The sequence below is a fragment of the Flavicella marina genome (assembly GCF_009193215.1).
In the GTDB taxonomy this organism is placed as follows: domain Bacteria; phylum Bacteroidota; class Bacteroidia; order Flavobacteriales; family Flavobacteriaceae; genus Flavicella; species Flavicella marina.
This window is the reverse complement of sequence record NZ_VYVA01000001.1, coordinates 1038086-1095756: the sequence shown is the minus strand read 5'-3', so window position 1 is coordinate 1095756 and position 57671 is coordinate 1038086. Positions and strand designations below refer to the sequence as shown.

Here is a 57671-nt window from a genome sequence, read left to right as displayed (position 1 = left end):
TAGCTTTGGTACAATTCAAGCACAGACAATCACCGTAAAAGGTGTTGTTACTGGAGACGGAGAGCCTCTTCCCGGGGTGAGTGTTCTGGTCAAGGGAACATCAAACGGTACAGTAACCGATTTTGATGGGAATTATCAAATTACAACCGATTCAAATAGCACTTTACTTGTTAGTTATATTGGGTTTGTTGCACAAGAAATTGCCATCAAAGGACAACAAACTATAAACGTTCAACTTATTTCTGATGTTTCTACTTTAGAAGAAGTAGTAGTAATTGGGTATGGTACTCAGAAAAAGAAAGAAGTTACTGGGGCAGTTGCTCGTATTGAAGCTGAAACGTTGATTGAATCTTCAACTGCTGATTTGGGAACTGCTTTGCAAGGTCAAATAGCCGGAGTTACCGTTACTGCTAGTGATGGACAACCAGGATCAGAATCAAATATCGTTATTAGAGGTATTAGTTCTATAGAAGCTAGTAACTCACCTCTATATATTGTAGATGGTATCCCTTTTGAAAGTGACCCAAAATTAAGTTTAAATGAAATTGAAACAATAGATGTTTTGAAGGATGCCGCATCTGCCGCTATCTATGGAACACGTGGTGCTGCTGGGGTAATCTTAATTACAACTAAACAAGGTAAAATGGGGCAAATGAATATCAGTGCAGACAGCTACTATGGTGTTCAAAACATTACCTCTGGTCTTCCTTTAGCCGATTTAGAAGAATCACTATACATTACTTTCTTATCAGGTGCTGCTAACAATAACACACACTACAATAACACATGGACTCCTTTAGAACAAGGGACTGAGCAGTTTACTAATAACACCAACTTAAGAGACGTTATTCAACAAAATTTTGCTGCAATCCAAAACCATGGTTTGCGTATTTCAGGTGGAAAAGATGGTTTAGCGTATAGTATTACTGGAAACTATTTTAGTCAAGATGGTATTATCATTAACACAGGTTACGATAGAATCAACGTAAGAGCAAACACACAATTCACCAAAGGTAAATGGAAAATTGACACAGGTCTTGGATTCAGAATTGAAGAACAAGAATATGCAGCTTGGGGATTGTTAACTGATGCATACAAATACAAGCCGTACCAACAAGAAATTGACCCAAATGCCACAACGGTTCAAACTCCTGGTGGAGGAAATCAAAATGAAACAATCAACTTAAGTAATATTTCAACCAAACTTCAACAAACAGATGTTAGAAACGGTGAAAGTTTGAATGCTAATATTACAGCCAATTACAAAATCAATAGCGATTTTAGATTTACAACAAGATTTGGTATGGCTTACACAAACAATACACGTGTAAGAATCAACCCACTTTTTCAAGTGTTTAACGAAGATGGAGACGAAGTTCCGGTACAACAAAGATCAGGAGCTTGGAACCAAAGCAATAGATCTGCAAAAGCAACATGGGAAAACTTTATCAATTATACTAAAAGCTTTGGTGACCACAATCTAAAGGTCTTAGCACTTTACTCTGCAGAAAAATACAATTACACTTCATTCTTTGCTAGTAAAAAGGATTTCTTTAGTAATGAAATCACGACTTTAGAAGGTGCCCTAAGGGATGCTGATGCTGGTACCGGAACAAGATGGGAACAAGATAGAACGAACACATTAATTGGTTCTTTATTAAGAGTACAATACAATTATAAAGGAAAATACTTATTGAGTTTGAGCGCAAGACGTGATGGTTCATCTCGATTTGCACCAGAAAACAGGTACAAAATTTTCCCTTCAGCATCTGTTGGATGGAATGTTTCAGACGAAGCCTTCTGGCAACCAGCAAAATCAGTAGTAAACTCATTTAAAGTAAGAGCAAGTCATGGTACTACAGGTAACCAAGGTATTTTAGATTACAGTTACCAACCAACTATTGTATTGAATCAAGATGCAGTATTCGGTCCTGAAGACACAGATAACTTAGCTTTAGGTGCTACTCAATTGGCATATAAAAATAGATTTACACAATGGGAAACATCAATCCAAGATAATATTGGTATTGATTTCGGATTCTTCAAAAACCAGTTAACCCTGAACGCTGATATTTACAAAACAGTCAAACAAGACATGTTATTCCCTTTATTAGTGCCGCCAACAAATGGTTCTTGGCCAGCATATAAAACAGTTACTTTAAACACTGGAGATATGGAAAATAAAGGTCTTGAATTAGCATTAAATTATCGTCATAAAGGAAAGTTCAACTGGAACATAGGCATGACTTATTCTAAAAACAAGAATACTATTACTAAAATGACCGGAACGAACAAAATCTCTTATATAGATGGTAGTAATGTTGCTGATAACAATAACGAAGATTTAGTTTCAGTAATCGCTGAAGGGTACGAAGCAGGGGCTTTCTTCTTGATAAAAACAGACGGTGTAATAAGTACTGAAGAAGAATTAGCAGACTACCAAGCCAATGTAAACCCAACAGCTAAAATTGGAGATTTAAAAATGGTAGATGCGAATGGAGATGGAGAAATCAGTATCGATGATAGACGATATGCTGGTAGTGGAACTCCTGATTACACAGTTGGATTGAACTTCAATGCAAACTATAAAGGATTCGATTTTTCAATGCAATGGTATGGTTCTTTCGGTGCTGAAATCATGAACGGTAGTAAAGCATTTGCTTACAAATTTGCTACACATAAAGATTTAGTATACCAATGGACACCTCAAAACGCTGTTTCTACAATACCGACGAACAGAGGTAGAGATCACAATAACTATAGAGGTTTCACAGATTACTGGTTAGAAGATGGTTCTTATATCAGATTGAGAAATGTGAATTTAGGATATACAGTACCTAGAAAAATAACAGAGACAATAAATGTTACTAAGTTAAGATTGTTCGTGGCAGCTCAAAACCCACTTACCTTCACAAAGTATACTGGTTTTGACCCTGAAATTGGTGGAAACAACTTAGCTACAAGAGGAATCGACAGAGGTAGTTACCCAATTACTTCTCAATTTAGATTAGGTGTTCAATTAGACTTTTAATAATAGAATCCAATAGTAAATGAGAGACAAATTAATTAAGAGTATTAAAATATTTTCAACCATGAAAAAAACATATATTAACAGAATAGCTATGATGTTACTGGTAGCAATTACCATTGCATCATGTAGTGACGATTTTCTTGAACAAGTGAATCCAAACGAACTGTCTACCTCTAGTTTTTGGAAAACAAGAGCTGACTTAGACAAAGGTCTCATCGCAGTTTATAGTACATTAAAAAACGGAAGTACTATACGTTTAACAGATGAGAATAATCGTACTGATTTAACGTACCCTGGCTTTGGTCGACCTAATCCAACCAATGAATATTATTTACAACAATTTAATAATTCATCTGATGGACCAAACAGCAAATGGCAATTTTTGTACCAAGGAATCTTTAGAGCAAATCAAGTAATTATCGCTGCTGAAAAAATAAAAGGTACACACCCTAGTGCACAAGAAGAAGCTGCAGCAGCAGTTATTTTAGCTGAAGCTAGAGCTTTAAGAGGACTGTTCTATTTTTACTTACACAATTCATTTAACAATGGTTCTGTAGTTATCTATGATTTTGTACCTGAAAAAGAGGAAGACTTTTTCCAACCTTTAAGTTCTGCAGCTGCTGTACAGGCTTTTTATTTACAAGATTTAGAATATGGTTACAACAACCTTCCTGCAACTTGGGACGGTTCTAACCTAGGTAGAATCACTGCAGGTGCTGCTGCCGCTCTTATTGGAAAAAGCTACTTGTATGCTGCAAATTATACGGAAGCACAAACTTGGTTTGGTAAGGTAATTAACGAATTCAGCTATAGCTTAGCTCCGAATATCGGAAGTAATTTTACAACTATGGATGAATTCAATTCTGAATCGATTTTGGAAATTGCATATTCATTAAATTATAAAGACGAAATCGACCCATATTCTGGAGAACAAACTTCTAGTGTAAATAACTTTTTGATTAGCCCTGTTGGTGGATGGAGAACAATGATTCCTGCTTGTTGGTTGACAATGGCATATAAAGAAGATCCAATGGATCCAACAGATCTTAGAAATTTAGTAGATGATGGAGCCGGAGGAACAACTTTGAGAAAATACTCGTTGAGAACTTCTTACTCAATCGCTTTACCTGATGATGAAGATTTATACTACTACTATGGTGATCTTAAACAAGAAATAGATGATGGTGATGACACGAATGAACCAGAGTTCGAAACCGTTTACGCACCGTTGACACCTGCACAATCAGCACCATTTAACAACAAAGAATATGCATATTTTAGAAAGTACACGAACTGGGATTTTGCTGAAAGTGAAAGATTAATCTCAGCTGCAACCCCTAGATCAGGTGTCAATGTTAGATTGATTCGTTTAGCAGATATCTACTTAATGTATGCAGAATGTATCTTAATGAATGATGGTTCTGTTGACGACGCTTTGATTTACATAAACAGAGTTAGAAGAAGGTCAGCTTTACAGTTGTTAGGTTTCGATGGTACCGGAGAATTCCCAGCAAACATTCATGACAACATTGCATATACTACGGGTAAGAACGGAACTTTAATGCAACATTTAGTATACAAAGAAAGACCTTTAGAGCTTTCTATCGAGGGTAATGCAATTAGACATATCGACTTAAGAAGATGGGCTGAAAACGGAGTAATCACAACGTTGAATGATCATTTCACTACCCTATCTCAAAAAGAATATTATGTTGAGAATTTCACTTTTACAACAAAAGATAATACTAGTGGTACAAAATGGGGAGCTGTATTGAAAAACGATGGAGCAGAGCCTGCGGTTGCAGACTTTCAAGAGTTTCATTTATCAGCAGCAAATTATGTAAAGGATTTACATGCTTATTGGCCAATACCAAATAGTGAAGTTGATTCTAACCCTAAATTATATGATAATCAGTAGATCTGATTCTTCAATTTATAATTAAAAAACTTATACAATGAAAAATAAAATATTAGCAATCGCACTTATTGTTTCTGCAATTTTCACCAGTTGCAACAATAACGACTATGATGCACCTAATTCTAACTCTGATCTTGGATGGTACACTTCTGCATTAAGACAAACAGAATGGAAAGTGGGTATTGATAAATACATGTCTTTCTCAGATTTGTCTCAAGGAACAATTGACCACAAATGGACTATTAGTGAAGGTAACTATTTCTTGAAAGGCCCTATTCAAAGATTAGACTCAGTATTCGATCAATTTATCGTGAATAGAGGGGCTACAGAAACTACAGACAAAACGATTCATGTATTGTTCAAAAAATCAGGTTTACAAGATATTAGACTATACAATACTTTTAAAGACTCTGTTGCTTTTAGAGGAAATGATACAATACCTGCCGTAAAAATGGGTGACAAATGGGTAATGGACACTACTTTTGTTGTAGACGTATATGACACCATCGTACCTGCAATTGAAGTTAGACAAGCTGGGGCACTTGTTCCTCATGAAAATCCTTTAGACACAATCTATATCGAAGCAGGAGACAACTTAGAATTTACAGATGTAACTGTAATTGGACGTCCAGATACTTGGAGATGGAATGTAGGTGGATCTACCAGTACCGATCAGGTTGCTACATTGGTATTCAAAAAACTAGGTATTTGGAATGGGTCTCTTCAATTGAGTCGTACTACACAGAATGTTCCAGGTGACTGGGAACAATACCAAATTCCAGTAAATTTTAAAGTAATCCCATCTTCTCAGCCTTTCATTATCTCTGGCGAAATAGTAGAGCTTGAAGATCAAACAATTCAAATTCCATTTAATGGTGAATTTGCTCCATTTACAGGTCAAGAATCACACTTTACCGTTAACGTAAATGGGAATCCATTTGTAATTGATGAGGTTACTGTAAATTCAGCAGATGCAACATTATTAGAAATAACTTTAGTTGACCAAATTTATGAGTCAGATGATATTGATGTTTCTTATGATGGAATGGGTACTTTAGAATCTACAGATACGAGAAAACCAGCTGCATTCTCAAATCTTGCGGTTACTTCATATTTTGTTAATATCTTTAGTGAAGCTGCTTCTACTCTTGAAGATGGTGGAGTATCTGAATCATGGAAACCATCTTGGGAAGATGATACATTAATCGAAGTTACAACTGACAACCCTCATTCAGGTGACTACAGTTTAAAACTTACATTTGACGGAGAAGAAAGAAATAATGCCGCCAATCATAGATACAACCCTATGAGTAATGGAGCTCAATTTACGCTAGAAGATAAAACTTATATTTTAGAGTTCTGGTTATATATAGAAACAGGAAGTGATTATGTAAACATGTGGCCTCATTTCATTAATGGACAATGGAAAGGATGGTGGACCGGAGCTGCTTCAGCTGTTGGAACATGGCAAAAATTCTCTTACGAGTATGCACCTGGAGGTCTAAAACCAGGATCAGCAATTATGTTGAGAATTCCTGGTGAGGATAGAGCAAAAAGAGGTGTTATGTATTACGATGATTTCGTAATTAAAGAAAAAGACGTAAGACCTTAATACGAATAAATTGAATAACTAAAGCCTACAATACATTATTGTAGGCTTTTTTATTATTCCAATCGTTAAGAAACTTATAATTCAAATCTTTTATTTATTAACTCGATACCGAGTTACAAAACACTAGCTATGAACACAAGACAATTGAACTATTTATTAATAATTATTTTTATTTTTTTATTCTCCTATCAAGGATATAACCAACAAAAAGTTGAATACAAACTTAAAAACGGTGAAACCTATGAAATCGAAAGGAAACAACTTAATGGCTTTAGTATAAAAATCCCAGATTTTGATATTCCGCCTACCTTCAACGAAAAATATCAATTAACTTTTGTTCCAATCGTTTTAAATGATGATTTCAGTGTGTTACTTACAGTGATAAAATTACCTAAAAATAAAAATGAAAATTTGAAAGATAGGCTTCTATCAGATCTCGAGAATTATGGAAAAAATGGTACATGGGACTATAAAACTTTACATAAATATAGTAGCAACGAAATGAAAGAAACAAATGCTTCTCAAATTTATATGATTTCTGGTCATTCAACAGAAAAACTACCCATGAAATCATTTAGCAGTTTCTATTATCTTGAGAGTAAAGAAAAAGACCAATTAATTAAAGTTATAAGTGGTATTGATATAAATCCAAGTCACCATCTTTACAATAATTATTCTGAAATCAAAAAATACATGTACGATATGAAAGTTTATGTTAGTACAATAAAGTTTGAATAACCCATTTTAAACACCACTATAACAATTCCCTTATCTCCCGTTTATATTTGAAATTGACCTAACTGAAAAAACGCAAAATATTAGTAAACATAAAGGATATAAGCCATTTGTTTCCTCAATAAAATCATTTAGTTTCCCAAAAACTCAATCTCGAAACTAATTTTGAAAACATATAGAATTACAATTATTTCAGAATGCATCAAAACCTGAAACTTATTGCAACTGTTATTGGCAACGATGACACAATATAAAAACATAAATAATCCCAAGAAAAAATCCGGGACCTAACAAATGACAGCAGTACCCTACAAATCATATTAAAACTGTAAACAATGGAATTGAAAAAAATAACCGTATATTTTTGTCTTGTAATAGCACTAATCATCGGCTCCTGTGCAAATAAAAAAGTTCAAGCAACAAAACAAGCGAATACAAATGCTATAAAATATGAGGCCAATTGGGAAAGCATTAAAAAAAATTATAAAGACCCTGAATGGTTTAACAAAGCTAAATTCGGAATATTTATCCATTGGGGAGCCTATACTGTTCCTGCTTATGGTTCTGAGTGGTACCCAAGACAAATGTATATGGATACGGCCAACTTTAACGCGCAATTAAACACTGGTAAGCTAGGGCCAAGTAAAGAGTATTTACATCATAAAAAACATTGGGGTGACCAAAAAGAATTTGGATACAAAGACTTTATTCCTATGTTTAAAGGTGAAAAATTCAATGCTGTATCATGGATTGAATTATTTCAAAAAGCAGGTGCAAAATACGTAATTCCTGTTGCTGATCATCACGATGGTTTTGCCATGTATAAATCTAATACTACAAGGTGGAATGCTTATGATATGGGTCCCAAAAGAGATATTCTTGGAGAATTATTCAAGGCAGGACGTGAAAAAGGTATGATTATGGGTACCTCGTCACATTTTGCTTTCAACTGGTCTTTTTACAACAAAAAACCTTGGTTCGACACAACAGATCCAGAATATGCAGATTTGTATTCTTCAAAAGGTACAGATTTAACAGAACCTGTTTCACAAAAATTCAAAGACAGATGGTGGGCAAGAACAAAAGATGTTTTAGACAATTATCAGCCAGATATTTTTTGGTTAGATTTTTATGTTGACATTCCTGATTTCGCTGAAATGAGACCAAAATTAGCGGCTTATTATTATAACAAAGGAATCGAATGGGGAAAAGAAGTTGTGTTACAAGACAAAAACTTTTCACATGAAGCATTCCCTGAAGGTACCGTAGTCTATGATTTAGAAAGAGGAAAATTACCTGGAATAAGAGAGTTGCCTTGGCAAACAGATACATCAATAGGTAAAAACTCTTGGAGTTACGTGACAAATTGGGAATCAAAAACTGCGAACCAATTAATCGATGATTTAGTAGACATCGTAAGTAAAAATGGGAATTTACTATTAAACGTTGGACCTAAAGCAAACGGTGAAATTCCAGAAGATCAAGTAAAAATTTTATTAGAAATGGGAAGTTGGTTAACAACCAACGGAAAGGCTATTTACAATACTAAATATTGGAGAACTTTTGGTGAAGGACCTACAGAAGTAAAAAAGGGTCATCACTCAGAAGGTAACAACCAAAATTTATCAGCTGAAGATATTCGATTTACTTGCAAAGGAGATAAACTCTATGCAATAGTACTCGATTGGCCAAAAAATGGGGTTGTAAACATTAAAACCTTAGCCAAAGGAAACCCTCATGCAATGGATTTGAATTTCTCGAAAATCAAAGTTCTTGGTAGTGAAGAAAAAATAACATGGAAACAAACAAGCTCTGGTCTACAGGTAGCAATGCCAAAAACCAAGCCTTGCAATTTTGCATATACGATAGAAATAACAATATAAATGTTTGGTTATGTTGGTCTTAAAAAGGCATGCCTACTTATTGTAGTCATGCCTTTTTTATTGGATACCTAAGACATTTGTTTTCCATTCAACTTCATTTGTTGCCCCAAAAAAACTTCGATACACCTAGTTTTGTCAAAACAAGTTAATTAGGACACTCTTTATATGAAATCTTTTTATCAATATATATTCATCTGTTTCATTTCGTTTGGATTCTCATGGATCCACGCTCAAGAAACGAATGTATTCATAGACCCAAACTGTCAAAAGTTTCTCAATGGGATCTCTGAGATTGATAGAGCTAAGTTTTTTTCTGTACATGATACTGGAATGGACAATGATCAATCTAAATTTAGAGCTGACTACAATGTTTCCGGAGGAAGAGGTTTCTGGGGAGCCTTCTCTTACGCTAACAGTAAAACTGGTGAAGTAGGTGTCTATCCAGATCCTAAACCGAATAATGGATCTATCAAATCTGTTTTGAAAAATTATGTCGCAACAGAACATCCTAGATCGGTTTATAAATTTGACATTGATGTAGTTGCTGCGGGTGATTGGGCGGCAGAATATTATAACAATTTCGCCAATGATTCTGGTAGACAAGAATATTTTGAAGTGATGAACGAACCATTTGTTCATGCCGATGATTTTTATGAGGGATGGGATCCTGAAAAAAACCAAATCATTAAAGTTCAAATGGCAGAATTATACAATGAGGTCGGTAAACGTATTCATAACAAACCAGAATTGGTAAACATGAAAGTTATTGGGTATTCTTCTGCCTGGCCCTCTTTAGAATTATGGGACTTCGGACATTGGAACGACAGCATGAAGATGTTCATGGACACTGCCGGTGACAACATGTATGGTTTTTCTACACATCTCTATGATGGAATCAATGTAACAGGTCAAGATTCTAAAAGATCAGGCAGTAATTCTGAAGCAATTTTAGACATGATTGAAAACTATAGCATGATCAAATGGAACAAAGTAAAACCACATGCTATTACAGAATACGGTGCCATAGAAAAAGGTTATGGTGATGATTATAGTGATTTGGCAAGCGTTCAAACCGTTGCATCTATCAATCATATCTTATTTAATCTATTAGATAGAGAAGATCGAATTTGTGTGTCAATTCCGTTCATCACAGGAAAAGCTACATGGCATATTACTCCAGAAAACAATTACCAGCCTTATGGAGCAGTGCTTTGGAAACCTACAAACATTGGAGTTCCAGTAGATCAAATCGAAGGTTGGGAATATACACCAAGAATATTTTTCTACGAACTATGGAAAAATGTCAAAGGAAAACGTGTATTCATCAAAAGTGATAATCCAGACATACAAACACATGCTTTTATTGATGGTTCAAAAATGTATGTCGCATTGAGCAATTTAGACGATAACGAACAAACCGTCAATTTGAAAATGTTATCTAATCTTGCCGGACTAGAGTCTATACAAACTAAAAATTTAAAAATATTTCCTCAGAAATACCCTCTTTTTGATATCAATACTTCAACTACAGCTCCTGAACAAATTCATTTAATCAAAGATGAATTTGTTATGCTAGAGTACAATTTTTCGGATGACATCATATTTGACAATAGCATAAACATGAAAAATTATTATGCTACAAACTACTTAGAACCGATATCAACAAACAACACAATTAATTACACATTCTCAAATGTGGCTCAAGGAAACGGTTATGCAACTCTTAGGATGAGTATCGGTAGAAAGCACGATGTTACAAAACAACCAACCGTTTTAGTAAACGGAGTTCAAGTACCGGTTCCCACAAACTACAAAGGATACGACCAAGCAAATCGTGATGATTTTTTTGGTATGATCGAAATCCCTGTACCATCACAACTTATCAACGAAAATACTACAGTCTCAGTAACCTTTCCTGATAATGGTGGACATATCAGTTCTATGATATTGGTAACTGAGTTTTTTGAAAAACCGATAAATGTTTTAGATATTAAAACAGTATCTAATCCTTGTCCAGACTCATCTGAAGGTCAAATAGTTTTTTATCCGATTGTCGAGGATAATTACACAGCTACAATCACTCAAGATAATTTTAATCAAACCTTCGAATTCAATTCAAAACTGACTGTAGAGAATTTACATTCAGGAGCATATAACATCGTACTTACAGCACAACACAATACAGCTTTAATCAATCTTTATACTGTTGTTATTAACGACCCAACTACTCTAGACGTAAAAACACAAATAAACAAAATATCAAAAAAACTTTTACTCACCTTAAAAGGTAGTAATGCATATAACATTTCTATCAACGAAAAACTATTTAGAACGAATAAAAACATTATTGAACTCCCTTTATCTAATGGAGAAAATATTTTGGAAGTAACAACCGACAAAGAATGTGTAGGCTCTTTTGAAGAAAAAATTGTTATCGGAGGCGAAATTATAGGTTATCCGAATCCATTTCAAGACGAATATATTATAGATTTTGGAACAGATAACAGCAATACTTGTTCTGTACAGATCTTTAACTCACTGGGTCAAAAAGTCATTTCTCAAAAACTTGAAATCAAAAACAGAAAAATTGAACTGAAAACAGTCTCTTTAAAAAAGGGGCTCTATATTTTAAAAACAGAAACACCATTATCAAACAACACTTTAACAATAACTAAAAATTAATATATTGATGAAACTCCTTAAACAAACTCTTTTTTATTCTCTTATGACGCTTCATGTCATTGGATATTCAAGAGATATCTACGTTGCAAAAACCGGTAACGATTCGAACCCAGGAACAGAAGCCAGTCCCTATTTAACAATTACCAAAGCTGCCAATGTGGCTGTGGCTGGAGATGTAGTTTACATTAAAGAAGGAACATATGAAGAAACACTAACCCCTGCAAACTCTGGTTCTGCTGGAAATCCAATAATTTTTCAATCGTATCCTGGTGATCGTGTAATCGTATCAGCGATGCAATCTCTTTCTGGTTGGACTCAGGATTCTGGTTCTATTTACAAAACAACGATTCCATTTAACACGTTAGGACAAGAAAACTTTGTAATGTACAATGAAACAGCTTGTGATTTGGCGAGATGGCCAAACAAAACTGATGACAATCCTTTCAACTTAGAGACAAGAAGAAATACAGGAGGTAGTGGTTCTGACGTAATCGTTGATGCTTATTTAGAATCGAATGAAATTCCGAATATCGATTGGACAGGTGGAACTGTGTTCTTTTATGGTGACAAACCAGGTTCTGGTTGGATTGCTTGGAAAGCATCAATTCAAAGTTCTTCTTCAGGAAAAGTTTCATTTCAATTAAATAAAAATCCTAGTTGGATAAGAACATTTCATGCTCCAGCCGACAAAGGAGACTTTTATTTAGAAGGTGTAAAAGCTGCTTTAGATAACCAAAACGAATGGTACTACAACGATAGTTCGAAGGAGTTGTTTCTTCAAATACCAACTGGGGTAGCTCCTCTTGATGGTGAAGTAAAAATGAGAAAGAGAATCAAAACGATCGATTTGGATAGAAAAAGTTACATCCATATTAAAAATTTAGCCGTTTTTGGTGGAAGTATCACCATGGATCAGAGTACCTCAACAAATAACTTATTATATGGCGTATCTTCTTTTTATGGAAATCACACATTAGGAGTTTTCACTGGTTTCAATGCAAATAAACCAAGTGTACGAGTAAATGGATCAAACAATAAAATTGAACGTTGTGAAATCGCTTTTAGTGCCGCTTCTGGAATTTACATTGACGGTCAAAACAACGAAGTAATCGACTCTAGAATTCATGATTTTAATTATTTAGGTTCTTACGATGCCCCTTTGGTTGCAAGAGGTGGTGAAAACAATAAGTTTATCAACAACACTATTTTTAATGGAGGACGCGATGGTATCAACTACAATGGTAAAAACTGTGAATTTGCTTACAACGATATTTCAAGAAGTAACTTAATCGCAGATGATTGTGCATTATTCTATACCGTTGGTGCGCAATACACAACTACCATCCACCACAACTGGTTTCATGATGTAGCCTCAAGTGGTTCTAAGAAAAAAGCAGCTGGTATTTATCTAGATAATGATGCAGAAGGATTCAATGTGCATCATAATGTCGTTTGGAACACCGAATGGACAGGTGTTCAGATGAATTGGGATTGTAAAAACATTAATATCTACAACAACACTTTTTGGAATAACGAAGGTGGTGTCATGGGTGCTTGGCATTTAGAAGGAACAGCATTTAGCGACATCAATGTATGGAACAACCTATCAAATAGTGACCAATGGGAACCTCAATCAGACAAACAAAACAATATTGTTACGACTTCAGATTCTTTTCAAAACATCGATAGAAGTAATTTCAACTTGGTATCTACTTCAGAGGCCATAGATACAGGAAAACAAATCCCAGGATTTACAGATGGTTTTATCGGTGAAAATCCAGATGTGGGTGCCTATGAATTTGGAGGAACTAAATGGGTTGCCGGTATCACTTGGAATTATAGATTGAGTCCAAACGGACTTGGCTGCTATGGTTTACCAGGTGAAGATTGTCTTTCATTTCCAAAAGACGATGAAGACAAAGATGGTGTAGGTGACGCAGATGATTTATGTCCAAACACCCCTTTTGGCACACCTGTAAACACCGACGGATGTCCTGTTTTTAGTTTAGATTCTGAGAACTTTAAAATGTTAGCAATTGGAGAAACATGTAACGGAAATAATGATGGAAAAATAACTATTGTAGCAAGTGAAAACCTTCAATATGTTGCAAAAATTTCGGGAGTTTCTATCGAAAAGCAATTTACAACCACCACAGAATTCACAAACCTTCCTGCGGACACTTACACCGTTTGTATTACAATTCAAGGAAATAATGATTTTGAACAATGTTTTGATTTAACAGTTGTAAAACCCTCAACATTACAGGTTAAATCTGAAGTATTGAAAAACTCTAATGTAGCAAACCTTAAATTAAGTGGTGCTGAACTGTATAGAATTGAAGTGAATAACACAACCTATATGACAGATGAATCTGAAATAAAGATACCTCTTACATCAGGAGAAAATAAGATTTCAGTAACCACAAATAAAGATTGTCAAGGACAACATATTGAAACTATTGCGCTATCTAATGCACAATTATACTTGTCAAATCCGGTGTCAGATATGTTACATATATCAGCTCTAAATTTTACCGACAACGAGGTATTCTATCAGATATATGCTACTACTGGAAGCATTGAAAAAACTGGAACAACACAATTGTTAGACAACAACTTCTACATAGATGTTACATCCCTTTCGAGTGGAATATACATTGTAAATTTTAGTTCAAAAAATCACAAAATTCAATCAAAATTTATTAAAAAATGAAACTAATAAATACTATTCTATATATCCTATTCATCTCAATATCATTTGCGGGTTGTTCTTCAAGTGATGCGGAAGGTGAAAACGGATCAAACGACAATGAAGCAAAACCTACTCTAGTTTTCCCTCTTGAGAACTCTGAATGCTTTGAAGGAACTATTATCTCAGATACTAGAAGTGAGGTTACCTTTGAATGGAACGGAACTGCAACTGCCAAATCGTATATATTGACCCTCAAAAATTTAGATACAGATAAAGAAGTCGCCTTTAATGCTACTACAACTTCTAAAGGCATAACGATTGAACGTGGAGTACCTTATTCATGGTATGTTATCGCTATTGGAGAGCGTTTTAGTGATCAAACTCGCAGTACTGTATGGAAATTCTACAATGCTGGTTCAGGAGTACAAAACTACGCACCTTTTCCTGCAGATCCAATTTACCCAACTATGGGTAGTAAAACACCTAGGAGTTTCTTATTGACTTGGGATGCAACAGATATCGATAACGATATTGTTGAATACGATGTATACCTAGCAACATCAAATCCACCAACCTCGAAAGTAACGACTACCGAAGCCACAGAATTTGCAACAGGAACCTTAGATGAAGACACTGTATATTATTGGAAAGTCGTAGCAAAAGATAGCCATGGTAATCAATCTGTATCTCCAGTATTTGATTTTAAAACTGAATAATCTACTAGTTACCATAAAAAAAAGCTTAGAACAATTTCTAAGCTTTTTTTATTTTTTATAATTCTTGACTACCAACTAAAAGTCTTTTCCGTTTTATCTTTGAAGCAGACTTTAACAGATTCTTTCTTTATTTTTACGCGTTTTACAAGGGACAATTCTTCGTCTGAAAATTCTTCTCCTGATCTCTTCCACAATAATAATGAAGTATAAATACCCTTGTCTTTCTTTGGGTTATAAGAGTCAACAACATTAATCACAGTACTTTCTTTGGTTACTGGGTGTAATCCATTAGAAGTTACTGTTGTAGCTTCATTCCAACCAGAAATAGGGACCAACGCAAGTTGATACACCCCATTATCAATCATATGAACTTCCTTCCCTTTTACAACACGCGAACTTTTCTTAATATATCCATTGATATGAGGAAGTGAATAATGACCAAACCGCAAGTCAACAGAAGTTTTGCTATTTAATTTATCAACTCGCAAGATTCCGTTCTTCAAAGGCATCTCTGCCAACTGTAAACTAGTGTTTTTTAAATATTCAGATGCCAAATCTCTATAGTATACTTCGTTTTCAAACTTATTAAATGTATACAAATGACCAGGTTCATTTTTATACGTAACATCATTAGTTCTAAAAACATAATTCATAGAAACGACACCATTTTCGGTATCATCAGCTTGCCATGGAAATGCACTATTGTATGATAACTTGTTGTAATTTTCACTAGAACGAAAAGGCTCTTTTATTCCTATTCTAGGAACATCGCACCAAGCGCGAATTTCTGACGCACCAATCTCTTTATAGTTCGATACCATAATTTTCGACCCCTCATAAAAATGATTCGTAACATTTTCTTTCATTGCATCTTTTTCCCAAACACCTTGATTCTCTTTTTCAGACCAAAACTTACTTTCTTTAGGAGATAGTAAACTCAAAAAAGATTTTGCCATCCAATACACGCTGCCTCTGCAACTATAATATTGGGTAGATGGATCGAATGCCCCATAGAATCCAAGAGTTGGAACCCCATCTTTCATAAATTCTGGATGCTGTAAAAATTGTAATAACACACCCGAAGAAGTTCTCCTCATCGCTCCCCAATTTGCTTTTGGCAAGCTTTTCTCATACAAACTAAATAATGGAAAAGGACTAATAGAAGCAAAACGATAGGTAATACTTCTACCCCACATAATCATTTCACCATTTTCACTAAACATATAGGGGTAAGATTTTTCTAAATCCAAAAAGTTATTTTTCAGTTTTTCGGCTATTTCAGGATAATATTTTTTTCCAAAAACTTCTGACCAAAAAGGCCCGTACATTTGAAATGCCCACATACTATAATAATCATAGGCTGGGTTATCGTTGTACCAACCATCACCTCGATAGTGAGCCAAAGATTTGTTTAAGTATTCAACTAGGAGTTTCTCATTTACTTCATACCCTTTGTCTTTAAAAAAACTCAAAACAAAAATATTAAAGAACTTCCAGTTTGAAGGAACCGTAGGGCCATCTGCATAACTTAGCATTTTCTTAGCTAACTTATCTTTTTGGGCTTGAGTTAAGGGATCCCACAATACTTCAGGTACCGTGAACATAGACATACTAAGCGCCCCAAACTCTACCAAAGTTTGTCCTGGCCAATCTCCTACTTTATCTTTGATAAAAGAAGGATGATTTTCGTTCATCAAATTCAAAATATTATGTTGGTAATATTCGGCTAAGTGAATTCCATTTACAACCAAATCAGGATTTTCTCTAAGCAACGGAGCAGCAACAAATAAGGTTCTGCACAAACCCTCTAACTTTTCAACTGGTTCTTGCCATTTTCCTCTCGGATAAGCTACAGACCCAATTTTTGGAAATTTCAATGGATCATCAAGAGTAGATACGTAACTGAATGCTCCTTCAAGCATGTACATAGCTGCATCCTCCCAATGCGTTCGCGTCATTCCTGTAATTGGACTTTTCTCATAGTCCGGATTTTTTATTTGAAATATTTCTTGACCGCCAAACAACTTATACACCTCTGATCCTGCGGCTAAAAAAGCTCCTGAACCATACACCTCCGTTTGGTCTTTAAATGATTTATCTGGTCCAGCACCAATGGGTTGAACATAACCTAACATACCCTCTTTAGTAATATGACTCGTCAAACAGTTCCATGCCTTTTCTATATGAGGCTGATATTTTTCTTTACTCAACAATCCATTATTAACCCCCCAAGCCAAACCAAATGTAAAAAAGGCAGTTCCACTGGTTTCTGGTGTTTTATAAAAATCTTGATTCAACAAACTCATCGCCCAATGCCCCTCTGGTGTTTGAATTTGAATAAGCTTTTCAGCCATCTTTAAATAAATATCTTTGAAATACGCATACTCTTTTGAACCAGGGTTATATTCATCCATTAACAAGGTTAATCCGCCAAAAACCCAACCATTACCTCTAGACCAAAATATTTTATTTCCATGATCTCGTTTCTCGATAAAACTATCATCTCTAAAAAATAAGTGTTCTTCATTATCAAATAGGTGTTCTTTGGTCGCTTCATATTCTGTTAACATCCAATCAGAATATTTTTTGTCTCCTGTGATTTTAGAAAGCTTGGCCCAAATAGGAGGAGCCATAAACAAGGCATCACACCAGGTCCAACGCTCCAAATGTTTATAATTCTCTAAAGTAATTGGCTGTTTACTAGGATGATCTATAATGAAATCAAAACGTTTCTGAGTACCATGAATCATTGAACTATCTTGATACTTTCGAAATAACTCAAGATACATCTGTCCAACGGTATGGTCATCCGCCATATATTTTCTCCAATGCAACTCCCAGTTATGATTTTCACCGATTGAACGCATCAATTTCCAATAGCGATCATCCTTTGCTAATTTGGCATATTTTACCATTCCTACATACAATGCTCCATTGGTCCAATCTCTTTCGTGATGTGGTTTTTTTCGTCCACTATAGGAGTCTTTAAAATGATCTATTTGCCAATTGGCAACTCTTTCCATTTCGTTTCGAACTGAAACTGGATTTATACTTTGCGAGTTAAGTAGAAATGCACAAAACAAGGTACATAACATCGTACTATAAAATTTCATCATCTATATTTATTGGTGTTTATCAAAAATACAATCGATTGTATTATTATAGAAGACATATGATTCATTTAAGAATACGTATGTCTTATTTGGTTATTTCTATTGCATTAGTCCTTTTGTTTAAGGCCAATTATTTACTGCAATACTTCGGCATTTAAGATTATAGAACTTACATGTCCTCCTGTATCGGGAAAAGACAGGGTAACTTTGTTATCACCGTTCTTTAGATATTTTACTGGAAATGGAATTTCTATCACCCCAAAATAATGTTCCCGAGGAGCTTGATCATAACCACTCCAATTAGAAGGAACATTTATTTTTTTCCCATTAATAGTAACTTTGGGTGCTTTGCTTAAATTATGCGCACGTGCAATTCCCATTCTTAATGAAGCCCTACCTTTTTTTCCAGCTTCAACATTTTCTATCACAAAAGACAGGCTTTGATTTGCAGCAATTTCTTGAAGGTAGGTTTTAGAATAATAATTGTTCTCTTTCAATTCTTTAGAAAACTCATATTCTTCAACATCACATTCCAATACAACCGTTTCGCCTTTTTTCAATGTAAGCTCAGAAAGTTCACTTATATCTGTAAAATAGACCAATTTTGGAATACCGCTTGAAGTAGTATACAGCCTTCTTAAGGTAGTATTCTTAATCAAGCCTTGACTTTTATTCATAAAGTCTAAACTTAATAACTCTTCATTATCAGATAGATTGTTGATCGCAATATATGCTTTCCCGGTCTTTACAAAAGCATTTGTTTGTATATCAGGGTTATTAGAAAATATCTCTACTCGTTTACCTTCGACATCTTTCCAAAGCTCATAGAATTTTTTCATGTGGGTATATTTGTAAGACCCATTTTTAAGCTTTCGCATTATCACCCAAGGATAAGGATGTCCTTCAGGATTATCCGGACTTGTGTAAAAAAAACTTCCTTTACCTACGATGAAAGGTACCGCTTTTAGCAAGCGATCTGGTTTGTCCATCAACGCCATCAAAATATTGTTGTACGACACCAAACAAGTACCATCTAACTTAGCAGAATAAGGTTTTCCTTGTAAGCCTTTGGCTGTATACCCATACTCAGAAATCAAATGGGGTTTTACAATTCCCCATTTTTTATAACTATAGGCTTCAATCAAATCAAGAATCGCTTCAGCATTACTTCCCGAACGATAACTAAAATCACCAGAAACATTTCGACCATCATAGATATGTGTGGCAAAAAAATCCATGCTTTCTCCTGCATTATCCATAAATACTTTCATCCTTGTATTCCAATGCCAAAAATTATTTTTAGACATTTCAGGCCAAGCTGCACTATAGCCACCCACCAACATATTTGGAACTTCTGCATGAATCTTATCAGCAACAACTTTATGAAATTTAGACATTTCAACGATAACACCTTCTGTTTCTGCCCATGTTTTTACATAATCTTTTGCATGTACAAAAGGCTCGTTCATAATCTCATAGTATTTTGGCAATGTCGGATATCCTTTCTTAATATACTCAACATTGTAAGCTGCTACCTTAGCATAGTCTTTATTTAATTGAAATGCTTGACTAGGATGATCAGTAATAATAAAATCCGTTGTTTTATGCTCTTTGTACATAGGAGAATTTAGAAAATAGCCTTGAGATTTTTTAGCATAGGCTGCTGCATCTGATAGTTTAGGGTCGACATCTTTTTTCTTATTGAAAGGTTTTGGTCCGCTAAATGCTCTACCAAATTCTATCCCCAAATGTTTGAATAAATAATCAGATTCTGGGGCCAAACCCCAATCTGTATATGATGCATGTATTGAAAAATACTTCTTCCTACTCAAATCACTTTCTTCACCAATAAATTTTTGTGTATTTAAATCAACAGACACAACGTTTTTCTGAGAAAAACCAAAGGTTGAAATTAAAATAGATAAATAAAATAACTGTTTTTTCATCTTTTTAAAATTTTACAAATTTGTAATAATCAGCATCACTTGTTACAACAAAATATGGACCTTGTTTTAAATTTGATACTTGTATTTTGTTGGTTTGGGAGACCTCTTTAAGAATTGCACCTTGCACACTAATGATTCGAATGTATTTATAACTCAACTTACCAGGTAAAGTCAATACCTCAGCATCTTTATTCAAAGATATCTGGATACTTTTCTCATTAATTTCTTTCATTGTTAGCTTTTTCTCCGGTTTTTTGAACCAGATATTGTTCAAATTTACAACTGAAGTATTTTTATTTTTAAAATTTTCGTTGGAACCGAAATTCAATTGAAACCTATAATCTTTTCCAGGTTGTTGTTGAGGTATTGAAACTTGTACTTTTTTCGTTCCTGTTCCGGCAGAAACATCAATTTTTTTAGAAGTACCGATCCACTGCCCCCCTTTCCATATAGACACTTGAATAGCACCAGGATTAGGAAAAGTGTAATCAACATTTAAATTATAATTTTCTTTACTTTCATAAACTGTAGGAGTTGCCAAAGAGAATGCTGCTGTTTCTGGTTGCGTAACAGCCCCCTTTACAATCTCTAAATTGTATACAGAAGTACCTGCCATTGCGGTTTGCCAACTACCACCGCTTTCTCTCATAGATAGAATAAGTTTGTATTTTTCACCTTCTACAACTCCATTTTGGGGAGTAAGACTTATATCTATTAATCCTCTTCCTTTTTTTACTTTTACAGTCTTACCAGACCAAATTTTGTTTGGCCCACCAGATAAGTCTAACGAAATATCTCTATTTTCTGTAGCTACATACCCTACAGAAAAACTAAAATATGCAGCATTCTGGATTTTTGCAGGTATCGGTTTAAGGAATAAAACCTTATCAACTTCTTGTGAAAAAACACTAGATGTTATCCCTATTAAAAAGACAATGATAAGTTTTCTATTTATTTTAATTTTTACATTCATAATCGATCTGTGTTAATATTTAAACCTACTATTTCATAACCAATATTGAGATTATTCAGGTTTTTGCAACGTCAATTTAAACGAATCAATCGCATGATAATTTGATCTGGCAGCAATTTCAATCGTATATTCCTTAGCCTCAGAAAATGTACCAAAAACTCTGTGAGCATCATTATCTGAAGTACTACTGATCCAACTCCATGCACCTCCTGTATTCATGTATATCTTAAAGAAACCATTTCCGCTTTCTCCTTTTGGAATAGGTGATTTTCCTGAACCAGCTGGGTAAACAACAGATCCATCTTTGTAACTGATCCCGTAAAAATTATCAGCATCAGGGAACTTTAACCAACTGTCATTATGTTCTGAAGTAGGCCCATTTGGATCAACTTTGGCAATGTAAGATTTCCATTGAAATAAATAAGTTCCAGGCACTGTAATATTTACTTTGTACGTGAGTTTACCAGCTTTTCCAATATTGGCAGCTCCTTTCCAAAACTGTGCAGGTCCCTCCCATACAATATAACCATTTCCTGAATAATCAGAAATATCTGTTTTCAATTTCCAATCTTCAACTAATGTTGCCGTTTCTGTTTCCACGGTAATAACAGTAGGAACAAAAGGCGGAGCATCTTCTTCACATTCACATGTGTTTTCATTCAAGGTATATCCTGTCTCACATACTTTTGTGCACACCACAACGATTTCTTCGCAGCTACATGTCTCTTCATTTAATTCGTATTGTGAACGACATTTTTTATTACATCCTTCATCGATTATCGCTTCTTCCGAAGCGCTAGAACAACTAACTAAGAATATCGAAAAAATTAATATTACTTGTACATAGTTAAATGGCAACTTTAAACTTCTCATTTTTTATAGGGTTTGGTTTGGTTTGTATTATATTTTGCTACTTAAATTGAATCCAATCTATATTTGCAACATATTTTGCACCATTGCTTTCGAAAGTTAATTTGACGTTTTGAACTCCTTTTATCTTTTTTGTAAGCGGTACTTCAATCTCTTTCCATGTATTCCAATTTCCAGTATTCAGAACTTTAATCGAAGCTACTTCTTCACCCCCTACAATTACACGAATCGTTCCTCCTTGCAATCCAGAGCTTACTCTCGCAGTAACAGTTTTCGGTTTAACATTTCCAAAATCAACTGCATTATAAGTCACCCAAGCACCATTTTCTACATAGTCTAACTGCCAATTTACAGTTGTACTACCTTTGATTCTACTAACCTTTACCTTATGTGCGTCTGAATACCTATCTATTTGAATTGGTTTATCAATAGATGTTAATCCAACTCCTCTTAATGTTGCTTTTTTTTCTAAAATCATTCCTTTCTCATCGAAGAACAAACTATCAACTCTCATTGAACGCAAATGTTGATCATTAGAAATATCGTGATGGTGATAAAAAATATACCATTGATCTTTATACTCTACTATAGAATGGTGATTCGTCCAAATACCATCTTTCCAACGCTCCATAATCATCCCTTTGTATTTGAAAGGTCCCATTGGACTTTTTCCTACGGCATATGCTATTTCTTCTGATCCAGATGCATTATGCGGAAAAGTAAAATAATACAAACCATCTTTCTTAAAGACAAATGAACCTTCTTTGTATTTTGATGGCAAATCTTTCACGACTTTTCCCTTCCCTTTGATGCTTTTCATATCACTATTCAATTCAGCAACTCTCAAATGTTCTCCTCCACCATAATACAAATATGCTTTTCCATCATCGTCGATAAAAACATTTGGATCTATTCCATCTACACCTTTGATATAATCATCTTCCAATAAATATGGTCCTTCAGGAGACGATGCAGTAGCAACACCAACTCTTCTAAAAGCACTTTTATCAGTTGGTGGTGCAGGGAAATAATAATAGTATACCCCATCTTTTTCAATACAATCTGGTGCCCACATACCAAAGCCATCTTTTTTACCCCATGGCACTTCAGTTTGATCTATGATCTTTCCATGATCCTCCCAGGTCACCATATCTTCAGTTGAAAACACATTGTATGAAGGCATACAGAATCCATTTTCTCCTTTTCCTTCTTCGCAAACAATATCAGTTGAAGGAAAAACATATAACTTCCCATTCATAACTCTCGCTGTAGGGTCTGCTGTATACATATGTGTAACTATAGGATTTTGCGCAACTAAATCCCATACAGCAACGAACATCACCGTTGCAAATAATACTTTCTTTATTCCCATCATATTCTTATTTTAACTGTTTATAATTGTTTGAACTCTATAGCTTGTCCGCCTCCCGAAGCAAGCTTAATTTCTATTGTATCTAAAGAAGAAACTTCTTTTGTAAAGATCTCAACTGCTTCGGGGTTTGTTTCCCAGTCTGCATCTTTAGCATCTGCATAAATTGTTGCTTGGTATGTTTTTTCTGAGGTTAAAAACGACAAATCTATTTCTAAAGTTCGTTTATGCTCATCTGTTATACTTCCTAAATACCAATTTTCTGTTCCCCTTTCTTTACGAGCAACTGTATAATAATCTCCAATTTTCCCATTGAGAACTTTACTTTCAGACCAGTTTGTTGGAACGGATTTTATAAATTCAAAGGCTTTATTTCCTTCATAGTTTTCAGGAAGATCAGCCGCCATTTGAATTGGACTGTACATTGTTAAATAGTAGGCCAATTGTTTACAAATTGTGGTTCTTACTCTAAATTTTGCTGTACTCCAACTCTTATCTGGCAATAACATTTTGAATATTCCTGGTGTATAATCTATAGGTCCTCCCAAGATTCTTGTAAATGGCAATACCAAACCATGCTCTGGTGAATTACCTTCACTCCAAGCATTGTATTCTTGTCCTCTAACTCCTTCTCTCGCCATCAAATTTGGATAGGTACGTTGTTCTCCTGTGAATTTTATTGGCTCATGATTTACTATTTGCAACTTATATTCTACAGCTTTCTGAACCATTTTTTTATAATGCCTTACCATATACTGACCGTGATGATGCTGACGATACGTTTTCTTCTTTGTGTCGTAATTTACGTCTCCCGTATATCCAACTTTTACTGTCTTTATTCCAAGGTCTTGACACATTTGATACAACTGATCCATTTTAGGTTCGTAGTGATCGATATCTGATATTGTCTCATGATACATCATCATTCTCACCCCCCTTTCTTTTCCATAGGCACAAACTTCTTCAATATCAAAATCATCTGTCGATGTTTCCCAATCAAAAATTCCATATCCTGTCCAAGATCCTTCCATATCATCCCAGCCTTTATCCCATCCTTCAATAAGGACATCAGGAATGCCATGCTTCGCGGCGAAATCAATATGATATTTTGCGTTTCTCGTGTTCGCACCATGTGGTCTCGTAATCGGTTTACCGAATTGAGTTTTCTCAGCCCAAGCCGTTTTCCCGATATGTAACTCCCACCAAATGCCTATATATTTATAGGTTTCAATCCAACTAGTATCTTCGTAGGTGCATGGAGGGTTCAAATTTAAAATCAGATCAGACTCAACTAAATCTCCTGCAGTTTTAGCTATTTGAATAGTTCTCCAAGGAGTGTTAAATGGAGTTGAAGCTCTAACTAAGTCTCCATTCAACCATGGTGTTAGATGAGCTTTTAACTTCGTCCCTTCTTTAGTATTCAACAAATTCATTCCTGCATAATCGGTTAAATCTGCTTCGTGAATACTAATGATCAAATCATTCGAAACCTCAATTGTAGTTGGCGTATTTGCCATATTAGCACGCTCTTCTTTGTCTGGTCTTCTCGCAAACTGAATCGAATCCCCAATCTGACTTATTGGTGATGCATAATAAATTTTTTCATAGTTATCGTAATCTGCAAAATTCCACCAAGCTTTATAATCTCCATTAAAATTAAATTCTGTCAATTCATTTGTAATCACAAAATCTTTAAGTGCGCTTTGAGATGGAAAAAAATATCGAAATGCAACTCCATCATCATAAGCTCTTGCGATTACATCTACTAATATTTCCGTTGACTTTTGCTTCAAATGAAGTATCAACTCTTGGTATTCATTAGAAACTATTTCTTTTTGCCCCCAAACAGTATTCCAAGTCGTATTTTCTGTAGAAACTTCTGTACCGATAATCTCAAAATTCTTTTTTAACGAATGTCTTTTCAATTCAAATCCTAATGCAGATTCTTTGATAAAATTAGTACTGTAAGCAGTTGCACTAAAATACAATTGTCCAGCGTCTGATATGCTAAATGAGATCTCATTTATGTTATTAGGTGAACTTATATTTGTAGTGAATTCATCAGAATTATTGCAACTAATGAGTAATGAAAAAATTAGTATGTATACTATACGCATCATCCTACTTTTTAAAATTTAATCTTTTCAGCCTTTACAGATCCTGAAAAAGGAACCAAATAAAATGAATACTTATAACTACCTGGACCAATTCTATACTCTGCATGGGGCTCAGCACTATCCGACCAAGTATCATCACCTCCAACACCAGTTTGTATTAAATCTACTTGTATTGATGACGTATTTGTTTCTGTTAATTCTCTCGTAAACATCGCTTTTTGGATATCATACAAATCGTAAGGAACCACACTAAAACTTAACACATCTTCACCTTTTACCAATACACCTTTCGAGTTGTTATGTACCTTAAACCATCTTGTATCAATATGATTACCATACTCGCTAGGTTTTACATATCCATAACTCATGGTTTTGATCACGCCAGAATACAAGCCTACTTCAGCACCGTAATACCTATCAGCATAATTTGGTTGCGGTCCTCTTCCAAAATATGTAAGGTTTTTGTATGACGAAGCCATATTAAACTGCATTCCTATTCTCGGTGCGTTTGGAGCGGTAGCATCAATTAGTGATTCGTAGTCAATCTTAACTTTTCCATTTCCGAGGATTGTATAGTTAAGCTTCATCTTTACATTTGGGTTTTCTATTTCACCTTGCACAGAAACGATAACTTTTCCCTTCGTTTTTGAATCAACTTGCAAACTCTTTACTTTAAATCTATCCTCGGCATGCATCCAATCTCTTTCGGCTGATAATTTCTTTGCACGACGATATGCCATATCATTCTCCGTTTCAGCTCTCCAAAAATTTGGTTTTATAGGAGATTTTAATACATCCATGCCATTGGATTGGTAGGTATGGATATATCCTGAATTTTTATCAATTTTTAAGACTACATATTTATTTGATATCACAACTTCAGACGATGTTTCCTTTACCAATAAGTTTGATTTACTAGTTTCATCAGTAGCAGGTTTCACTAAATAATTAAGCTTAAACTGTTCTTGAAAAATTACATATCCTTGTTTTTCCCATAACTCATTCTTTTTTAGTTTACCAATAATTTTTATGTGGTATTCACTATTTACATGAAGTTTTGGTTTCTTAAATTTTACTTGAAAAGTCTCTTTTTGAAAAGCTTTTGTAGACAAGCCTTCTTTCAAGATTCCTGTTTTGATTACTTTTCCGTTCTCAGTGATTTCCCAAGAAATTGAATATTTTGAAAGATCTTGAGCATGATGTCTGTTCGTAATCTCAAAAATTCCAGAGGTAGGATCTGTTGATGTTATCACTACAGGTTGGTTTACCTTTTTACATTCAATGATTTCAGGTTTCGGAGTTCTATCTGAGGCAATTATTCCGTTGATACAAAAGCTTCCATCATTTGGTGTGTCACCAAAATCTCCTCCATATGCTAAATACTCAACACCTTTTGCATCTTTTCTTAAAATACCTTGATCTATCCAATCCCAAATAAATCCACCTAAAGCCCTATCATTTTTATAAATAACATCCCAATATTCTTTCATATTCCCCAAAGAATTACCCATCGCATGGGCATACTCACACATCAAAACAGGTCTATTATCAAAACTTGTATCGTCAATTAATGCTTGTAACTCATTAGGCTGAGGATACATTCTACTCAACATATCTACCCATTTTGGATCGGTTGGATTTCCTTGATCTTGTGTAAAAAATGACTTTTTATATCTTGGATCTGTAGGGTCGCCTTGCGCTCCTTCGTAATGTACAAACCTTGTTCGGTCAAACTCTTTTATCCACCCTGCCATTGCTGCATGATTAGGACCTTTTCCTGATTCATTCCCGAGAGACCACATCACAATACTAGGGTGATTCTTGTCTCGCTCAACCATTCTTATAGCTCTTTCTAAATAAGCACTTCCCCATTGAGAATCATTTGCCAACTGACCTCTAACCCCATGCGATTCTAAATTTGCCTCATCCATTACATAAATCCCATATTGATCGCATAAATCATAGAAATACGGATCGTTAGGATAGTGCGATGTTCTTACCGCATTAAAATTGAATTTTTTCATCAATTTTACATCTTCTTCCATATCAGCTCTAGAAACCGTTTTACCATTCAACATATGATGGTCATGTCTATTTACGCCAATTAATTTAACAGGATTTCCATTGACCAAAAACCTTCCTCGATTGTCAATTTTCACTTCTCTAAAACCAACCTTTACACTTGTAGATTCTATTAAATTTCCTTGTTCATCTTTCAAAGTAAATAGCAAAGTATATAGATAAGGTTGATCTGAAGACCATTTTTTTGGAGCTGTAACTTTTGTCTCCATCAATCCGAAATACACATTATCTCGTTGAGGATACCACTCTCCAAAATAGTTTTTCAAGGGCATCTTTGTAGGTTCACCAACTTTACTTCCAGTAGCATTTAACAACTGGGCGGAAAACTGCCAATCATCAACTTTTGTTTCTAAGGGCTTTACACCAAAATGCCCAACTTTTTGGATGTATTTATCTTTAATATTTGCAATAAATTTAGGTCTGATTTGCAATAAAGCATCTTCATAATTTTCGTCAAAATCTGTTCGAATCTGCACATCTGAAATTCGCACTTTAGGAACCGCCTTGATATACACTTCTCTTTCAATTCCACTCATTCTCCAATGATCTTGAGCTTCTAAATAACTACCATCTGCCCAACGATAAACTTTCACTGCAATCGTGTTTTTTCCATTTCTGATATGCTTTGTAACATCAAATTCAGAAGGCAGTCTCGTATCTTCACTATACCCTACAAAATTTCCGTTTACCCAAACATAATAGGCTGAAGAAACCCCTCCGAAATGAAGAATCACATCACGTTTATTCCATGTTTCATCAACAGTTACCGTTTTAATATATTGCCCAACCGGATTATCATGATGATTGATATTTGGATAATCACTAAAAAACGGATACGTAGAATTTGTATAAATCGGTTTGCCATAACCTCTCATTTCCCAATTTGACGGTACATCGATTTCTTTCCAATTTGAAGCATCAAAATCTTCTTTGTAAAATGACTCGTTTGCATCTTCAGGTTTTGCAACCCAAGAAAATTTCCAACTCCCATTTAAGAGCTTAAAAAATTGAGATTTTTGACGTTTGTTCTCTGTTGCTAACGTTTCATTTTCATAAGAATAAAATGTTGCCTTTGCTGGCAATTTGTTTATTTGATTAACGTAAGGGTTTTCCCAATCATTTTTTTGTGCCAAAAGGCAAATTGGAATTAAAAAAAGTAATTGATATAAATGTTTTCTCATAATATTGAATCTCGGTAAATAGCATTCAGTTTACAAACCTATTTATAAGAGAGAGATTATAGAATCTCAAATGTTTTTTAGAGGGAAACAAATGCTTTATTACATATATCTAAACTGTCAATATCAAGAAGTTAAATATGGTAGTGCTAAAACAACTCAAATATTGCGCTGATATAAAATAGGTAATTACAATAACGATATAAGAACAATCAATTTTCCTGATTGAGTTTTGTTGTGTACCTTTGACATTGAAAAATTTTGTTTAACACTAAAAAAAATATTATGGCTTTTGAATTACCAGAATTACCATACGCATATGATGCGTTAGAACCACATATTGATGCAAGAACTATGGAAATCCACCATAGCAAACACCATCAAGGATATACAAACAATTTAAACAATGCTATCGCAGGATCTGATGCTGAAGGAAAATCTATTGAAGCAATTCTTGCTGATTTGGATATGACAAATGGTGCTGTAAGAAATAACGGAGGTGGTTTTTACAACCATAGATTGTTTTGGGAAGTTCTTTCTCCTAATGGAGGTGGAGAGCCTACAGGTGAATTAGCAGATGCTATCAATGCTGCTTTTGGTTCTTTTGAAGCTTTTAAAGATGCTTTTTCTAAAGCTGCTGCAACTCAGTTTGGTTCAGGATGGGCTTGGTTATGCGTTGCTAAAGGAGGAGTTGTGAATGTATGTTCAACTCCAAACCAAGACAACCCATTAATGCCAGGTGTAACTTGTGGAAACCAACCAATTTTAGGATTGGATGTTTGGGAACACGCATATTACTTAAACTACCAAAACAGAAGACCAGATTATATCAATGCATTTTTTAATGTAATTAACTGGGAAGAAGTTTCTAAAAAATATGCTGCAGCAAAATAGTTTTTGCACATAAATGATAAAAAGGCTGTCTATGTAAGACAGCCTTTTTTGTTTCATCTTTTGTTTTACTTGATCAAAACCTTCTTAGAAATCACTCCTTGATCTGTTTCAATTCTAATAATATATACCGAAGATGGAAAACTTTGAACATCTATTTTATAGTCTTCTTCTACTGAATTCACCACTTCTAATACTTTTTGTTGCACACCTACCCTATCGTACACCACAATTTTGGAGATTGTCATCTCTGAGTTAGCATGAATCAACAATTCATTCGTTCGACTGTCTTGGTATACCAACAACATCTCAGCCAAATCAACTGTTGGAGTTGATAACAACCCGTCTCCTTTAAAAGTAATAAAGAAACGATCTGAATGTGCCCCTTCTTCTAAGAACAAAGAAACTTGTCTATCATCATTTAATCCATAATAAATATCATTCAGCTTATCGTACAAATATACTTTATCAACAATGTCGAGTTTTTCCAATACTTCAAACGACACTACTCCTTCTGTACCAATCACCACTTCAAGCGGCAACTCTTTCTCTACTGAGTACGTATTTACACCTGCAATTACATAACTCCCTTCTTCTTCAGAAAACTTCCAATACGCATCATTGCTTTGAATGTCATAAATTCCACTATCATAGGCATTATCATAAGCATCAGTCAATCCTTCTTTAAAGACAGTTAAAAGCTGTCTTCGTAATAAAATATTATTTTCATTTTTCTGGTCAAAACCAATTCTAATCGATGGCAATTTTTTCGATGTATGGCTAGATTTTGTTATTTGATTTTTTTTACCGTTTTTATAAAAAACAGATTCTGAGCCCTCAACCACAAATGCTCGCATTGAATTATTGAATTCAACATCACCGTCAGCAATAGCATTCACAAAAAACCCTTGCGCTACAGGAATGTATTGTTCCGGTTCTATACCCGAACTAGACCCCAATCCAGCAACTCCAGGAGGCGCTACCGCAGCTACACCACCTCCGATATTTCGAACTGCATATCCACCTTGATACTTCAATTTATGATGCCCTTCATTTCCAGTCGTTGACGTTTCTCCATTATGTTCCCAAAAATAAATACTACCGTCAATAATTCCATTATCTACACTATTTAACTGAATAAAAGCATCTGCATCTAATGCAGAAGGATATGGGTTTCCAACCAAAGCTGAATTATCTTCTAAAACAGCTACGGTATAGTCTCCATCATTAGGAATTCCGACAAACGTATATCCTTGAACCGCTCCAGGTCCCTTCATAGTGTAACCTTGACCTGGATCTAATGTTCCTGTTGTACCTACTTGTGACCAATTCGCATCAAATTTATACAACCAATAACTAGAAATGGTAATCGGATTGGTCGTGTGATCACCATCATATCCTGAAGTAAAAGTAACTCCTAATGGATTTGTACTTACTCCTGTTGGAGTAGAACCATCCTTTAATACATTTCCTATTGTATATTGTGTTTGACCAACACCAACAACAGGAGACGACCAATAATTATATCTAAACTTACTGTTATTTGTACCTTGCTGATCAATATATAGATTTCCTGTATTTGCTAAATTTTGAGAAACTCCAGTATGTGTTTGCAACAACTGAGACGTGCCTATCAATCTAATATCTCCACTGTTATCAATTCCGTCTGTAACTTGTAGTCTTGTTCCATTAGAAACAACTAATTTACCGCCACTTTCAACCTCAACTTCTCTAACATTTGCGTTTTCAGTTAGCGTTAAACTACCATCTGCAGTACTTTTGACTAGCAACTTAAAACAGCCATCGTTGATATCAGGTACATTTGCAGTTCCGCTTCCATTATAAAACTGAGTATCATCGACCACAATTTTATCTTGATATTCAAGGGTAAAATAACGATTGTTTCTAATTCTTACATTTTCAGCACGATATAAACCGCCACCGATGTCCGTAAGTGGATAGATATCACCTGATGGTGGACTCAACAAATCACTATTATTATCAACAATCAACTGTAAAAAAGAACAACTTTGCATCCCTGAAAGATCGACCCCATTCAAATCAAATGTAACATCTACTCTTCCAGGATTATTTCGTCTACTAGCTCTCCAAACCGTATTTAATCTTTCTTTATAGTTACTCGTGTTGGTCTCAAATGCTAATGCTGTTTGATTATTTCTACCCCAAAACAAAAACTCATCATTTCCTAACCCTCTCGGATTATTGATTCTTACAATTCCTGTACCTTGTGAATCTGTATGATTTGATCCATCAGTAGCCTGACCGATACCTGCTACATCATAATCGAAATCTCCGTTTGCAGAATTGTCTTCATTATAAAAATCGTTTGCAGATAATGCTCCGTCGTATTTAGCTTGCAAATAATTTTCAATGATTATTTTTTGCGCCAAATTCAAATCTTTATCAAAATAAATAACTTCGGCATAATCTCCTTCTGTATATTTAGTTTCTGTAATACGCTTACCGATTCCGATTAGGTTATAATCAAAAGAACCTGTTGATGATACACTCGTACTTGCCACACCATCTAACCTAATAATACTATTCGATCCATCGTACTCAGAGTTCATGATTTTAACTGAAGACCCAGATAATCCATTAGAAACTACTGATTTCACACCATCTCTATGTGATTCTATATCATCTGAACTATCGTATCTATTTAAAAACACAACATGATCTGTCGTATTCCAATCAAGTTGTCCGCTTTTAGACCCGGAAATTATTCCTGCCCATGTAGCGCTATAACCTGTAATTGTACCTGCAAAATAAACTGAAGCTGTCGTACCGGTATTACTGGTCACACTACTTTGAAAATAATCTGTACCATCTAAAGACACAACCTCATGATTGTTAATAGTTGTAGTGTAGGTAGGATCTCCACCAATCAAGGTCACATCGTTTCCGTTTCCACTCTTGTCTAACCATGCTGTTACTACATCACTACCATCACTAGTAACTCCACTGTCTCCTCTTAGCCATAATTCTAAGGCAGTACTTCCATCTGTATTTCCTACTCCTCCTGGACCTAAATACCCTAATACTTCAGTAGAATTAACCCCTCCCAATAAAAACTCTTGATTGACACCTGAGTTACTAGTCTCTGTCAATGTATTTGCGCCGGTATCTAAAGTAGCCGACAACAAACTCCAAGATGTATCTTCGTTATCTGTTCTATTGTACAGTTCAACATTTGGTTCAGCAGCCATTGCATTGGCATACAATCCATAATCAAATTCGACCGTATAGGTCGGAGAGGACCCACCGGTTACGTAAACGCCATAATATATATCATTACTACCAAGAGCATTTGTTATACCTGAAACCGAATTCGGCGTCTCATCTACTCGGTAAACATGTACACCATCTGGAGTACCAGAAACTGTATTGATTTCAATATTACCTTTGTTGGTAGATGTTAAGCTAAGTATTTCTCCGGTCCAACTACCGGTATATAGATATGCAGAAGCGTCACCAACTGGGGCACCAGAAGTAACCCAATCAGAACCTGAATTCATGTTCGTTAAAGTACCATCAACCGCATTAGTTGTTTCGTCGGTAGCAGTTGTACCTGTTGCATCATCAAACCTCCAATACCCTTCTAAACCAGTTTCTGAACCTGTTAGTTTTTGACACATATACGTTTTTAAATCTGCTTCAGATCTTGTCACAGACCAAACACGCACCTCATCAATTTTACCTTCAAAATAATTATCTACTCTACCTATCCACCTTAAAGGGTTAACAGGTGTACCGGTGACTCCCGTTTTGGTTGTTTCAAGTACCCCATTTATGTACACCTTTAATTCAGAACCTTGATACGTCATGGCAACGTGATTCCACTGGTCTTCAATCAAAGTACCTGAATCCGTATTCCCTGATTGCCAAGTAGTACCATTCCCAAAACCAAAGTGAATTCTATCATTTTCATACACCCATAGACCTGGCGCACGATTTGTAGAACCTGTTACTTGATTCCCCATAAACCCATGCCAAGAGCCATTTGGTTGAGAAGAATAGATCCATGCTTCTAAGGTAAACGAAGCACCCAAAGAAATACCGGTTGCTCCTAAATCAACATAATCGTTCGACCCATCAAAATCCAAAGAATACTCTGAACCCTGAGAATAGATGGTGGTTGTTAATAAAACAAACACAGTTAATATGTGATATAATTTCTTCATTATAAATAGCTACACTATAAAAGTAGCGATTTCCCCAGATTACTTACGGCTTGTTGTCCTTAAAAAGTAAATAACATCAATTATTCAACAAACTGCTTATTATTACAAACAATTGGTCGATACCAAAGTTTTACTTGAAAAAAAACTCTAACTACTTCAATATCACAAAAATAAAACTTTGATACGCCACAATAAAAAAATCGCGTTATCACTAAACAAAAGTTAACAAACAAGCATAATTTCTATTAACGTATGTTCAAGAACAAACTTTTGTAAACTAAAAAAAGCCTCATTACTGAGGCTTTTTCTAAATATTTATGATAAACTTTACTAGTATGCTCTCTTATTTTTACCTTCATAAAAATTAATAAAAGCTTCATTTACAACTCTTTTTCCTCCATTTGTAGGATAGTCACCGCTAAAATACCAGTCACCTAAATGATCAGGACAAGCTTCATGCAAACCTTCAATTGTTTGAAAAATCACTTCAACATCAGCTTTTACATTGGTTGTTTTTAACATTTCTGCAATTTTATCAGAAATTTGAGTTGCTGTAAATGGCGTATAAATTTCTTTCACAAAATTTTCGATTCCAGCATCTTCTTTGATACGTTGCTTGATGCATTTTTTGTACACATCGGTAACAATATGGTATTGATCTGTATCTTTTAACAACTCTAGCGCCGCTCTAAACGCAATAAAATCACCAATTTTCGCCATATCAATTCCGTAGCAATCTGGGTAGCGAATTTGAGGAGCAGAAGAAACAATCACAATTTTTTTAGGATTTAACCTATCTAAAATCTTAATGATACTTTTCTTTAGTGTTGTACCTCTAACGATACTGTCGTCTATAATTACAAGGTTATCGTCTTTCTTGACGACACCATAAGTGATATCATACACATGCTCAACTAAATCATCACGACTGTTATCATCTGCGATAAATGTTCTTAGTTTTACATCTTTCACTGCAATTTTTTCTACTCTTGGTCTTTCTGACAAAATTTCGTTCAATTTCTCCGGAGAAATTTCTCTTTTCCCTTTTAAAATTTTCAATAATTTTTGCTGATTCAAGAAATCCTCAGCCGCTTCTCTCATCCCATAAAATGAAGTTTCAGCCGTATTTGGAATGTATGAAAAAACAGTATTTGAAATATCGTTATCTATTTTTTTCAAAATCTCTGGAAAAACAATTTTACCAAGATTTTTACGCTCAGTATAAATATCAGCATCACTACCACGAGAGAAATAAATACGCTCGAATGAACATGATTTTTTCGGTAGTTGCTCTAAAATTGGTTGCACTGAAATTTTTCCTGATTTTTTTGCGATAATTGCATGTCCACGATCTAATTCTTTCACAGATTCCAATGGAACATTGAAAACCGTTTGAATCACAGGCCTTTCTGACGCGACCACCAAAACCTCGTCATCTTGGTAATAAAAAGTAGGTCGTATTCCGGCAGGATCTCTCATTACAAAAGCATCACCATGTCCTAACAAACCAGCCATAGCATATCCTCCGTCAAAACTTTTTGTTGCGCGTTTTAATATTCTTTGAATATTAACTTTTTCTGCGATGATCGGAGAAGCATCTTTTTTGCTAACACCACCTTTAATATCTTGGTATAAGCTTTCAACTTCGTTGTCTAAGAAATGTCCAATTTTTTCCATTACCGTAACGGTATCGGTATTTTCTTTTGGATGCTGACCTAATTCAATTAATTCTTCTAATAATTGAGAAGAATTTGTCATATTAAAGTTACCAGCAACAATAAGATTTTTATGTCTCCAGTTGCTTTGGCGTAAAAATGGATGCACATTTTCTATACTATTTCCACCGGATGTACCGTAACGCACGTGTCCTAAAAATAAATTTCCTATATAAGGTAAGTTTTCTTCTTGCCAAGCTACATCGTCAACTTTATCAGGGTTCTCGACCAAACCTTCATTCAATCGCTCGTTGATTTGAGCAAAAATATCTTGAATAGGTTGTGATTTATTAGATCGAACTCTACTGATATATCTAGAACCGGGACTTGCATTGAATTTTAAACTCGCAAAACCAGCACCGTCTTGACCACGATTGTGTTGCTTTTCCATCAACAAATACATCTTGTTGATACCGTAAAATGCCGATCCGTATTTTTCTTTATAAAACTCTAATGGTTTTAATAAACGAACCATTGCAATTCCACATTCATGTTTGATAGCATCACTCATAATAATATTCTCTTTTGGAGTTAAAGTAACTTTCCGTTTGTATTAATTTTTTGATGGAATTTCCATTTCATATTTTGTTAAGTTTCTAAAACTCAACAATCGCTCATTTACTTCTGAATCTGTTACGGATTGCATGCGCTCTGTTCCAAATTTTTCAACACAAAACGATGCTAAATTTGATCCGTGAATCAACGCATTTTTCATGTTTTCGAAAGATACATCGTTAGTTTTTGCTAAGTAACCAGAAAAGCCACCTGCAAAAGTATCACCTGCACCTGTCGGGTCAAACACTTCTTCTAAAGGCAATGCTGGTGCAAAGAAAACCTGTTCTTTATGAAACAATAATGCTCCGTGTTCTCCTTTCTTAATCACCACGTATTTCGGCCCCATTGCTTGAATTTTTTCTGCAGCTACCAATAAAGAATATTCTCCGCTTAATTGTCGTGCTTCTTCATCGTTAATGGTGATTACATCCACTTTTTTGATGACCTCTTTTAACTCAGGCAACGCGATATCCATCCAAAAATTCATCGTATCTAAAACAACCAATTTTGGTTTTTCAGTCATTTGTTCTAAAACTGCATTTTGTACTGAAGGATGTAAATTTCCTAACATTACAATACCCGCATCTTTAAAATCTTCTGGTACAATTGGATTGAATGATTCTAAAACATTTAACTCTGTAGCCAATGTATCTCTTGTATTCATATCATTATGATACTTTCCAGACCAGAAAAAAGTTTTTCCTTCTTTTACAACTTCAACACCTTGCGTATCTACATTTCTATCATTCAACATATCTAGATACTCTTGTGGAAAATCACCCCCAACAACAGAAACTATTCCAGATTTCACGTTAAAATTTGCTGCTGACAAGCCAATATACGTGGCTGCACCTCCTAAAATTTTATCTGTTTTTCCGAATGGCGTTTCAATTGCATCAAATGCAACTGTACCTACAATCAACAATTTACTCATTTACTTCTTTTTTAGACTTTTAAAAAGTTCGAATCTTTTGTATAAAATTCTTTAAACTTCAGTGTGTTTCAATAACTTTGCAAAAATAAGTTTAAAATATGACTATCAAAGAAATACAAGAAGAAATTATCGATGAGTTTTCTATGTTTGAAGATTGGATGGAGCGATACGAACACATCATTGACTTAGGAAAATCTTTAGCTATTATAGATGAGACATTTAAAGTTGACGAAAACCTAATCAAAGGTTGTCAATCTAAAGTTTGGTTGCATTCAGAACTAAAAGATGGCAAACTATATTTTACAGCAGATAGCGATGCGATACTTACAAAAGGTATTGTAGGATTGCTTTTAAGAGTCGTAAACGAACAGACACCTGCTGCAATTATTGATGCGGACATGTCTTTTATCGATCAAATTGAACTAAAAGAACATTTGTCTCCAACACGAGCAAACGGATTGGTATCAATGATCAAACAAATTAAGCTATATGCCTTGGCTTTTCAGTCGAAAGTAAGTTCGTAAGCTTTTTAGAATCTTACGTACAAAATTCAAAACACGATAAATTAGTATCTTTGATGCTAGCTAAAATATAGAAATTAAGATGGAAGAATCTCAAATTACAGATATAGGAGAAAAAATAGTTCAAGTATTAAAAACCATATTTGATCCTGAAATTCCGGTTGACATCTACGAATTAGGATTGATTTATGATGTAATGGTGAACGAAAATAAGGAAGCAAAAATTTTAATGACACTTACTTCTCCAAATTGTCCCGTTGCTGAAACACTGCCGAAAGAAGTAGAAAATAAAATTGAGCAATTAGAAGAAATTGACAATGCAGAGGTGGAAATCACTTTTGACCCTACTTGGACGCAAGACATGATGAGTGAAGAAGCCAAATTGGAACTTGGATTTTTATAAGCCCTTTTTGAGAAAAGCATGAACGAAATTGTAAACAAAGTTGCCAACAGCAAACTCGTAACTATAGACCTTGAAGATTATTACCCGAAAGGAAATCGCGTGTTGCTAGATATAAAACCTTGGTTGTTTCAAGAATTGATTTTGAAAGAACAAGATTTTAGAGAAGTTGTAAGCAACTATAACTGGGAGTCTTTGAAAGATTGCTATGTGGCATTGACATGTACTGCAGATGCTATCATACCCTCATGGGCATATTTGTTATTAACAACATATGCGGCTCCTTTTGCAAAAAAAATTGTAGTTGGAGACTTACAGAATCTTGAAACTTCAATTTTTCAAGAAGTCATTCAAAAATTCGATACTACTTTAGCACAAAACAAACCTGTTATTATCAAAGGCTGTGCAGACAAACCTATACCTCCTACAGCCTATACACAATTGATAGAAAAAATACTTCCGCACGCTAGCTCAATCATGTATGGTGAGGCCTGTTCAACCGTGCCGTTGTTTAAAAAGAAAAGAAATTAATCACTAATAAAAAAACCTAATGAAAAGACTATTACTTTGTGTACTCTTTATTACGAGTACAGCTTTATTCGCACAAGAAGAATCAAAAAAAGAGAGCAATTGGAAAAGAACTGGGAAAATTTCATTTTTAATGAATCAATCTGCTTTTTCAAACTGGCAACCAGGAGGTGACAATGCTTTTTCTGGAAATGTAAATTTGAACTACGATTTTAACTACTCAAAAAACGGATGGGTATTTGACAACAAATTGATTGCCAATCTTGGTATCAATGCTATTGCTGGAGAAGACACCAAAAAAACAGATGACCGTTTAGAATTCAACTCGATTTTGGGTAAACAAATTAACAAATATTGGAATGGTTCATTTTTCGCAAACTTCAAAACTCAATTTGTAAATGGGTACGATTACGATGATGATTATTCAGGTCCTTTAGACAATTTAGATTTCCCTACTTCTGGATTTATGAAACCTGGTTATTTGAGTTTTGGTCCCGGTTTCTTCTGGAAAAAGAGCGACAACTTATCTGTGAATATTGCTCCAATCACATCAAAATTCACCTTCTTAACAGGTGAAGTATTTACATTAAACGACGACAAAACCTTATACGAGTCGAGTAATGATATTGAAACTTTTGGTGTAAAGCCAGGAGAAAGCATGCGATACGAATTTGGTATGAACTTACGTGGTTACTATCGAGTTGATTTGATGGAGAATATCAATATGGAAAACATCATTACACTGTTTTCTGATTACATCGAAAAACCTCAAAACGTAGATGTTGATTACACTATGAATTTAGTAATGAAAATTAACGATGTTTTCTCTACGAATTTAACAGTTCAAATGGTATACGATGATAATGCATACCAAGCGCTTCAAGTAAGACAAACATTTGGTGTTGGAATTAGTTATGTATTCTAAACACAGATAACAATAATAAAAAAGCCCCTTGTAAATTTTTACAAGGGGCTTTTTTATGTTGATTGGATAATACTTAGAATTTATAACTCGTTAGTATTTGCTTTAATTGATTTTTTACATCTTCTCCTGAATCATAAACCATTTGTTCATTCGAAGGAAACTTTACCGCTCTAGCTTTTAAATAGCCGGATAAATCGGTAGACAATGCTCTTTTATCTCCTGTACCCTTTGCATATATATGATTGAATACATATTCGCTTTTTAAAGGAAATGACTGTAAAAGTTGTCCGGTGCGCACATTTCTATATGTTACATTTCCACTAACCAAAACACTTTTAAACTGTGTAAATTCGTTGTAATAAAAAGTTACTTTTTTTAGTTTGTCTACTTTTATTTTTTCACCTTTTTCATTTCGAACTTGATCACCATTTTCATCTAGCAAATACTCAAAACCATCCTTTATCTGCTTTTCTTTAATGAATTCTTTTTCTTTTACTTGCTCTGGTGAAATAGCAATGTCTCTAAACTCTACCACCAATTCGTAATCGTATTGTTGCCCCTCAACTAGATGATTGTGGTAAGCAACCCATAAATCATTCAAACCATACGTTCCAAAATTTAACAAATCTGACTCTAATCGTTTCGGAATCACCATTTGTGTTTTATTTTGCAAACTCACAAAAACATAATCAATCCCCAATCGGTGCGCATCATTAATCAAGGCATTTGTATTCAAATAATTTGGATTCATTGAATTTAGATAATTCAATTCATCAAAAGCCACACGATAATCATTCTTGCTCTCTGCATATTCAATCAAATACTTTCCTTTGGAATATAAAAAATCTGAATATTCTTCTTTTACAGTAATTATTTTGGAATCGTAATTTTCAAAAACAAATTTCGCCGTTCTACCTTCTTCAAGAATTTGCAATGGCAGCAAAGGTTTAATCATTTCTTGTCGATCATACAAACGAAGATACGTTTCGTATATCAAGCCTTTGTTCTCTGGGTTGTTTTCTAAACTTAAAAAAGAAATCCTTTCTTTATCTCGAGTTACAGCCTTGGCATATGCATTCTCAAGCATGAGAATATATTCTTGTTTTTTTTTCTTGTGTTTATTGGTCTGTAATTTTTCTACAGCAATTGAAATAGCCTGGTCATAATTTCCAGAATTCAATGCTCTCTCTGTCTTTTTCAAACTGCCACAGTCGACAAACAAAAGTGTACACAAAAAAATAAGTGTAATTTTTTTCATAGTTAGATTTTTTTAGAATCTGATTTCAAATAATATGCCAAAAACTAGCCTTCTTCTGTGTATTCATCGTACAAGAAACTATTATACGGAAAACGTTTGATATGGATTTTCTTGACCTCTTCGTAAACTCTTGATTTAAAATCTTCTAAATTTTGTTTATGCAATGCCGAGATAAAAACACAATTATTCTCCATCTTCGACATCCAAGATTTTTTCAACTCTTCTAAAGTATAATGTGCTTTGGTTTTTTCGGTTACCAAATCATCTTCATCGATGGTTTCATGTTCGTAAGCATCGATCATATTAAAAACCATCATCACAGGTTTATCAGCACTTTCGATTTCTCCCAAAATTTTATTTACCGATTCTATATGATCTTCAAAATTTTTATGAGAAATATCTACCACATGCAACAAGAAATCTGCTTCACGTACCTCATCTAAAGTTGACTTAAAAGATTCTACCAACTGAGTAGGTAGTTTTCGAATAAACCCAACCGTATCTGTCATTAAAAACGGTAAATTTTTTATCACCACTTTTCGTACTGTGGTATCTAGTGTTGCAAACAATTTATTTTCGGCAAAAACATCAGACTTACTCACTACATTCATCAAGGTAGATTTCCCAACGTTTGTGTAACCTACAAGAGCAACACGCACTAACTGACCTCTGTTTTTTCTTTGAATTGCCATCTGCTTATCGATGGTAACCAGTTTCTTTTTTAAGACAGATATTTGATCTCGTACAATACGTCTATCGGTTTCAATCTCTGTTTCTCCAGGACCACGCAAACCAATACCCCCTTTTTGCTTATCTAAGTGGGTCCATAGTTTTGTTAGTCTTGGTAGTAAATATTGACATTGTGCCAATGCCACTTGCGTACGTGCATAGCTAGTTTGTGCTCGTTGAGCAAAAATATCAAGTATCAAATTTGTACGATCTAAAATTTTACAATCCAATACTTTTTCAATATTTCTCAATTGAGCAGGTGATAATTCATCATCAAAAACTGCCGTTCCAATGTGATTGCTATCTATATATCTTTTTACTTCTTCTAACTTTCCGCTTCCTATAAAAGTTTTTGGATGTGGCTTTTCTACATTCTGAACAAATCTCTTCACAGAAACTCCCCCTGCAGTTTTCACCAAAAATTCTAATTCATCTAAAAACTCTTTTGCCTTTACTTCATCTTGATGCTGGGTTACAACACCAATCAACACGGTTTTTTCTGAAGTTACTTTTTTCTTATCAATCATATTGCAAATGTACAATTTTTGTAAAAGAGCACCTGTTATTTTCTGAACTTCCCTATTGGCTTTTAATTCTGTAAAAATAAGCGTTTGCTAGCCTAAAATATGTACTTTAGTCGTTTCTCATATAACCCAAATACATGCTTGCATCTCCTATTGCGATTGCCTTTTATAATGTTGAAAACCTATTTGATTGCGAAGATTCTGTCGATACACTCGACAAAGACTTCACTCCCAAAGGCAAAAAAAAATGGGGTACCTATCGATACCAACTAAAACTTGAAAAAATAGGGCGAGCCATTGCGCGAATCGGTGAGCTTCAGTGTCAATTGCCACCTATTTGTATTGGGTTAGCTGAAGTAGAAAACAAGAAAGTTTTAGAAGATTTATTAAAATCGGACAGTCTACAATACTTACCGTATGATTTTATCCATTACGATTCACCTGACGAGCGTGGTATCGATACTGCACTGTTATACAACAAAGATTTTTTTGAAGTATTAGATTCGAAAGCCATTCCGGTTCTTATCAACGATGCAAACGACGTTCGAGATTATACACGTGATATTCTTTATGTAAAAGGACTATTGGAAGGTGAAATCGTCCATCTTTATGTAAATCACTGGCCCTCTAAACGATCTGGTTTTGACGAAACTCGTTTGAAAAGAATTGAAATAGCAACCCTGCTTCACAAAGAAATAAAAGAACTCGATGAGACAAATGCAAAAATCATCATTATGGGAGATTTTAACGACAACCCAAATGACGATAGCATTCAACATCATTTAGTCACTAAGGATTTCAAAAACCCGAGTTTAGATTTATACCTAAACAACCAAGGAGCATCAAAATTTTATGGAAAATGGATGCTTTTTGACCAGATAATTTTATCGAATGCTTTTTTTGAGTCTAAAAATAACACGCTAACATACAAAGAGTCGGCAATTTTTAATCCTGAATTTTTAACGAACCCTAGAGGAAGGCACAAGTCAGAACCTTTTAGAACTTATTCAGGAAAATATTATCAAGGTGGATACAGCGATCATTTCCCAGTCTATATTTTACTTGACAAAAAGGCATAAAAAAGCCCAAGATATATTTTTACTTGGGCTTTAAGGATTGCTTACTTTCTAACTACTTTTACCGGAATCGAATACTTTTTGTTATTCATCTCCTCTGAAGACTCTGCCACCGATTGGTAGTTTAATCTTGATTTGATGTATTCATTGATACGTTCATTTTCTGAATCTACCATAAGCACAACAATTTCTCCATTTTTGTTTACCAAAAACTCGACTTTTGCTGAGATAATAGTTTCGTCTTCTAAAAAATTAGGATGATCTAATAATCTTTCGATTTCACTTCTTAACTTTTCTTTAACAGTCATTGTTTTAGGGTTTGCTGCAATCGTTACAACGGTTCCTAAAACTAGGGCGAACATTACTAAAATAAATTTTTTCATAATTTTTATTTTCTTTTACAAAGATAACTTCACTTCAAAGAAAACATCTAAAAAAGGATTTCAACAAAACTTAGGCTTTGCGTTAAAAGAACTTTAGCAACCAGTTTTGTTAACCAAAATATTACATTGACACATTAGCAAAAATGCACCATAGATTTTTTACAATCCTAATTTGAAAAGTTTATATTTTTCACTTTTGTATATTTTTAAAAGAATAATGAGAAAATAAAAATTTGGAACCTTTAGAGCTGTTAAGCGCATGTTAAGAACCAATGATTTTTTATTAAAAACATGCATCAGTTTCTACTAAAAGGAGCGAAGTTTTCAGGCGCTAATTGTAATTCCCCGTTGATTTTTGAATATACTTCCCATTCTGAAACATCAAAAACAGCATTTGGTTGTGCAACATTTAATTTTCGAACTGCTCTCCCATCGGTATATTCCCAATTTGTAGTACTGCCATCGACACCAATTTCTCCAAAAACATCATGAATTTGATTTTGATTGTCAAACAATACATACACATCATCTCCATTTCCTGATATATATGAAGTCTCAATGCTCTCATTTTGATCAAACACTTGAGAAAAAGCCGTATTTGCAATGACCAAAAAACCTTTGGAAGGAATTATTTCTTGAGACAAATCAATTCCACTACCACTAGCAATCATTGCTCCGTTTAAATATTTCTTAAGTGACCATTTTTTTAAATAAACAGGATTGTTTCCTGCATTGTATAGCTCTACAAATCTAGCACCTATATTGTTCTCAGGATCTGCAACTTCTGTAATCAATAATTTAGGAGTCTCGCGTTCACAAATTTGATAATCTTCAAGAAATTTTACATCTTCATAAAAACGCAATTTCATTTTTACAGCTCCTTTCTCGCCAGAAACAACACCAATTACCTGACCTTTTGTTGTAGGAAATTTTTCATTTGCAAAAGTTGTCTCACCAGAGGTTTCAATTGCCAACTCATATGGAAAATTACAATGCATTAAATATCGAGTAGCATTTTCTGTACCTGAATAATATGCAAAAGCTTTCCCTAATTCATTGGGTGTTAACTGTACCTCTGCGACCGACACCAACATATTTTGAAATTCATCAAGATACAACTCATCAAGTGTCTTTTGCATCGGAATTATGTCAAATTGTTCTCTAGTATTGTATACATATTCTGCTATGTCTGCTTCGTTAATTTCAGCAATTGAATTGTTTTTATAAACACCTACTGACAACACACCATCAATTTTATCGAGGTATAATCTGTTTAATTTCACAAAAACTCGATGCCCTATTTCATACGCTTCAAAACTATTTTCTTTCTCTATCATTACTTGCAAACCTCCTTTAGGGTTTTCCGCAGCATCCTGTAGTACCAATCTATTCTTAAAACTACCTTGCTGATCAGAAGAAATCACATAGCCTTCAAAAATATAGGTGGTTTCTGTCCCAAGCTCAACTATCGAATTATCATACATCGCATTCAATGCCTCAAAAGAAATCGTCGCTTGCGATACTTCAACAGCATCACACCTTTGCGTATCGAATTGAAGATCGGAAACATCGTTTATCAGCAATTGGTATTCAGAAAAATACTTCGTCAATACTCCACTTATGTTTCCATTACCAGCTGGAATATCCGTTCTTTTGAAATCAGAATATCCACTTATAGGCATCCGAATCTCACCCAACGCTGCACATTCTTCAGAATATTGTACTACTATTCTTTCTACTGATTCGGTTCCATTTATTTCGCCAAAGGAAAAACCCATTTCTTGCGAATGAAATTGTGCATTTTGTATCGAAACATACATACCCACTAACGTATCATCAATATCAGAAATCAATATTGGTTTTGGAATTATTTTTTCTGTTTCACAACCTCTTACAAAATGATTGAAAATTTGAGTTCTAGGAATTCGTTCAATCGTAGTATTGCTAACTTTTCCAATCACCAACATTCCTCTTTGGTAGCCAATAGACAATCCATTTAATTTCAGAAACACTTTTCTCCCTACAGGAAAAACACTGTATAAATTTGTTTCATCTACTAAAATCTCAATGGCCGAAGTCGGTTGCTCGAAATTATCTTGAAGAATTAAAGTTTTATATATATTTCCTGAAGCATCATTTGAAACTACGTAACCAGAAATAATTATGTCACTTGTAAAATTTTCAATTCCAAAGCCCGACATTTCTTTTACCTGAGCAATGGTATGCGTACTTGATATAGCTGTCCCCTCACAATTAATTTCAGGTAAAGAATATCGTTGATTGCTGTTACATGCCACTAACATTAAAAAAACGAAAACGAGATTTTTTTTCATAGCCAAATATTAAATTCTATAAGACAAAATCACATAGTAACTGGATCCATTTTGATACCAATATTTCGGCCCAAATAACGGTGTATTCAATTGTTTTTCTGCAGATAGCTCTTGATAATTCGCATTTCGAGCTTGCTCGTAACCACCTGTTTTGTACACAACACCTAGCAAATTATTTATACTTAAAAACAAGCCCAGATAATGGGTATTAAACTTCCAAGATTTTCCACCCACTGCATTTAGCAAAAACAAATTTTTAAAACGTTCTTGTTTTAAAAGTGATTCTACGTCAGATTTTTTTACCGGTTGATTTGTTGCAGGGTTTAAAAAAGGAACCTTGTCTTCGTCTAAATAAAAATTTGATGTTCTCAATATGGGAGAAATTGACAAATAATGATGCGTTAACACATTTCCATTTAAACCTATCCACCAATAAGAAGGATTTCTGTAATTCAAACCTATGGAGTAAGCTCTTTGTGGTGTACCTCCTATTTTTTTTCCTTCCCAATAAACCGAACCGAAATCACTTTCATTACGATCAAACAAATCAGATTCTACATTTAAATTGGGATTGTTATTATAAGTAAAAGAACCAAGTGCCATGACACCTGAAACTGAAAATTCTGAATTTATTTCATAATCCAATCCAAATTCCAAACCTACATGTCTTTTATTGATTCCGGTTACCGTTTGTGCCACAAAATCAGCATGATTCCCTCGCAATCCTTCGGCATAAAAAAACGAAGTTTCACTCGCGTCTTTAAATAAAGTATAATACAAAGTAGCTCTGGTTTTTAGCTTTGGAGATCTGTATTGATAACTGACATCTATGGTGTTGATTTTTTCACTTTTTATCGTAAGATTCTCAATAGAACTAAAACGAATGTTGGCATATATATTTTTTAAGACCGGAGGTCGAGAGATAAAAGCAATGTTGGCATAAATAGCATGTCTTCCTGAAAATTTATATACCCCATTAGATTTAAAACTGAATGTATGAAAAGGCAACAAATTCGAAACTCCAAAAGAGGTTTCTGGATAACGCCCGTTTTTATACATTCCATTCCTTTGATAGGTTGTATATGCATATTCGAAACCTGAAACGACTTCCATTTTTTTCAAAGCATATCGAAACTGAAAGAAAGCGGTTGCCTCTAAAAAATCAATTTCATAATTGTACGAAAAAGCATCTCCTACCCCAATTTTTCTATCGCGATTATTTAAATCTGATTGCGCGGCATCGCCATATTCAAAACCATCGATGTCAAGAAAACTTGATCCCCCCAAATCATCTAATACTTTCGCATAATTATGACTTTTCAATCTTCGAAAGCCTAAGGCAGCATCGATATTCATTCTTTTAGAAATTGATTGATGGTAGTTCGTTCGCATAGAAAATTGCATATCATCAACTTTATCTTTATACAAATAATAACCCGATGTATTGGTAAGACTATTGCTAGCGTACAAAGAATACCAATCTATTTGCCCATTATTTTTGAAGTCTTGTTCGGTTAAGTAAGCTGCTTCGAAATTTTCAAACTGCAGTTGGTAACTAGGTAAATATTTATAGTAACTGGGATCAGGACTGTTTACATTCGAAAAACCTAACCTGCTGGCGCTTATGGAACCGATTTGAAACATAGCCGCCGTATGTATTCTTGTATTTTGTGTAATTTCCCAATAATGGTTCACCTGGAAGAATGGCTCATTCACAGTCTGAACTCTTGAATTTCGTTGATTGCCATTTTGATACCCCCAATATGAATTGTACTCCACTCCTTTCAAATCAATTACTTCTTGTGTGTTCGCTGAAGATTTTCCTCTTTGATTATACGCAAACACCGCTGTAAAATTAATTCTGTGTTGCGCATTGAGTATTTTTTCTGCAGACAAAAAGGCCGAATATGCGTCGTAGCTACTGCCTTCTCTAGAAGCTTCTTTAGCAAACCTACTAGATAAGGAAAAAGCAAAAGCCCAATCATTCTTTAAAACTCCAGTAAAATGAGACGCCATGATTCTACCTCGATAACTACCATTACTGCCTGCGATAGAAAAATTAGATCCTGGCCTGTATTCTGAAGCATTGGTTTTAAAATTGGTTGTGCCGAGTACTGAGCCAAAATTTGTTTCGGTAGGTACTATTCCATTTGTAAAAGATAGATTTCTCAACACATCATTCAACCCTCCCCAATTGCTCCACTGTGGTCGCCCTGTTTGAATTTTATTCATTCGAATCGAGTTAAACAACACCGCACCTTCTCGACTGTCATACCCCCTAATTTTAAATCGTGCTTGTCCGAAATTAAATGCTGCCGTTCGTATAAAAACATCTTTCGAAGATTGTAGCAAACCCGTAATAGCATTTGCCCCTCCAATATCATTATCTACAATTTCATCATCCGATAAAACCAATGTATTGGCATAAATCTCTTGTTTGTTTTTTTCATACAACGCAATTGTTCCAAGGTAAAATTCTTCATTGCTGATATTACTTAATGAAAAATCTTGCGTTACATACCCTTCAGTATAAAAATGAAGCATGGCATTGACCGGTACTTCAAAAGAGAAGTAACCCTTTTGGTTAGAATAAGTGAAAATATTAGGATTCGTCTTTACTGAAACCAAAACATTTTCAAGAGGAGTATTCGAAGTTGCTTTCACAATTTTACCACTCAAAACTACTTTGTTTTGAGCTTGAATTTCAACAAACAAGATGGATATAAAACAACAACAAACCACCTCACAAATACGTGAAGTTGTTTTCTTTTTCATAACAAATAAAACTCATAGCACTAGTAAGTTACAAAAAATATACTACTTTTAAATAAAAACTATGAAATTGAAAACGGCTACCCTTTTGATGGTTTTTGTTTGTTTTCTAACATTCAGTCAAGGGCATACTTATAAAATTCATACCGTCGCTTTTTACAATCTTGAGAATTTATTTGATACGATAAACGAGCCAAATACCAACGACGAAGCCAGTCCTATTTTTGAAATAAAAAACAATCGCTCTTCTGTCTATTGGCAAAAAATAAATAACCTGTCTCGAGTTATTTCAGAAATCGGAACAGAAAAAACTCAAGCTCCGCCCTCAATAATTGGTGTGGCAGAAATAGAAAACCGAGCGGTCCTTGAAGACTTGATAGCTTCAGAAAAATTAGCTGATTTTCCTTATGAAATTGTGCATCATAATTCTCCAGACAAAAGAGGTATTGATGTTGCTTTGTTATACAACAAACAAAAATTTATCCCCATACATCATAGCACATACGAACTCAAATTATGGTCTGAAAACGGCTATCGAATTTACACCAGAGACCAGTTACTAGTTTCAGGATATTTAGAAAACGAATTGATTCATGTTGTTGTTAATCACTGGCCTTCCCGTCGTGGCGGAGAGAAAAAAAGCAATTCACTGCGAGAAAAAGCTGCTTTTTTAAATAAAAAAATTTGCGATAGCCTTTTACAGAGCGACTCCAATTCTAAAATTATTTTGATGGGAGATTTGAACGACAACCCAACAAATTCGAGCCTGAAAAAAGTATTACAAGCAGAAAAAAACATGAAAAAAGTGACAGACACTACCTTTTTTAACCCCTATGAAATATTGTATAAAAAAGGCCTTGGTACTTTGGGATATCGTGATAATATTCATCTGTTCGATCAAATATTACTGAATGGCAATTTTCTCTCTAAAAAAAAGGAAACGCTTTCGTTTTACAAAGCATACATTTACAATCCTCAATATTTAACGCAGCAATCCGGAAAATATAAAAACTACCCCTTTAGAAGTTTTTCAAATGGAGCTTTCACCAATGGCTATAGTGATCATTACCCGGTCTATATTTATTTGATAAAAAAGGTAAATTAATCACCTACCTTTATCAAAAAAAAATTGAATAAGTTCTATCAATAAACCAAAAGGCTCCCATACTGCCTATGATCATTGCTGCTGCTACAGCAACTTTTCGTTTTTCTACAAATTTGGTAATAATCTTGTAAAGAAAGAAAACTGATAATATAAAGGCAATTTGGCCGAACTCCACGCCTAAATTAAATGCAAAAAGTGAAATGGGTATTTGAGTTTTGGGCATACCTATGCCGAAAAGTACATTGGCAAAACCAAGTCCATGAAGTAAGCCGAAAACAAAGGTCATGACAATAAGTCCTTTGTTTTTCTTGTTTCCTTCGAGCAACTCTACACCTAATAAAAGAATACTGAACGCAATAAGCGCTTCTACAACTTGCGTATTGAGATTGATTACATGAAACGAAGAAAGTGCCAAAGTTAGGCTATGTGCCAAGGTAAAAGATGTGATAGCCCAGAGTAATTTACGACCACTTACCAAGAAAAATAATGCTAAAACAAATAGCAGGTGGTCTGCTCCAATGAGAATATGCTTGAAACCTAGTGTAATAAACTCTATAAATGTATCAAACGAACTCGCTTGCTTTACGTACCAGGATGTTGCTTTTAATTCAAGAATTTCAGTGCTGATTTGTCCATTGTAACTTAAGTTTATAATCAAATCAGACTTTATGCCTGTTTGGCGTTCAAATACAATGGGTTTGTCAAAACTGGGTGTTTCAATTCTTATATCGGTAATTTCTACGTTATCAATTTCTGAAACATGAAATGAAACTATGTGCCAGGCCGAAGGTATTTGGATGTCAATTGCACTTTTGCCATTACGTAAAATAGGACTTTTAAAACAAATTTCAGTTGTTTCTCCATCGACCTTGACTTGTAGCGATACAGGTGTTTTTTCGTGAGCAAAAAGAACACTACTTATTAGGCTGAAGAACATTAAGCACAGCAGATATTTTCTCATATTCAATTACTGAAATTTTCTACTTGGATAGTATATGACGATTTAATGACATCCAATTTGTTTTCAAGAAATGCCTGCTGTTTGTGTTTTCGCCAGTTGTTTAAGACAATGAATCGTTCTTCAATATTCTTTATATCTATATCATGAGGCGATGAATAGTACTGAACTTGTACTACATGATAACCAAAATTCGATTTAAGTACGCCAATCCAATTCGCTTGATGCGTATTCAGTTCACCAGCAAACAATACCCCGAATAGTTCAGCAATTCTATTTATGTTGCCTTTTTGCCTAACAGGTACATCTTCATTTCTAAAGCCTTCAATACCCCGTTCTGAATTTAAAAAAAATGCTTGTTGAGAAGCTTTTTTTTCGTCATTGCCAAAAAAGTATTGGTTAAATTCATAATAAGCCGGAATAATGAATTGGTCCTTATTTTCTTTAAGGTATAGTTGTAAAACATCATCTCCAGGATCACTTAAATCGGCACCAGCCAACACATATTGCTCTGTAAGTTGGGCAACACGATCTCTTACCAATAGGTCATTTTTGTCAAGACCCAATTCCATACCTAAATCATAAAGAAGCCTATTTTCAATATCTAATTGAATAAGCTTTTGTAGAGTGATGCTGTCTGGCTTAACACCATTGGCCCCTGCATACGTATCGATTATTTTATCTATATCTCGTTCTGTTAAGCTGATGAGTTGCTTTTCCGCTTTGGCGGAAGACATGAAATAATCTACTGTAAAAAGAAGAACCCCTATGGCTAAAAAAAGCCATAAAGGGTTTTTTAAAAATTTGTTCATTTAGTTACGAGAAATTAAATACCATCGTCTTCGGTAAGTTCACTTCGGTAATTTTTCGATGTTATTCCCTTTTTGCGCATGGCCATACCAGTAAGAGCCTCTCTTAAAATTCTATTGCAATTCAGCGCTGTGGTGTAACCTGGATCTTTATAAGGTAGAAATTCTACCAATTCGAAACCTACAACATTACTTTCAGCACAAAGCCTTCTTACAATGTTAAAGGCTTGTCTATTCGTAATACCTCCTGGTTCAGGTGTTCCAGTACCTGGCGTAAATGACGGATCTATAACATCAATATCAAAGCTGACAAAAAGATATTTTGGACCATCTTTTGCTTCTTGGATAGCATCTTCTAATACCGCATCCCAACCGCGCTTGTCAATTTCATTCATGGTGTGGTATCTAAATCCTTGCTCTCTCATCCACTCAAAAGACTCCTTGTCTGGGTAATACCCATGCAATCCAATTTGAATGAAATTTTTACCTGGAACAAGTCCTTCACTAATAAGTCTGTAAACCGGCTGACCATGAGAAATTAAGTGGCCCATCATATTTTTAGAGGCATCGTAATGAGAGTCAAAGTGTATAACACCTACGTTTCCTTTTCCATATACATCAACTAGACCTGCAACATCAGGATACATTAGAGCGTGATCACCACCTACAATAATTGGGATTACATGGGTGCCATCTTTTCTGGTAACGCTAGCTACTTGTTTGACAAAATCTCTAATGGCATGCACTGATCGTTCTGTACTTAACGGATCAACAGGAGCATTTCCATAATCTGCAATTGTTAGCTCTGTTAAAGGGTTTACCATGGTTTCCATGTGTGAAGCACCAAATGAACCCCAAGGTACATATTCATACGTGTTAGATCGAATTACATTTGGAGCTGAGGATGCCCCTCTGAATCCAGAACTCATATCAGTTAAGCCTCCAAAAATGGCAACATCTGCGTCTCCTGCTTTTAAATCCTCAGGCGTTAAAGCAATAGGTGCCTGAAAGAAAGTAGGCATTGCCATAGGCTGTGTACCACCATAAAAACGTTGAATATTTATTAGCCCAGGATCACGACCTTTTTGTAAATCGTCTCTAAATGTATTCCAAATATCTAAAGTTGGATCCTTTTTATTTAACGGAATAATGCGCGAGCTATCTTGATATTCTTTAATCAGATCATTCGCTTTTTCAAGTTGTTTTTTTAACTCAGCAACTTCATTAGAGTTTTTTTGTGTTTTTTCTTGGCAACTTTGAAAGAATGTTGCTGCCAGAGAAAAAAACATAAGTTTTAGTAATGTACTTTTCATAAACTTTGGTTTATAATGGTTTTATAAAAATAATTCATTTTTGTGAGAGAATCAAAAGTTATTCAATTCTGAGAGTTTGTTATTTTAACGAAAATCCAATGCTCATGCCAATTGTGAAGATATCTTTCTCACTAGGAAATGCATCGTACATTATCATTGGACCTATAGAGATATCTTCTAAGTGAAAATCATATGTAGCAAGACCACGCGTAAAATATTTCCAGTGGTTGTTACTGTGCTTACCACCAGCACCCAAAGCAAGAACTAACGGTACTTTGAATGGGTAAGTGCTAAACCCAGCAGATAATCCGAAAATCTGAAAATCCGCACCTGTAAAATCAAAAGTGCCTCCAATACCAAAGTAATCATTTAGGCGGTACTCATATTCCAAACCTAATTTATAACCATTTTGACCTTTATAGTCTGCCGTAAATCCTGCAAAGCCAGAAAAGTGATAGTGATTTTCGTGGTGAGCAGGTTCTTCTTGGGCATAGCTCTTAAATGAAAAGAAGAATGCGAGCGCAAAATGCAAAAGAAAGTGGGTTAATTTATTCATATAAATTTGCTTTTTTAGTGATCCTTCATGCTAATTTAGTGTTTTTAATAGTTCTTTTTCCTCAGGGTTGTTTTTTATTTGTCTCAAAAGTTTAAATAAAAGTGTATAATTTTTAGTCAACCTATTTAAGGACTTTGCAAATTTCGCCTGTAAATCAAACGTAGAGGAAACAACCATTCCACATGGAAACGAATATCATTTTGAGCTAACCTTAAATAAAGATAATTTAAACCAAGCCAAACTCAAAAAAACAGATATACTGTATGATAGTTCAAATAAAAAAGTAGGAACTGTAAAATACACCTTATATTCGAACGGCAGAGAAATTTTCAAAGTATACGACTTAAATAATAATCTGATGGGATAAAATAGTATCAGACTTTAAAACAACTATACTATTTACATAAAAGCCTTTTTTTGATTTTTGTATTAATCAACAACTGTTCTCTCGCAAATTTGTATTTTTGTAACTTCATTTTTTTAGGAAACGCAACGCATGGAATCTGCAAAAAAAATATTGGTAAAAATTGGCTCAAATGTGCTAACACTTTCTTCTGGTTTGCCAGACAAGAAACGTATTGCACATATTGTAAATCAAATTGCCGAATTAAAACAAGCAGGATTTGAAATTATTTTAGTTTCATCAGGTGCAGTTGCCGCTGGTAGAACCATTGCGACCTCAATAGATACGCTTGATACAATTAGCAAACGTCAAGTGTTATCTTCAATTGGGCAAATCGAATTAATGAAAATCTACAATGAAGAATTCTTAAAGCACGAATTAATTTGTTCGCAAGTTTTGGTTACAAAAGAATCCTTTAGAACACGTCAGCATTACTTAAACATAAAAAATTGTTTGGACGCGCTTTTAAAAAGTAATGTAACGCCAATTATCAATGAAAACGATGTGGTTTCGATAACCGAATTGATGTTTACCGACAACGATGAACTCTCAGGATTGGTTGCGTCAATGGTGTCTGCTGAAAGTTTGATTTTGTTGTCTAATGTAGATGGTATTTTTACAGCCCACCCAAATGAACCTGGAGCAAAACTTATCAAAGAATACATTGACGAGACTGTTGATTTAGAAGATGCTGTATCGGATACCAAGTCTGAATTTGGCCGTGGTGGAATGCTTAGCAAGGCAAATACTGCAAAAAAAATTGCGTCTTTGGGTATCGATGTTTACATCGGAAATGGTACTAAAGACAATGTCATTGCTGCTTTGTTGAAAAAAGAAACAGGGACATTTTTTAAAGCTGAAAGTCAAACTACTTCACCAATAAAAAAATGGGTTGCGCAAGCAGGTGACTTTTCAGAAGCAAGAATTGTAATAAACAAAGGAGCTAAAGAAGCTTTATTATCTTCAAATGCATCAAGCTTACTTCCCGTAGGGGTAGTAGCTATTGAAGGCTCTTTTAAAAAAGGAGACGTCATCAAAATTGTTGATGAAGAAAAAAACAACATCGCATTAGGAAAAGTGGCTTACGGCTCTGATGAAGCAAAAAAATACATCGGTGAACGTTCTCACACAGCATTGATCCATTATAATTATTTAGTGCTACATTAATTTCCAACAATCTAATACAAAGAGTAATCTTTGAAAAAAAACAATAATGAATACACAAGATACATTTAAAGCTGTAAACAAAGCAAGTAGAGAATTGCTTTCATTATCAGCCGAAAAAATTAACAGCATTCTATTAGAAATTGCTGCTTTGGCAAAAGAAAGAACTGCAACTATTTTAATCGAAAACCAAAAAGATTTGGATAGAATGGACAAAAACGATCCTAAATACGATCGTTTGTTATTGTCAGAAGAAAGAATCAACGGTATCGCTCAAGATATTATCAACGTTGCAAATTTGACAAGTTCTGTTGGAGAAATTCTTTCAAAAAAAGAATTAGAAAACGGACTAGAAATTTCAAAAGTAAGAGTGCCAATGGGTGTTATTGGCATCATTTACGAAGCACGTCCAAATGTATCTTTTGATGTTTTCTCTTTATGCTTTAAAACACAAAATGCTTGTATCTTAAAAGGTGGTAGTGACGCTGAGTTCTCTAACAAAGTAATTGTAGGCCTTATCAAAGAGGTTTTAGAGAAACACAATGTGAACACTGATGTAGTTACTTTACTACCTACCGATCGTCAAGCTACGGCCGACATGTTAACAGCAACCGAATATGTAGATTTAATTATTCCTAGAGGGAGTCAAGGACTGATTAATTTTGTACGTGACAATGCGAAAGTACCGGTAATCGAGACTGGGGCCGGAATTGTTCACACATACTTTGATGCAACAGGTGATATTGAAAAAGGTAAAAACATCGTTGTTAACGCGAAAACAAGAAGGGTTAGTGTTTGTAACGCATTAGATTGTTTGTTGATTCATGAAAATAGATTGCAAGATTTACCGACCATTACAAATGCCTTGATAGCAAAAGAAACTGAAATTTTTGCAGATGAAAAAGCTTTCGAAACTATAAAAGATAAATATCCAGAAAATTTATTAAATTTAGCAGACGAATCACATTTCGGAACTGAGTTTTTAGCGAATAAAATGTCTATAAAAACAGTACAGAGTTTAGAAGAAGCGACTAGTCATATTGCAGAATACAGCTCTAAACATAGTGAGGCAATTGTTGCTGAAGACGAAGCCATTATCGAGCAATACTTAAACAGTGTAGACGCAGCAGCTGTCTATGCAAATAGTTCTACCGCTTTTACAGATGGAGCTCAGTTTGGTTTAGGAGCTGAAATTGGTATCAGTACACAAAAACTACACGCTAGAGGACCGATGGCTCTGGAAGAAATTACAACCTACAAGTGGATCGTTCGAGGAAATGGCCAAATTAGAAGTTAAGACAAACAGACTTTATTCATACCAATACCCGCAAATTTATTGCGGGTATTTTTTTTATAACTACTATTATAAAAAATGAAAACTGCTATCTTTACGAATAAAACGATGCATTTTTTCTTAGACGAACACACTTCAAAACTACCCGATGTAAAAACCACCATTTTTACTACAATGAGTCGTCTAGCTAAAGAAAATAATGCTCTGAATTTATCACAAGGTTTTCCTGATTTTGACAGTCCTAAACTATTATTGGAAGAAACTAAAAAAGCTCTTGAAAACTCGTACGATCAATATGCACCTATGGCCGGTGCTCCTATTTTGAGAGATACGATTGCAACAAAAATCCAGCGCTGCTATCAGCAAAATTATTGTCCCGAATCAGAAATTACAGTGACAGCAGGAGCTACACAAGCAATTTACACAGCCATATCTGCTTTTGTAAAAACCAATGATGAAGTCATTGTCTTAAAACCAGCATACGACTGTTACGAACCTGCTATTAAGGTAAACGGAGGTGTTCCTGTATTGTTTCAACTAGAAGCACCTGCCTATAAAATAGACTGGGAAGCTTTTGCAAAGCAAATCACCCCAAAAACAAAAATGATCATTATCAACAGTCCTAACAACCCAACAGGAACGCTATTAAATAAGAGCGATATGTTGGCATTAGAAGAACTCATGAAAAACACTTCAATTCTTCTTTTATGTGATGATGTTTACGAGCATATCATTTTCGATGATCAAAAACACCAAAGTGCATGTTTATACCCTGAATTAAAAAAAAGAGCAATTATCTGTGCGTCATTTGGTAAAACCTATCATATAACAGGATGGAAAATTGGTTATTGTATAGCACCAAATGAATTAATGCACGAGTTTAGAAAGGTGCATCAATACAATGTTTTTAGTGTACATCACCCGTCTCAAATTGCATTGGCAAATTATTTAAACAAATCGGATGATTATCTCGATTTGAATGCTTTCTATCAAACCAAAAGAGACAAATTTATCAACGCAATTAAAGACTCAAAATTTACATTTACTCCAACCCAAGGAACCTATTTTCAATCTTTAGATTACTCAAATTTGAGTGATGAAAATGATATGGATTATGCGCTAAGACTTGTCAAAGAGCACAAAATTGCCGCAATTCCTTTAGCTCCGTTTAACACTGATACAACTCAAACTAAAGTACTTCGATTTTGCTTTGCTAAAAAAGATGTAACTTTAGAAAAAGCCGCTGAAATACTATGCAAGATCAATTAAAACTAAGCCTTATTCAATCAGATACTATTTGGCAAAACATTCATGAAAACTTAGAAAACATCGAACATAAGATTCGAACTCTATCAGAAGATACCGACCTCGTTTTTCTGCCTGAAATGTTTAGTACGGGATTT

The 57671-nt window shown here is 34.6% G+C and carries 38 protein-coding genes (2 of these 38 running past the window's edge); 19 read left to right on the top strand and 19 right to left on the bottom strand.

Translation table 11 applies throughout. The annotated features are described in order from the left end of the window. The 8 genes from F6P99_RS04420 to F6P99_RS04385 all read left to right on the top strand — a co-directional run. Positions 1-3031, top strand: the 3' portion of a protein-coding gene (locus F6P99_RS04420) for a SusC/RagA family TonB-linked outer membrane protein (RefSeq protein ID WP_152286215.1). 65 nt of this gene lie to the left of the window's left edge; 3031 of the gene's 3096 nt are visible here — the last part of the coding sequence; the start codon falls outside the window, past its left edge; it ends in the stop codon at positions 3029-3031. Between the two features lie 61 nt (positions 3032-3092). Then, entirely contained in the window at positions 3093-4949 is a 1857-nt protein-coding gene (locus F6P99_RS04415) for a RagB/SusD family nutrient uptake outer membrane protein (protein ID WP_152286214.1), read from the top strand. 37 nt (positions 4950-4986) lie between these two features. Further along, positions 4987-6561 carry a hypothetical protein gene (locus F6P99_RS04410; protein WP_152286213.1) on the top strand — a complete coding sequence of 525 codons (1575 nt, stop codon included), beginning with the start codon at positions 4987-4989 and terminating at the stop codon, positions 6559-6561. A gap of 129 nt (positions 6562-6690) precedes the next feature. Continuing rightward, on the top strand, positions 6691-7299 hold the full coding sequence (locus F6P99_RS04405) for a hypothetical protein (RefSeq protein ID WP_152286212.1): 609 nt from the start codon (positions 6691-6693) through the stop codon (positions 7297-7299). Between the two features lie 332 nt (positions 7300-7631). Further along, on the top strand, positions 7632-9179 hold the full coding sequence (locus tag F6P99_RS04400) for an alpha-L-fucosidase (RefSeq protein WP_152286211.1): 1548 nt from the start codon (positions 7632-7634) through the stop codon (positions 9177-9179). 165 nt (positions 9180-9344) lie between these two features. Beyond that, the gene (locus F6P99_RS04395) at positions 9345-11861 is read left to right on the top strand and encodes a T9SS type A sorting domain-containing protein (protein ID WP_152286210.1); all 2517 of its coding nucleotides are present in this window, start codon (positions 9345-9347) and stop codon (positions 11859-11861) included. 7 nt (positions 11862-11868) lie between these two features. Then, complete coding sequence (locus F6P99_RS04390) at positions 11869-14574, top strand: T9SS type A sorting domain-containing protein (protein WP_152286209.1); 2706 nt, start codon at positions 11869-11871, stop codon at positions 14572-14574. Next, on the top strand, positions 14571-15269 hold the full coding sequence (locus tag F6P99_RS04385) for a hypothetical protein (protein ID WP_152286208.1): 699 nt from the start codon (positions 14571-14573) through the stop codon (positions 15267-15269). The genes F6P99_RS04390 and F6P99_RS04385 overlap by 4 nt, the downstream gene beginning before the upstream one ends. A gap of 68 nt (positions 15270-15337) precedes the next feature. On the opposite strand, the gene F6P99_RS13375 is transcribed toward F6P99_RS04385, so the two are convergent. The 7 genes from F6P99_RS13375 to F6P99_RS04350 form a co-directional block, all read right to left on the bottom strand. Beyond that, positions 15338-18385, bottom strand: coding sequence for a DUF2264 domain-containing protein (locus tag F6P99_RS13375; protein WP_193315987.1), 3048 nt, complete (start codon positions 18383-18385; stop codon positions 15338-15340). 131 nt (positions 18386-18516) lie between these two features. Beyond that, positions 18517-20328 (bottom strand): beta-agarase, encoded by a 1812-nt coding sequence (locus F6P99_RS04375; protein WP_152286207.1) that lies wholly within the window; start codon positions 20326-20328, stop codon positions 18517-18519. A gap of 4 nt (positions 20329-20332) precedes the next feature. Beyond that, positions 20333-21301 carry a hypothetical protein gene (locus tag F6P99_RS04370; protein WP_152286206.1) on the bottom strand — a complete coding sequence of 323 codons (969 nt, stop codon included), beginning with the start codon at positions 21299-21301 and terminating at the stop codon, positions 20333-20335. Positions 21302-21352: 51 nt separating this feature from the next. Then, positions 21353-22174: a hypothetical protein gene (locus tag F6P99_RS04365; RefSeq protein WP_152286205.1), complete on the bottom strand. Its 822-nt coding sequence runs from the start codon at positions 22172-22174 to the stop codon at positions 21353-21355. A 37-nt stretch (positions 22175-22211) separates the two neighbouring features. Further along, positions 22212-23546 carry a family 43 glycosylhydrolase gene (locus tag F6P99_RS04360; RefSeq protein ID WP_226913013.1) on the bottom strand — a complete coding sequence of 445 codons (1335 nt, stop codon included), beginning with the start codon at positions 23544-23546 and terminating at the stop codon, positions 22212-22214. Between the two features lie 17 nt (positions 23547-23563). Further along, positions 23564-25660 (bottom strand): glycoside hydrolase family 97 protein, encoded by a 2097-nt coding sequence (locus F6P99_RS04355; protein WP_152286204.1) that lies wholly within the window; start codon positions 25658-25660, stop codon positions 23564-23566. Positions 25661-25668: 8 nt separating this feature from the next. Continuing rightward, the gene (locus F6P99_RS04350; protein WP_152286203.1) at positions 25669-28920 is read right to left on the bottom strand and encodes a glycoside hydrolase family 2 TIM barrel-domain containing protein; all 3252 of its coding nucleotides are present in this window, start codon (positions 28918-28920) and stop codon (positions 25669-25671) included. Positions 28921-29202: 282 nt separating this feature from the next. On the opposite strand from F6P99_RS04350, the gene F6P99_RS04345 reads away from it, so the two are divergent. After that, on the top strand, positions 29203-29811 hold the full coding sequence (locus tag F6P99_RS04345) for a superoxide dismutase (RefSeq protein ID WP_152286202.1): 609 nt from the start codon (positions 29203-29205) through the stop codon (positions 29809-29811). A 65-nt stretch (positions 29812-29876) separates the two neighbouring features. Here the strand turns inward: F6P99_RS04345 and F6P99_RS04340 are convergent, their stop codons facing one another. The 3 genes from F6P99_RS04340 to F6P99_RS04330 form a co-directional block, all read right to left on the bottom strand. Then, the gene (locus tag F6P99_RS04340) at positions 29877-34013 is read right to left on the bottom strand and encodes a LamG-like jellyroll fold domain-containing protein (protein ID WP_152286201.1); all 4137 of its coding nucleotides are present in this window, start codon (positions 34011-34013) and stop codon (positions 29877-29879) included. 330 nt (positions 34014-34343) lie between these two features. Beyond that, positions 34344-36239: an amidophosphoribosyltransferase gene (locus F6P99_RS04335; RefSeq protein ID WP_152286200.1), complete on the bottom strand. Its 1896-nt coding sequence runs from the start codon at positions 36237-36239 to the stop codon at positions 34344-34346. A gap of 42 nt (positions 36240-36281) precedes the next feature. Then, positions 36282-37217 carry a PfkB family carbohydrate kinase gene (locus F6P99_RS04330; protein ID WP_152286199.1) on the bottom strand — a complete coding sequence of 312 codons (936 nt, stop codon included), beginning with the start codon at positions 37215-37217 and terminating at the stop codon, positions 36282-36284. A gap of 98 nt (positions 37218-37315) precedes the next feature. On the opposite strand from F6P99_RS04330, the gene F6P99_RS04325 reads away from it, so the two are divergent. From F6P99_RS04325 to F6P99_RS04310, 4 genes are all read left to right on the top strand, one after another. Continuing rightward, on the top strand, positions 37316-37741 hold the full coding sequence (locus tag F6P99_RS04325) for a SufE family protein (RefSeq protein WP_152286198.1): 426 nt from the start codon (positions 37316-37318) through the stop codon (positions 37739-37741). Between the two features lie 79 nt (positions 37742-37820). Then, complete coding sequence (locus tag F6P99_RS04320) at positions 37821-38141, top strand: iron-sulfur cluster assembly protein (RefSeq protein ID WP_152286197.1); 321 nt, start codon at positions 37821-37823, stop codon at positions 38139-38141. An 18-nt stretch (positions 38142-38159) separates the two neighbouring features. After that, positions 38160-38669, top strand: coding sequence for a DUF2480 family protein (locus tag F6P99_RS04315; RefSeq protein WP_152286196.1), 510 nt, complete (start codon positions 38160-38162; stop codon positions 38667-38669). A 19-nt stretch (positions 38670-38688) separates the two neighbouring features. Beyond that, positions 38689-39591, top strand: coding sequence for a DUF3078 domain-containing protein (locus F6P99_RS04310; protein ID WP_152286195.1), 903 nt, complete (start codon positions 38689-38691; stop codon positions 39589-39591). Positions 39592-39664: 73 nt separating this feature from the next. Here F6P99_RS04310 and F6P99_RS04305 read toward each other — a convergent pair whose 3' ends face one another. Further along, positions 39665-40849, bottom strand: coding sequence for a hypothetical protein (locus tag F6P99_RS04305; protein WP_152286194.1), 1185 nt, complete (start codon positions 40847-40849; stop codon positions 39665-39667). Between the two features lie 44 nt (positions 40850-40893). Then, complete coding sequence (gene hflX, locus F6P99_RS04300; RefSeq protein WP_152286193.1) at positions 40894-42105, bottom strand: GTPase HflX; 1212 nt, start codon at positions 42103-42105, stop codon at positions 40894-40896. A gap of 134 nt (positions 42106-42239) precedes the next feature. Between hflX and F6P99_RS04295 the strand changes: the two genes are divergently transcribed. Then, a complete protein-coding gene (locus F6P99_RS04295; RefSeq protein ID WP_152286192.1) occupies positions 42240-43181 on the top strand; it encodes an endonuclease/exonuclease/phosphatase family protein in 942 nt (313 codons plus the stop codon). 41 nt (positions 43182-43222) lie between these two features. On the opposite strand, the gene F6P99_RS04290 is transcribed toward F6P99_RS04295, so the two are convergent. From F6P99_RS04290 to F6P99_RS04280, 3 genes are all read right to left on the bottom strand, one after another. Continuing rightward, entirely contained in the window at positions 43223-43561 is a 339-nt protein-coding gene (locus F6P99_RS04290) for a hypothetical protein (protein ID WP_152286191.1), read from the bottom strand. A gap of 296 nt (positions 43562-43857) precedes the next feature. After that, complete coding sequence (locus tag F6P99_RS04285; RefSeq protein ID WP_152286190.1) at positions 43858-45894, bottom strand: DUF5689 domain-containing protein; 2037 nt, start codon at positions 45892-45894, stop codon at positions 43858-43860. A 9-nt stretch (positions 45895-45903) separates the two neighbouring features. Continuing rightward, positions 45904-48669: a TonB-dependent receptor gene (locus F6P99_RS04280; RefSeq protein ID WP_152286189.1), complete on the bottom strand. Its 2766-nt coding sequence runs from the start codon at positions 48667-48669 to the stop codon at positions 45904-45906. A 61-nt stretch (positions 48670-48730) separates the two neighbouring features. On the opposite strand from F6P99_RS04280, the gene F6P99_RS04275 reads away from it, so the two are divergent. Next, complete coding sequence (locus F6P99_RS04275) at positions 48731-49771, top strand: endonuclease/exonuclease/phosphatase family protein (RefSeq protein WP_152286188.1); 1041 nt, start codon at positions 48731-48733, stop codon at positions 49769-49771. Between the two features lie 13 nt (positions 49772-49784). On the opposite strand, the gene F6P99_RS04270 is transcribed toward F6P99_RS04275, so the two are convergent. The 4 genes from F6P99_RS04270 to F6P99_RS04255 form a co-directional block, all read right to left on the bottom strand. Next, positions 49785-50732, bottom strand: coding sequence for a HupE/UreJ family protein (locus tag F6P99_RS04270; RefSeq protein ID WP_152286187.1), 948 nt, complete (start codon positions 50730-50732; stop codon positions 49785-49787). Positions 50733-50734: 2 nt separating this feature from the next. Further along, positions 50735-51541, bottom strand: a complete 807-nt coding sequence (locus F6P99_RS04265) for a peptidylprolyl isomerase (protein WP_152286186.1) — start codon at positions 51539-51541, stop codon at positions 50735-50737. A gap of 14 nt (positions 51542-51555) precedes the next feature. Next, positions 51556-52851 (bottom strand): agmatinase family protein, encoded by a 1296-nt coding sequence (locus tag F6P99_RS04260; protein ID WP_226913012.1) that lies wholly within the window; start codon positions 52849-52851, stop codon positions 51556-51558. Between the two features lie 79 nt (positions 52852-52930). Then, the gene (locus F6P99_RS04255) at positions 52931-53383 is read right to left on the bottom strand and encodes a hypothetical protein (protein WP_152286185.1); all 453 of its coding nucleotides are present in this window, start codon (positions 53381-53383) and stop codon (positions 52931-52933) included. A gap of 520 nt (positions 53384-53903) precedes the next feature. On the opposite strand from F6P99_RS04255, the gene proB reads away from it, so the two are divergent. From proB to F6P99_RS04235, 4 genes are all read left to right on the top strand, one after another. After that, entirely contained in the window at positions 53904-54977 is a 1074-nt protein-coding gene (gene proB / locus F6P99_RS04250; RefSeq protein ID WP_152286184.1) for a glutamate 5-kinase, read from the top strand. Between the two features lie 46 nt (positions 54978-55023). Continuing rightward, positions 55024-56271 (top strand): glutamate-5-semialdehyde dehydrogenase, encoded by a 1248-nt coding sequence (locus F6P99_RS04245; protein ID WP_152286183.1) that lies wholly within the window; start codon positions 55024-55026, stop codon positions 56269-56271. 75 nt (positions 56272-56346) lie between these two features. Then, the gene (locus F6P99_RS04240; RefSeq protein ID WP_226913011.1) at positions 56347-57537 is read left to right on the top strand and encodes a methionine aminotransferase; all 1191 of its coding nucleotides are present in this window, start codon (positions 56347-56349) and stop codon (positions 57535-57537) included. After that, positions 57522-57671: the start of an amidohydrolase gene (locus F6P99_RS04235; protein ID WP_152286182.1), read on the top strand. Its footprint extends 636 nt past the window's final position; 150 of the gene's 786 nt are visible here — the first part of the coding sequence; the start codon lies at positions 57522-57524; its stop codon lies off the right edge, out of view. The genes F6P99_RS04240 and F6P99_RS04235 overlap by 16 nt, the downstream gene beginning before the upstream one ends.

Bases quoted from the DNA above. Each gene is read 5' to 3' on its own strand.
- F6P99_RS04415 (WP_152286214.1), top strand. From the start codon at position 3,093: ATGAAAAAAACATATATTAACAGAATAGCTATGATGTTACTGGTAGCA.
- F6P99_RS04410 (WP_152286213.1), top strand. From the start codon at position 4,987: ATGAAAAATAAAATATTAGCAATCGCACTTATTGTTTCTGCAATTTTC.
- F6P99_RS04405 (WP_152286212.1), top strand. From the start codon at position 6,691: ATGAACACAAGACAATTGAACTATTTATTAATAATTATTTTTATTTTT.
- F6P99_RS04400 (WP_152286211.1), top strand. From the start codon at position 7,632: ATGGAATTGAAAAAAATAACCGTATATTTTTGTCTTGTAATAGCACTA.
- F6P99_RS04395 (WP_152286210.1), top strand. From the start codon at position 9,345: ATGAAATCTTTTTATCAATATATATTCATCTGTTTCATTTCGTTTGGA.
- F6P99_RS04390 (WP_152286209.1), top strand. From the start codon at position 11,869: ATGAAACTCCTTAAACAAACTCTTTTTTATTCTCTTATGACGCTTCAT.
- F6P99_RS04385 (WP_152286208.1), top strand. From the start codon at position 14,571: ATGAAACTAATAAATACTATTCTATATATCCTATTCATCTCAATATCA.
- F6P99_RS13375 (WP_193315987.1), bottom strand. From the start codon at position 18,385: ATGATGAAATTTTATAGTACGATGTTATGTACCTTGTTTTGTGCATTT.
- F6P99_RS04375 (WP_152286207.1), bottom strand. From the start codon at position 20,328: ATGAAAAAACAGTTATTTTATTTATCTATTTTAATTTCAACCTTTGGT.
- F6P99_RS04370 (WP_152286206.1), bottom strand. From the start codon at position 21,301: ATGAATGTAAAAATTAAAATAAATAGAAAACTTATCATTGTCTTTTTA.
- F6P99_RS04365 (WP_152286205.1), bottom strand. From the start codon at position 22,174: ATGAGAAGTTTAAAGTTGCCATTTAACTATGTACAAGTAATATTAATT.
- F6P99_RS04360 (WP_226913013.1), bottom strand. From the start codon at position 23,546: ATGATGGGAATAAAGAAAGTATTATTTGCAACGGTGATGTTCGTTGCT.
- F6P99_RS04355 (WP_152286204.1), bottom strand. From the start codon at position 25,660: ATGATGCGTATAGTATACATACTAATTTTTTCATTACTCATTAGTTGC.
- F6P99_RS04350 (WP_152286203.1), bottom strand. From the start codon at position 28,920: ATGAGAAAACATTTATATCAATTACTTTTTTTAATTCCAATTTGCCTT.
- F6P99_RS04345 (WP_152286202.1), top strand. From the start codon at position 29,203: ATGGCTTTTGAATTACCAGAATTACCATACGCATATGATGCGTTAGAA.
- F6P99_RS04340 (WP_152286201.1), bottom strand. From the start codon at position 34,013: ATGAAGAAATTATATCACATATTAACTGTGTTTGTTTTATTAACAACC.
- F6P99_RS04335 (WP_152286200.1), bottom strand. From the start codon at position 36,239: ATGAGTGATGCTATCAAACATGAATGTGGAATTGCAATGGTTCGTTTA.
- F6P99_RS04330 (WP_152286199.1), bottom strand. From the start codon at position 37,217: ATGAGTAAATTGTTGATTGTAGGTACAGTTGCATTTGATGCAATTGAA.
- F6P99_RS04325 (WP_152286198.1), top strand. From the start codon at position 37,316: ATGACTATCAAAGAAATACAAGAAGAAATTATCGATGAGTTTTCTATG.
- F6P99_RS04320 (WP_152286197.1), top strand. From the start codon at position 37,821: ATGGAAGAATCTCAAATTACAGATATAGGAGAAAAAATAGTTCAAGTA.
- F6P99_RS04315 (WP_152286196.1), top strand. From the start codon at position 38,160: ATGAACGAAATTGTAAACAAAGTTGCCAACAGCAAACTCGTAACTATA.
- F6P99_RS04310 (WP_152286195.1), top strand. From the start codon at position 38,689: ATGAAAAGACTATTACTTTGTGTACTCTTTATTACGAGTACAGCTTTA.
- F6P99_RS04305 (WP_152286194.1), bottom strand. From the start codon at position 40,849: ATGAAAAAAATTACACTTATTTTTTTGTGTACACTTTTGTTTGTCGAC.
- hflX (WP_152286193.1), bottom strand. From the start codon at position 42,105: ATGATTGATAAGAAAAAAGTAACTTCAGAAAAAACCGTGTTGATTGGT.
- F6P99_RS04295 (WP_152286192.1), top strand. From the start codon at position 42,240: ATGCTTGCATCTCCTATTGCGATTGCCTTTTATAATGTTGAAAACCTA.
- F6P99_RS04290 (WP_152286191.1), bottom strand. From the start codon at position 43,561: ATGAAAAAATTTATTTTAGTAATGTTCGCCCTAGTTTTAGGAACCGTT.
- F6P99_RS04285 (WP_152286190.1), bottom strand. From the start codon at position 45,894: ATGAAAAAAAATCTCGTTTTCGTTTTTTTAATGTTAGTGGCATGTAAC.
- F6P99_RS04280 (WP_152286189.1), bottom strand. From the start codon at position 48,669: ATGAAAAAGAAAACAACTTCACGTATTTGTGAGGTGGTTTGTTGTTGT.
- F6P99_RS04275 (WP_152286188.1), top strand. From the start codon at position 48,731: ATGAAATTGAAAACGGCTACCCTTTTGATGGTTTTTGTTTGTTTTCTA.
- F6P99_RS04270 (WP_152286187.1), bottom strand. From the start codon at position 50,732: ATGAGAAAATATCTGCTGTGCTTAATGTTCTTCAGCCTAATAAGTAGT.
- F6P99_RS04265 (WP_152286186.1), bottom strand. From the start codon at position 51,541: ATGAACAAATTTTTAAAAAACCCTTTATGGCTTTTTTTAGCCATAGGG.
- F6P99_RS04260 (WP_226913012.1), bottom strand. From the start codon at position 52,851: ATGAAAAGTACATTACTAAAACTTATGTTTTTTTCTCTGGCAGCAACA.
- proB (WP_152286184.1), top strand. From the start codon at position 53,904: ATGGAATCTGCAAAAAAAATATTGGTAAAAATTGGCTCAAATGTGCTA.
- F6P99_RS04245 (WP_152286183.1), top strand. From the start codon at position 55,024: ATGAATACACAAGATACATTTAAAGCTGTAAACAAAGCAAGTAGAGAA.
- F6P99_RS04240 (WP_226913011.1), top strand. From the start codon at position 56,347: ATGAAAACTGCTATCTTTACGAATAAAACGATGCATTTTTTCTTAGAC.